Annotated in this window: 55 protein-coding genes and 1 other RNA gene (1 of these 56 running past the window's edge); 27 read left to right on the top strand and 29 right to left on the bottom strand. The window is 50.4% G+C overall.

Going from position 1 to position 57,671, the window contains the following annotated elements; genetic code table 11:
- The 3 genes in view from JK198_RS00280 to ybaK are tightly spaced (at most 49 nt apart) and all read left to right on the top strand, a layout consistent with a single transcriptional unit that may run on beyond the window.
- On the top strand, positions 1–1,192 hold the 3' portion of the coding sequence (locus tag JK198_RS00280; protein ID WP_212709859.1) for a copper-translocating P-type ATPase. Its footprint begins 1,358 nt before the window's first position; 1,192 of the gene's 2,550 nt are visible here — the last part of the coding sequence; its start codon lies off the left edge, out of view; it ends in the stop codon at positions 1,190–1,192.
- A gap of 37 nt (positions 1,193–1,229) precedes the next feature.
- On the top strand, positions 1,230–2,033 hold the full coding sequence (locus tag JK198_RS00275) for a TraB/GumN family protein (protein ID WP_212709925.1): 804 nt from the start codon (positions 1,230–1,232) through the stop codon (positions 2,031–2,033).
- Between the two features lie 49 nt (positions 2,034–2,082).
- Positions 2,083–2,562 carry a Cys-tRNA(Pro)/Cys-tRNA(Cys) deacylase YbaK gene (ybaK, locus tag JK198_RS00270; RefSeq protein WP_212709038.1) on the top strand — a complete coding sequence of 160 codons (480 nt, stop codon included), beginning with the start codon at positions 2,083–2,085 and terminating at the stop codon, positions 2,560–2,562.
- Here ybaK and JK198_RS00265 read toward each other — a convergent pair.
- Positions 2,559–3,425: a LysR family transcriptional regulator gene (locus tag JK198_RS00265; RefSeq protein WP_212709858.1), complete on the bottom strand. Its 867-nt coding sequence runs from the start codon at positions 3,423–3,425 to the stop codon at positions 2,559–2,561. The genes ybaK and JK198_RS00265 overlap by 4 nt on opposite strands.
- Before the next feature lie 94 nt (positions 3,426–3,519).
- Between JK198_RS00265 and JK198_RS00260 the strand changes: the two genes are divergently transcribed.
- Both JK198_RS00260 and ybaL read left to right on the top strand, forming a co-directional pair.
- Positions 3,520–3,948: a PACE efflux transporter gene (locus JK198_RS00260; RefSeq protein WP_212709040.1), complete on the top strand. Its 429-nt coding sequence runs from the start codon at positions 3,520–3,522 to the stop codon at positions 3,946–3,948.
- Between the two features lie 437 nt (positions 3,949–4,385).
- Positions 4,386–6,071: a YbaL family putative K(+) efflux transporter gene (gene ybaL, locus JK198_RS00255; protein ID WP_212709041.1), complete on the top strand. Its 1,686-nt coding sequence runs from the start codon at positions 4,386–4,388 to the stop codon at positions 6,069–6,071.
- A gap of 46 nt (positions 6,072–6,117) precedes the next feature.
- Here ybaL and JK198_RS00250 read toward each other — a convergent pair whose 3' ends face one another.
- The 8 genes from JK198_RS00250 to apt all read right to left on the bottom strand — a co-directional run bounded on the left by JK198_RS00250 (position 6,118) and on the right by apt (position 15,163).
- Positions 6,118–7,419, bottom strand: a complete 1,302-nt coding sequence (locus tag JK198_RS00250) for an inosine/guanosine kinase (RefSeq protein ID WP_212709857.1) — start codon at positions 7,417–7,419, stop codon at positions 6,118–6,120.
- A gap of 65 nt (positions 7,420–7,484) precedes the next feature.
- Positions 7,485–8,444, bottom strand: a complete 960-nt coding sequence (hemH, locus tag JK198_RS00245) for a ferrochelatase (protein WP_212709043.1) — start codon at positions 8,442–8,444, stop codon at positions 7,485–7,487.
- A 121-nt stretch (positions 8,445–8,565) separates the two neighbouring features.
- A complete protein-coding gene (gene adk, locus JK198_RS00240; RefSeq protein WP_212709044.1) occupies positions 8,566–9,210 on the bottom strand; it encodes an adenylate kinase in 645 nt (214 codons plus the stop codon).
- A gap of 292 nt (positions 9,211–9,502) precedes the next feature.
- Entirely contained in the window at positions 9,503–11,377 is a 1,875-nt protein-coding gene (gene htpG, locus JK198_RS00235) for a molecular chaperone HtpG (protein ID WP_249212906.1), read from the bottom strand.
- 98 nt (positions 11,378–11,475) lie between these two features.
- Positions 11,476–12,081 carry a recombination mediator RecR gene (gene recR, locus JK198_RS00230; protein WP_212707968.1) on the bottom strand — a complete coding sequence of 202 codons (606 nt, stop codon included), beginning with the start codon at positions 12,079–12,081 and terminating at the stop codon, positions 11,476–11,478.
- A complete protein-coding gene (locus JK198_RS00225; RefSeq protein ID WP_048911719.1) occupies positions 12,081–12,410 on the bottom strand; it encodes a YbaB/EbfC family nucleoid-associated protein in 330 nt (109 codons plus the stop codon). Before JK198_RS00225 ends, recR begins: the two co-directional genes overlap by 1 nt.
- 54 nt (positions 12,411–12,464) lie before the next feature.
- Positions 12,465–14,426: a DNA polymerase III subunit gamma/tau gene (dnaX, locus tag JK198_RS00220; RefSeq protein ID WP_212707967.1), complete on the bottom strand. Its 1,962-nt coding sequence runs from the start codon at positions 14,424–14,426 to the stop codon at positions 12,465–12,467.
- 185 nt (positions 14,427–14,611) lie between these two features.
- Complete coding sequence (gene apt, locus JK198_RS00215; RefSeq protein WP_212707966.1) at positions 14,612–15,163, bottom strand: adenine phosphoribosyltransferase; 552 nt, start codon at positions 15,161–15,163, stop codon at positions 14,612–14,614.
- 340 nt (positions 15,164–15,503) lie between these two features.
- On the opposite strand from apt, the gene priC reads away from it, so the two are divergent.
- Positions 15,504–16,022 (top strand): primosomal replication protein PriC, encoded by a 519-nt coding sequence (gene priC, locus JK198_RS00210; protein WP_212707965.1) that lies wholly within the window; start codon positions 15,504–15,506, stop codon positions 16,020–16,022.
- A gap of 237 nt (positions 16,023–16,259) precedes the next feature.
- The gene (gene rsmS / locus JK198_RS00205) at positions 16,260–16,430 is read left to right on the top strand and encodes a pleiotropic regulatory protein RsmS (RefSeq protein ID WP_212707964.1); all 171 of its coding nucleotides are present in this window, start codon (positions 16,260–16,262) and stop codon (positions 16,428–16,430) included.
- A gap of 19 nt (positions 16,431–16,449) precedes the next feature.
- On the opposite strand, the gene acrR is transcribed toward rsmS, so the two are convergent.
- Positions 16,450–17,082 (bottom strand): multidrug efflux transporter transcriptional repressor AcrR, encoded by a 633-nt coding sequence (acrR, locus tag JK198_RS00200; protein WP_212707963.1) that lies wholly within the window; start codon positions 17,080–17,082, stop codon positions 16,450–16,452.
- 175 nt (positions 17,083–17,257) lie between these two features.
- On the opposite strand from acrR, the gene JK198_RS00195 reads away from it, so the two are divergent.
- The 4 genes from JK198_RS00195 (at position 17,258) to ykgO (ending at position 22,181) form a co-directional block, all read left to right on the top strand.
- Complete coding sequence (locus tag JK198_RS00195; RefSeq protein ID WP_212707962.1) at positions 17,258–18,427, top strand: efflux RND transporter periplasmic adaptor subunit; 1,170 nt, start codon at positions 17,258–17,260, stop codon at positions 18,425–18,427.
- Positions 18,428–18,467: 40 nt separating this feature from the next.
- On the top strand, positions 18,468–21,602 hold the full coding sequence (locus tag JK198_RS00190) for an efflux RND transporter permease subunit (protein WP_212707961.1): 3,135 nt from the start codon (positions 18,468–18,470) through the stop codon (positions 21,600–21,602).
- A 169-nt stretch (positions 21,603–21,771) separates the two neighbouring features.
- Positions 21,772–22,035, top strand: a complete 264-nt coding sequence (locus JK198_RS00185; RefSeq protein WP_212707960.1) for a type B 50S ribosomal protein L31 — start codon at positions 21,772–21,774, stop codon at positions 22,033–22,035.
- 5 nt (positions 22,036–22,040) lie between these two features.
- Positions 22,041–22,181: a type B 50S ribosomal protein L36 gene (gene ykgO / locus JK198_RS00180; protein ID WP_212707959.1), complete on the top strand. Its 141-nt coding sequence runs from the start codon at positions 22,041–22,043 to the stop codon at positions 22,179–22,181.
- Positions 22,182–22,228: 47 nt separating this feature from the next.
- On the opposite strand, the gene JK198_RS00175 is transcribed toward ykgO, so the two are convergent.
- The 3 genes from JK198_RS00175 to JK198_RS00165 are packed head-to-tail and all read right to left on the bottom strand — an operon-like array spanning position 22,229 to position 24,636.
- A complete protein-coding gene (locus JK198_RS00175; protein WP_212707958.1) occupies positions 22,229–23,107 on the bottom strand; it encodes a zinc ABC transporter substrate-binding protein in 879 nt (292 codons plus the stop codon).
- An 18-nt stretch (positions 23,108–23,125) separates the two neighbouring features.
- Positions 23,126–23,971, bottom strand: coding sequence for a metal ABC transporter permease (locus JK198_RS00170; RefSeq protein WP_212707957.1), 846 nt, complete (start codon positions 23,969–23,971; stop codon positions 23,126–23,128).
- A complete protein-coding gene (locus tag JK198_RS00165) occupies positions 23,962–24,636 on the bottom strand; it encodes an ABC transporter ATP-binding protein (RefSeq protein ID WP_212707972.1) in 675 nt (224 codons plus the stop codon). Before JK198_RS00165 ends, JK198_RS00170 begins: the two co-directional genes overlap by 10 nt.
- A gap of 768 nt (positions 24,637–25,404) precedes the next feature.
- Here JK198_RS00165 and tomB point away from each other — a divergent pair.
- Together tomB and JK198_RS00155 are read left to right on the top strand one after the other, a co-directional pair.
- Positions 25,405–25,785 (top strand): Hha toxicity modulator TomB, encoded by a 381-nt coding sequence (tomB, locus tag JK198_RS00160; RefSeq protein ID WP_212707956.1) that lies wholly within the window; start codon positions 25,405–25,407, stop codon positions 25,783–25,785.
- Positions 25,786–25,802: 17 nt separating this feature from the next.
- Positions 25,803–26,021 carry an HHA domain-containing protein gene (locus JK198_RS00155; RefSeq protein WP_212707955.1) on the top strand — a complete coding sequence of 73 codons (219 nt, stop codon included), beginning with the start codon at positions 25,803–25,805 and terminating at the stop codon, positions 26,019–26,021.
- 370 nt (positions 26,022–26,391) lie between these two features.
- Here the strand turns inward: JK198_RS00155 and ffs are convergent.
- An RNA gene (gene ffs, locus JK198_RS00150) (signal recognition particle sRNA small type) lies at positions 26,392–26,488 on the bottom strand.
- 153 nt (positions 26,489–26,641) lie between these two features.
- Between ffs and JK198_RS00145 the strand changes: the two genes are divergently transcribed.
- On the top strand, positions 26,642–26,956 hold the full coding sequence (locus tag JK198_RS00145) for an MGMT family protein (RefSeq protein WP_212707954.1): 315 nt from the start codon (positions 26,642–26,644) through the stop codon (positions 26,954–26,956).
- Between the two features lie 27 nt (positions 26,957–26,983).
- Here the strand turns inward: JK198_RS00145 and JK198_RS00140 are convergent, their stop codons facing one another.
- The gene (locus tag JK198_RS00140; RefSeq protein ID WP_212707953.1) at positions 26,984–27,466 is read right to left on the bottom strand and encodes a YbaY family lipoprotein; all 483 of its coding nucleotides are present in this window, start codon (positions 27,464–27,466) and stop codon (positions 26,984–26,986) included.
- Between the two features lie 191 nt (positions 27,467–27,657).
- Here JK198_RS00140 and JK198_RS00135 point away from each other — a divergent pair, with 191 nt between their 5' ends.
- Positions 27,658–28,536: an acyl-CoA thioesterase domain-containing protein gene (locus JK198_RS00135; RefSeq protein WP_212707952.1), complete on the top strand. Its 879-nt coding sequence runs from the start codon at positions 27,658–27,660 to the stop codon at positions 28,534–28,536.
- Positions 28,537–28,576: 40 nt separating this feature from the next.
- Here JK198_RS00135 and amtB read toward each other — a convergent pair whose 3' ends face one another.
- The 5 genes from amtB to JK198_RS00110 all read right to left on the bottom strand — a co-directional run bounded on the left by amtB (position 28,577) and on the right by JK198_RS00110 (position 34,514).
- Complete coding sequence (amtB, locus tag JK198_RS00130; RefSeq protein ID WP_212707951.1) at positions 28,577–29,863, bottom strand: ammonium transporter AmtB; 1,287 nt, start codon at positions 29,861–29,863, stop codon at positions 28,577–28,579.
- A 31-nt stretch (positions 29,864–29,894) separates the two neighbouring features.
- Positions 29,895–30,233 carry a P-II family nitrogen regulator gene (gene glnK, locus JK198_RS00125; RefSeq protein WP_038018716.1) on the bottom strand — a complete coding sequence of 113 codons (339 nt, stop codon included), beginning with the start codon at positions 30,231–30,233 and terminating at the stop codon, positions 29,895–29,897.
- Between the two features lie 258 nt (positions 30,234–30,491).
- Positions 30,492–32,240 (bottom strand): SmdB family multidrug efflux ABC transporter permease/ATP-binding protein, encoded by a 1,749-nt coding sequence (locus JK198_RS00120; RefSeq protein ID WP_212707950.1) that lies wholly within the window; start codon positions 32,238–32,240, stop codon positions 30,492–30,494.
- A 21-nt stretch (positions 32,241–32,261) separates the two neighbouring features.
- Positions 32,262–34,031, bottom strand: coding sequence for a SmdA family multidrug ABC transporter permease/ATP-binding protein (locus JK198_RS00115; protein WP_212709856.1), 1,770 nt, complete (start codon positions 34,029–34,031; stop codon positions 32,262–32,264).
- Positions 34,032–34,052: 21 nt separating this feature from the next.
- Entirely contained in the window at positions 34,053–34,514 is a 462-nt protein-coding gene (locus JK198_RS00110; RefSeq protein ID WP_212707948.1) for an Lrp/AsnC family transcriptional regulator, read from the bottom strand.
- Positions 34,515–34,629: 115 nt separating this feature from the next.
- On the opposite strand from JK198_RS00110, the gene JK198_RS00105 reads away from it, so the two are divergent.
- A complete protein-coding gene (locus JK198_RS00105; RefSeq protein ID WP_212707947.1) occupies positions 34,630–35,667 on the top strand; it encodes a PLP-dependent cysteine synthase family protein in 1,038 nt (345 codons plus the stop codon).
- 93 nt (positions 35,668–35,760) lie between these two features.
- A complete protein-coding gene (gene queC, locus JK198_RS00100; RefSeq protein WP_212707946.1) occupies positions 35,761–36,456 on the top strand; it encodes a 7-cyano-7-deazaguanine synthase QueC in 696 nt (231 codons plus the stop codon).
- A 74-nt stretch (positions 36,457–36,530) separates the two neighbouring features.
- On the opposite strand, the gene JK198_RS00095 is transcribed toward queC, so the two are convergent.
- The 8 genes from JK198_RS00095 to bolA all read right to left on the bottom strand — a co-directional run bounded on the left by JK198_RS00095 (position 36,531) and on the right by bolA (position 46,382).
- Positions 36,531–36,857, bottom strand: a complete 327-nt coding sequence (locus tag JK198_RS00095) for a helix-hairpin-helix domain-containing protein (RefSeq protein ID WP_212707945.1) — start codon at positions 36,855–36,857, stop codon at positions 36,531–36,533.
- A gap of 138 nt (positions 36,858–36,995) precedes the next feature.
- A complete protein-coding gene (gene ppiD, locus JK198_RS00090; protein WP_212707944.1) occupies positions 36,996–38,864 on the bottom strand; it encodes a peptidylprolyl isomerase in 1,869 nt (622 codons plus the stop codon).
- A gap of 235 nt (positions 38,865–39,099) precedes the next feature.
- Positions 39,100–39,372 (bottom strand): nucleoid-associated protein HU-beta, encoded by a 273-nt coding sequence (hupB, locus tag JK198_RS00085; protein ID WP_212707943.1) that lies wholly within the window; start codon positions 39,370–39,372, stop codon positions 39,100–39,102.
- 189 nt (positions 39,373–39,561) lie between these two features.
- Positions 39,562–41,916, bottom strand: a complete 2,355-nt coding sequence (gene lon, locus JK198_RS00080) for an endopeptidase La (protein WP_212709855.1) — start codon at positions 41,914–41,916, stop codon at positions 39,562–39,564.
- 194 nt (positions 41,917–42,110) lie between these two features.
- Positions 42,111–43,382, bottom strand: coding sequence for an ATP-dependent protease ATP-binding subunit ClpX (clpX, locus tag JK198_RS00075; protein WP_212707941.1), 1,272 nt, complete (start codon positions 43,380–43,382; stop codon positions 42,111–42,113).
- A 121-nt stretch (positions 43,383–43,503) separates the two neighbouring features.
- Positions 43,504–44,127 (bottom strand): ATP-dependent Clp endopeptidase proteolytic subunit ClpP, encoded by a 624-nt coding sequence (gene clpP, locus JK198_RS00070; protein ID WP_212707940.1) that lies wholly within the window; start codon positions 44,125–44,127, stop codon positions 43,504–43,506.
- Positions 44,128–44,468: 341 nt separating this feature from the next.
- Positions 44,469–45,773, bottom strand: a complete 1,305-nt coding sequence (tig, locus tag JK198_RS00065) for a trigger factor (protein ID WP_212707939.1) — start codon at positions 45,771–45,773, stop codon at positions 44,469–44,471.
- A 294-nt stretch (positions 45,774–46,067) separates the two neighbouring features.
- Positions 46,068–46,382: a transcriptional regulator BolA gene (gene bolA / locus JK198_RS00060; protein WP_212707938.1), complete on the bottom strand. Its 315-nt coding sequence runs from the start codon at positions 46,380–46,382 to the stop codon at positions 46,068–46,070.
- A gap of 271 nt (positions 46,383–46,653) precedes the next feature.
- Between bolA and JK198_RS00055 the strand changes: the two genes are divergently transcribed.
- The 8 genes from JK198_RS00055 to JK198_RS00020 all read left to right on the top strand — a co-directional run bounded on the left by JK198_RS00055 (position 46,654) and on the right by JK198_RS00020 (position 55,410).
- Positions 46,654–47,232: a lipoprotein gene (locus JK198_RS00055; RefSeq protein WP_212707937.1), complete on the top strand. Its 579-nt coding sequence runs from the start codon at positions 46,654–46,656 to the stop codon at positions 47,230–47,232.
- A 45-nt stretch (positions 47,233–47,277) separates the two neighbouring features.
- Positions 47,278–48,747: a muropeptide MFS transporter AmpG gene (ampG, locus tag JK198_RS00050; protein ID WP_212707936.1), complete on the top strand. Its 1,470-nt coding sequence runs from the start codon at positions 47,278–47,280 to the stop codon at positions 48,745–48,747.
- A 388-nt stretch (positions 48,748–49,135) separates the two neighbouring features.
- Positions 49,136–50,062, top strand: coding sequence for a cytochrome o ubiquinol oxidase subunit II (gene cyoA / locus JK198_RS00045; protein WP_212707935.1), 927 nt, complete (start codon positions 49,136–49,138; stop codon positions 50,060–50,062).
- 4 nt (positions 50,063–50,066) lie between these two features.
- Complete coding sequence (gene cyoB / locus JK198_RS00040) at positions 50,067–52,049, top strand: cytochrome o ubiquinol oxidase subunit I (protein ID WP_212707934.1); 1,983 nt, start codon at positions 50,067–50,069, stop codon at positions 52,047–52,049.
- Positions 52,049–52,663, top strand: coding sequence for a cytochrome o ubiquinol oxidase subunit III (locus tag JK198_RS00035; RefSeq protein WP_212707933.1), 615 nt, complete (start codon positions 52,049–52,051; stop codon positions 52,661–52,663). Before cyoB ends, JK198_RS00035 begins: the two co-directional genes overlap by 1 nt.
- Entirely contained in the window at positions 52,663–52,992 is a 330-nt protein-coding gene (locus tag JK198_RS00030) for a cytochrome o ubiquinol oxidase subunit IV (protein WP_212707932.1), read from the top strand. Before JK198_RS00035 ends, JK198_RS00030 begins: the two co-directional genes overlap by 1 nt.
- A gap of 14 nt (positions 52,993–53,006) precedes the next feature.
- On the top strand, positions 53,007–53,897 hold the full coding sequence (cyoE, locus tag JK198_RS00025) for a heme o synthase (RefSeq protein WP_212707931.1): 891 nt from the start codon (positions 53,007–53,009) through the stop codon (positions 53,895–53,897).
- Between the two features lie 136 nt (positions 53,898–54,033).
- Positions 54,034–55,410: an MFS transporter gene (locus JK198_RS00020; protein WP_212707930.1), complete on the top strand. Its 1,377-nt coding sequence runs from the start codon at positions 54,034–54,036 to the stop codon at positions 55,408–55,410.
- A 77-nt stretch (positions 55,411–55,487) separates the two neighbouring features.
- Here JK198_RS00020 and JK198_RS00015 read toward each other — a convergent pair whose 3' ends face one another.
- Entirely contained in the window at positions 55,488–55,979 is a 492-nt protein-coding gene (locus JK198_RS00015) for a YajQ family cyclic di-GMP-binding protein (RefSeq protein ID WP_212709854.1), read from the bottom strand.
- A gap of 130 nt (positions 55,980–56,109) precedes the next feature.
- Between JK198_RS00015 and panE the strand changes: the two genes are divergently transcribed.
- Positions 56,110–57,027 carry a 2-dehydropantoate 2-reductase gene (gene panE, locus JK198_RS00010; protein ID WP_212709853.1) on the top strand — a complete coding sequence of 306 codons (918 nt, stop codon included), beginning with the start codon at positions 56,110–56,112 and terminating at the stop codon, positions 57,025–57,027.
- The gene (gene yajL / locus JK198_RS00005) at positions 56,984–57,589 is read left to right on the top strand and encodes a protein deglycase YajL (protein ID WP_212707927.1); all 606 of its coding nucleotides are present in this window, start codon (positions 56,984–56,986) and stop codon (positions 57,587–57,589) included. The genes panE and yajL overlap by 44 nt, the downstream gene beginning before the upstream one ends.
- The last annotated feature ends 82 nt before the right edge of the window (positions 57,590–57,671 follow it).

The following is a 57,671-nucleotide window of genomic DNA, read 5'->3' as shown; positions in this document are numbered from 1 at the left end:
GTTTAGCGGACTGGTATGGTATCTGGCCGGCCCGGCACCACAATTTGCCTACAGTATGGTGGTCATCACCACGGTGCTGATTATCGCCTGTCCCTGTGCTCTGGGGCTGGCCACCCCGATGTCGATCATTGCCGGAGTCGGCCGGGCCGCAGAGGCAGGGATCCTGGTCAAAGATGCCGATGCCCTGCAACAAGCCAGCAGTGCAGATACGGTGGTATTTGATAAAACAGGTACACTGACCACCGGTCAGCCTGCAGTGACTTTGATCACCACATTTAACGGGTTTTCTGAACAACAGATCCTCGGTTATGCCGCAGGTCTGGAAGAACACTCAGCACATCCGCTGGCGACAGCCATAAAAAACCGGGCAGCCGGCACTGAATTTCAGCCAGTCAGCCAGTTAACCACCCTTGCCGGGAAAGGACTGTCAGCAGCCAGTGGCAGCCACCCGTTGTTGCTGGGTAATCAGCGTCTGCTGACCGAAGCAGCCGTGGATATTACTGCGGCCGAAAACAGCCTGAAGAACGCCGGACAGCAGGGAGAAACGCCGGTATTACTGGCTATAGACGGACAACTGGCGGCGGTGATCGCGGTAAGTGATCCGCTGCGCCCGGAAGCAGCTGGCGTGATCAGTCTGCTGAAAAAACGTGGCTATAAGGTTGTGATGCTGACCGGTGACCGGCAAAAAACCGCACAGGTGATTGCCGATCGGGCGGGCATCAGCGAGGTGATTGCCGAGGTACTGCCGGAAGAAAAAGCATTAGCTATAAAAACCTTACAGCAGGCTGGCCACCGTGTTGCCATGGTCGGTGACGGGATTAATGATGCCCCGGCCCTGGCCTGTGCCGATACCAGTATTGCTATCGGAGGCGGCAGCGACATTGCCATCGAAACAGCGAGCATGGCACTGATGCGTAAGGATTTACAGGCGGTGGCTGACGGGCTGATGATTTCTGTCGCCACCCTGAGAAATATGAAACAGAACCTGGCTGGTGCTTTCGTCTACAACTGCCTGGGGATCCCTGTCGCCGCCGGAGTGCTCTACCCACTGACCGGTACCTTACTGAACCCGGTAATCGCCGGGGCCGCGATGGCATTATCCTCTGTCACTGTGGTGACAAATGCTAACCGCTTGTTACGTTACCGTTTACCTCAGCAGAATAAGCTGTCCCTGAACGGAGGAAATGACTAGCATAGTATTATCGAATGTAATTACAGGATCTCCGGTCATGGTGACACTGTGGAAAGCGCTGCAAAAACTACGGCAGATACTTATGCCGGTCAGTTACTCCTGGCCGGCCACAGATCTGCAGGTCAATCACTGCCGGATCCATCTGGTGGGCAGCATTCATATGGGAACCCGTAATATGTCCCCGCTACCCGCGCCACTGCTAAACCAGTTGCGTACCGCTGATGCGCTGATCGTTGAAGCGGATATACTGTCCGCGCCTTCTCCCCTGAATCCCCCCGGAGAGCGGGCGGGACTCACTGAACGCTTTACTGCTGCACTGACCGCTGAACTGGAGAAACGCTGTGCAGAATATAATATTCCGCGAGCGACTATCGAACATTTACCGGCCTGGCAGATTGCCCTGATCCTGCAAAGTCGTCAGGCTGAACGGCTGGGATTGCGACCAGAATACGGTATTGATTACCAGCTGCTACAGGCGGCTAAGACCATAAATAAACCGGTGATCGAGCTGGAAGGGGCTGAAACCCAGTTAGCCTTGCTGACCCGTTTACCCGATGATGGCCTTGCCTTACTCAGTGATTCATTACAACACTGGCATACCAATGCCCGACTGTTACAGACCATGATCAGCTGGTGGGTCGAAGGGCCGCCCCGCAAAAAAACCGCAGCCACACTGCTGCCTTCCACCTTCAGTAATCCGTTAAATGACACGCTGATCAGGCAACGTAATCTGGCATGGAAACAGCAGCTCAGTCAGCTGGATGCCGGTCGCTATCTGGTGGCGGTAGGTGCTCTGCATCTTTATGGTGATGATAACCTCCCCGCCATGTTGGTACAGTAAGCTCCGCCGGCCCCTGTTTTCGGCTTTACCTGGTAAAAAAGGACTCGTTATGACCCCCGCTATCAATCTGCTGGAAAAGCAGAAGATTAAATTTCTTATCCACCACTATGACCATGACAGTAATGAAACCAGTTTTGGGGATGAAGTGGTGCGTAAACTGCAACTCAATCCTTCGCAGGTCTATAAAACACTGCTGGTGAGCCTGAACGGTGAGAGTAAAAATCTCGCGGTAGCGGTTACTCCGGTGTCGGGACAACTGGATTTGAAAAAAGTCGCCAAAGCTCTGTCAGCAAAAAAAGCGGATATGGCCGATCCACAACTCGCACAGCGGGTAACCGGTTATCTGGTCGGGGGGATCAGCCCGCTGGGTCAGAAAAAACGGCTGCCGACCGTGATTGATCAGAGTGCCTCACAACAGGCGGAAATATATATTTCCGGCGGTAAGCGCGGTCTGGACATTTCACTGGCACCGGCGGATCTGGCCGCGTTACTGACCGCATCCTTTGCAGATATTGCCCGTCACGATTAATCTTTCTGTTGACATAACTGGTCAATCATCCAGTAGCCGGCAGGTCCCGGCGGATGGCGGGTTGACCAGATCACATCCATACGGCTTTCCTGCTGCCAGCCTGCCAGGTGCAGCTCCTGCAATACACCACGTCCGAACTGCCGAACCATCCAGCAGGGCAAAGTACTCCAGCCAAAGCCCTGTTCTGCCATATCCAGTAGTAACAGATAAGAAGATGCAGACCATGACTGCCCCTCCGCTTTATTTTCCGCAGGACGGATCCAGGTATTCAGCCGTAACTGGCGTACCTGTTTCAGCCTCGGGCCGGTTAATGACGTCTCCGCCGCGAGCGGGTGTTGATGGTGTATATAAATGCCCATTTTTACCAGTACCTGCAAGCGTCGTGCCTCCAGTTCCGGGGACAGCGCAGGTTGCTCACGGACAACACCAAGATGCGCACGACCGATCTGTAATAAATCCAGCACATCGTCGTCTTCCGCGACCATACATTCGAACTCAATATCCTGAAAACGGTCCGCAAAACGGTGCAGTAATACCTCATGGTGATCTGCCGGCCAGACATCTGAAATAGCCAGGGTCAGCCGCGGTTCTATACCCCGTGACAGCCGGATAGCCAGGTCATCCAGTCTGCGGCTGGCAGCCAAAATATCTTTTACCCGGGCAAGGGCCCGTAAGCCTTCTTCCGTCAGTACCGGTTGCCGCCCGCTACGCTCGAATAATAAGAACCCCATATCATCTTCCAGCCGGGCCACTGCTGCGCTGATGGTTGACTGGCTTTTTCCTAAGTAGCGGGCCGCCGCAGAGAACGACCCGCTGGATACCGTCTGGACAAAGGCTTCGAGTGACTCCGGTGAATAACGCATATTCTGACCTATCGGTTTTTACGATACTTAGTCATTTTACCCTTTTTGTACATCCTGTGAAAATATGCGTTACATCTTTGCGGAGTGAATAAAAATGCGTACCCGTTCAGCGACTGAGCGTTTATTACATACCATTAATTATGAATTTTTTGCCTTACTGATTACCATCCCCGGCGCAGCATGGATTATGAATAAACCTGTTACCGGGATCGGCATGACGGCTATCGTTTTGTCCCTGTCAGCGATGGTCTGGAACCTGATTTTTAATATCTTTTTTGACCGGTTTTATCCGCCACAGAATCCGCGCAGCCCCGCGGTACGTATAGTACAGGCGGTCGGTTTTGAAGGCGGTTTTGTGGTATTTGCGGTTCCGGTCACCGCAATGATGCTGAGTCTGGACCTGCTGTCTGCGCTGATGCTGGATATTGGCTTTCTGTTGTTCTATCTGCCTTATACTTATCTGTTTAACTGGTGCTGGGATAAACTGATAAACGCAATTCTGGTGCGTCGCAGTAACCGCTGATGCAGAGCGGGCCAGCAATGCCTGCTCCGGGGAAAGCTGATATCAGCTTTCCCCGGAGCAGGAAAAACGGGTAACTTTGCTGCGGGCAACACAGAAAATAGTTTTATGGCCGCCGGTTTTCTGTTTATCAGCTGAATTAATGATTGTATAAATCTGCCGCTTTATTCATAAATCAAAAAAAATATCATCAATCTCTCATCTTTCGCAGGCGCTGTTTGTCCTTACGCCTGATTTTCGTTAGTCTGCTTTCCGCCACGCTATTTGTTATTCATTGTTAATGCTGAAAAATTAACTATTTTGTATAAAGAAGCGTAATTTTCCACCTGATTATGGTTTTTTTTGCTATTTTTGATAAATAACCCTTTTTTATTTTATCGATTGATTTGCCCCATCGTCCGCGGCCGGAGCAGGGATTGCCAGGCCATTAAGGAGAGACAATGCACCATTCCACCCCTTTGATCACCACTATTGTTGGCGCACTGGTGCTGGCTTTTTTGCTCGGCATGCTGGCTAATAAGCTCCGTTTTTCTCCGCTGGTCGGTTATTTACTGGCAGGCGTGCTGGCGGGTCCCTTTACCCCCGGGTTTGTTGCCGACACAAACCTGGCCCCGGAGCTGGCAGAACTGGGCGTCATTTTGCTGATGTTCGGCGTCGGGTTACATTTCTCTCTTAAAGACCTGATGTCGGTAAAGGGTATCGCCATCCCCGGAGCTATTGCGCAGATTATTGTCGCTACTTTACTGGGGATGGGACTATCTTACGCCCTCGGCTGGAGCCTGATGACCGGGCTGGTCTTCGGGCTTTGCTTATCTACGGCCAGTACCGTTGTACTGTTGCGGGCGCTGGAAGAACGTCAGCTGGTTGACAGCCAGCGCGGACGTATTGCCATCGGCTGGCTGATAGTCGAAGACCTGGTGATGGTGTTAACTCTGGTGCTGTTACCGGCTATCGCAGGCATGATGGAACAGGGGAATGCCAGCGTCAGCCTGCTGTTATGGGATCTGATGATCACCATCGGCAAAGTCGTGGCCTTTATGGTGATTATGATCGTCTTTGGCCGCCGCGCAGTCCCGTGGATTCTGGCAAAAAGTGCCGCGACCGGGTCACGGGAACTATTTACCCTCGCGGTACTGGCTCTGGCCCTGGGCATCGCTTTCGGTGCCGTCGAATTTTTTGATGTCTCCTTTGCGCTGGGTGCATTCTTTGCCGGAATGGTCCTTAATGAGTCTGAACTCAGCCACCGGGCGGCCCATGATACGTTGCCGCTGCGGGATGCCTTCGCGGTGCTGTTCTTTGTCTCGGTCGGCATGTTGTTTGACCCGCATATCCTGATAGAAAGGCCGTTGGCGGTACTGGGTGCCCTGGCAATTATTCTGTTCGGGAAATCCGTGGCTGCCTGGCTGCTGGTCACCTGGCTCGGCCATACCCGGCGTACCGCGATGACAATCTCTGTCAGCCTGGCGCAGATTGGTGAGTTTGCATTTATCCTCGCCGGACTGGGGGTATCGCTCGGACTACTGAACGACGATGGGCGTAACCTGGTACTGGCAGCAGCCATCATGTCGATTATGATCAACCCGGTGATGTTCTCGCTGGCCGAACGCTATCTGATGAAAACAGAACAGCAGGTCGATCCGGCCCAGCCGGTCTCTGAAGAAGAAGAGCCTATGGTGCCGCTGGAAATCTGCGACCATGCGGTTATCGTAGGGTACGGACGTGTCGGCAGCCTTCTGTGCCAGAAATTACAGAATCTGCGCATTCCGGTGGTGGTCATAGAAACAACCAGGGCTCGCGTCGAGGTAGTTCGTGAACAGGGAGTTCCCGCAGTCTCGGGGAATGCGGCCCGCAGTGAAATTATGGATGTGGCCCGCCTTGACTGTGCCCGCTGGCTATTGCTGACCATTCCGAATGGTTACGAGTCCGGAGAGATTATTGCGGCAGCACGGGAAAAACGGCCGGATATTGCCATTATTGCCCGTGCCCATTATGACGATGAGGTGACCTACATTCTGGAACACGGCGCAAACCGCGTGATTATGGGCGAGCGGGAAATTGCCAATAGCATGCTGGATATTCTGGAAACGGATATCGAACAGCAACCGTTAAGAGAATGTGCTATCTGATACCCTGCCCGTCAGCCCGCGGTATGGGCTGACGGGCAGATACTGATCAGCGGTCCCAGTAAGCTTCTTCCAGGCTGTCTTCACGTTCCGGTAAACCACGGCTCAGGCGTGGTGAGTGTTGGTTAAGTACCTGATAGCTGACCCGGTTTGCATATTTGCAGACCTGAGCCAGAGAAGAATAGGTCAGATACTGCTGCACATGTTTACTTGAGTTCGGGACTTTCTGACGGTGATAGTTATTTGCCGAAATATCATGTAATACCGCCGCCAGAGCACCATCCCCTGCTCCGTTAGTATTCATTATTTTTTCAGGACCGCCCATATAAGGCGCAATATGTGAATATATCTTTGCCGGCTGCCGGCAGTCCTGACGACGCATCCCACGGCTGAATTCGTACTGGTTAAACTCCGGAATTGCTCCCGGAAGTAATGGCAGATTAGTTTTTCGCCGGGTTTCCTGTTCGGTAAAGCCGGCCATATACAGCCCCGCGGGGCCGGCGGTACAGAGTACCAAATCAACCCATTCCAGTGCTTTATCCGCCGCCAGCAAAGGATCTGATTCTCCGGTCAGTTCACAGGCTTCATCTTCATTCATTGCCACAATCGAAATATGATCACGCAGAAAATCACGCCAGAATTGCGGGTTATCGGCAATCACGTGGCGTGTCCCCAGGGTCAGAACCACCGGCACCTGATGCTTTTTCGCATATTCAATCGCTTTCATGGTGGCCTGAGGCATAGGTTCACCCTCTTTTGCCCGTACCAGGTAGGATGTCAGCACCAGTACTGAGGCATCTGCAATCACCTGTTCAGTGATGCTTTCCGGTTGCAGCTGATTCATATCCCCCGGGCTGATGGCAAAGGTACGCTCGCCATGTTCACCAATCAGGGTGTAGCACCGGCCGATAGAGCCACAGACACCCTGCAGATAGTTTAAATCGACTTTGCTGGAGGTATTACACAGATAACGGTAAGCGTAATCACCGATCCTGATATTGTTACACATCACCCCCAGCAGTACTGAACGATCATCAGACAACACCGAGTAGTTATGCAGTGTATTACCGATAGTACCACCGGCAAACTGATGACTGATCAGCTGTCCGTTAAACAGTTCCTGATAAAGCGCTTCAGCCACATCATTTTCGATCACCAGCGAGTGTCCGCGGCTTAGCCCGTACCGTTCGATAAAGCTGTCATCAACCTTAGCCTCGATATCCACCATAATCTGGTCAATACCTACCACCGGGGATGTGGTTTCTGAATCGGCCGGTGCGGCCTGTAATAACGGGTCTCTGGCACTGACCGGGAAATAATGTTTAGACTTACGCTGACCGGGAAATTTCATGTTTTTCTGTTAATCGCAGGAATAAAGCGCGAATACTAGCATAATCCCGGCGATTAACGGATATTTCATCGGTACTGGCTGACCAGTTGCAACATCATGTCGATATGCAAATCATCATCATTCAGTGCCGGAATATATTCAAATTTCTCGCCGCCGGCATGCAGAAAGAATTCACGGTTCTGTTCATTAATTTCCTCCAGCGTTTCCAGGCAGTCGGCTGAAAATCCGGGGCTCATCACCTGAATATGACGGATCCCTTTACCGGGTAAAGACTTCACCGTTTCATCCGTATAAGGCATCAGCCATGGCTCGCGACCAAAACGCGACTGGTAAGTCATCATCAGTTGCTGTTCTGATAACCCCAGAGCGTCACGCAGCTGACGGGCCGTATCCTCACAGCGTTGCGGATAATCATCGCCCTGGTCCGCAAAGCGCTGCGGTATACCATGGAAGGAAAGCAGCAGTACATCCGGCTGACCGTGCAGAGCAAATGACCGCTCCACCGAGGCTTTCAGGGCCGCGATATAACCGGGGTGGGTCGCATAATCACGGATAAACTGAATATCCGGCATGCTGCGGCGCGGCAGGAAAATCCGGTACAGGGCATCCCAGACCGCTGAAACCGTTGAGGAAGAAAATTGCGGATAGAGCGGCAATACAATCAGCCGTGTCACACCCTGCTCCAGCAACTGTTCTACAGCACTGGTCAGCGAGGGATTACCGTAACTCATGCCGAGGGCAACCGGCATATCGGTTTTTGCTGCCAGAGCATCGCGCTGACGTTTGCTGTATACCATCAGCGGTGAACCTTCCTCCATCCAGACAGAGGCATACAGTTTTGCCACCCTCGGTGAACGTAACGGCAGAATGGCACCATTTAATACAGGCCACCAGATGAGCCGCGGTACATCAACTACCCGCTTATCACTGAGAAATTGCTTCAGGTAACGTTTTACTGCAGATGGCGTTGGTGCATCAGGCGTGCCTAAATTAACCAGCAGTACGCCCGGCTTATCTTGCCTCATAGTAATTCCTTGATAATAGGCTGATACAGTGAAGGGGATATTGTAGCGGATCCTGGCGAAGGGAAAAGCAATTGCTGCTATCGTTAAGATTGCGAACCGGCAGATCCGGCCCGCACAGGGATTACCCGAGGATAGTTGCCAGCTGGTTACTGACTTCAGATACCGGACGGGTACCGTCAATTTTCTGGTAGCGGGTACGACCTTCTGCTGCTTCTTTGCTGTAATAAGCAATCAGCGGCGCGGTCATCTGATGGTATTCCACCAGCCGTTGACGGACAGTTTCTTCCTGATCGTCTTTCCGGGTTGTCAGTGCTTCACCGGTCACGTCATCTATCCCTTCCTGTTTCGGCGGATTGTAGCTGACATGATAAACGCGTCCGGAAGGGGCATGTACGCGGCGACCGATAATACGGTCAACGATGATATCGTCAGGTACCGCAAATTCCAGCACCACATCGACAGCAATACCGGCCTCTTTCATCGCATCTGCCTGCGGGATAGTACGGGGAAAGCCATCCAGCAGAAAACCTGCTTTGCAATCGTCCTGCGCAATACGCTGTTTAACCAGTGCAATCACCAGTTCATCTGTTACCAGCTTGCCAGCATCCATAATGGCTTTGGCCTGTAGCCCCAGCTCCGTGCCCGCTTTGACTGCCGCACGTAACATATCACCGGTAGAAATCTGCGGAATAGCGTATTTCTCCATAATGAACTGAGCCTGAGTTCCTTTACCTGCACCCGGAGCACCGAGCAAAATAATACGCATTGCGTAATACCTCTTGCGAATCGCGTTTAATAAACTTTCAGAAGGGCAAAAACATACCATTATGTCCGGTTCTCCACAAGGACAGGAGCGGCTGTCAGCCTGCTAAACAAGGGGAACTGTACAGAAAGACGGCTTGTTATGCGTAACATCCGACGGGATACAGATCTCCCTCCATCTCTGCGGCTTTATACCTGCTCACCACGAACACAGAAAGACGTCAAAAAAAAGCGCACCCGGTATAAGGGTGCGCTATCTGACTGCCGTTATCTGAATAATGGCCTGAAGAGGCGAATTATCCCAGCAGCAACTGGTTCATACGACGAATAAACTGGTTAGGATCATCCAGTGACCCGCGTTCAGCGAACAGGGCCTGATCCAGCAGTAATTCAGTCCAGTCAGCAAAACGGGCATCATCAGTGGTCTCTGCCGCCTGTTTCACCAGCGGATGGTCCGGATTAATTTCAAAGATATATTTAACTTCCGGTGCATCCTGGCCTGCAGCTGCAAACAGCTTCGCCATCTGGGTACTCATTTCATCGGCATCAGTCACCACAATCGCCGGGGTATCCGTCAGACGGTGGGTCAGGCGCACGTCTTTCACCCGGTCACCGAGCAGCGTTTTCACACGTTCAACAAAAGGTTCCAGTGCTTTTTCACTTTCTTTCTGCTGGTCGGTTTCTTCGTCGGCCAGTTTATCCAGTGAATCATCGGCTTTGCTGACCGACTGGAAAGATTTACCATCAAACTCCGTCAGATAGCTCATCATCCACTCATCGATGCGATCAGACAGCAACAGCACCTCGATGCCTTTTTTGCGGAACAATTCCAGATGCGGACTGTTTTTCGCAGCAGCGTAACTATCAGCAGTGATGTAATAGATTTTCTCCTGACCGTCCGCCATCCGGCTGATGTAGTCTTCCAGAGTCACTGTCTGTTCTGAACTGTCGTTATGGGTCGATGCAAAGCGCAACAGTTTAGCAATTGCCGGCAGATTCGATGAATCTTCGGCCGGACCTTCTTTCAGTGCCAGACCAAACGCTTTCCAGAATTGCAGGTATTTGGCGGCATCATCTTTGGCCAGTTTTTCCAGCATCTGCAGGGTACGTTTGGTCAGAGCACTGCGCAGGCTCTGGGTAACACGGCTGTCTTGCAGAATTTCACGGGATACGTTCAGCGGCAGATCGTTTGAATCTATCAGACCGCGGACAAAACGCAGGTAGTTCGGCATAAACTGTTCTGCATCGTCCATGATAAATACACGCTGAACATACAGTTTCAGTCCGTGTTTATGATCACGGTTCCACATATCCCATGGCGCCTGGGCCGGGATATACAGCAGACTGGTATATTCCTGTTTACCTTCAACGCGGTTATGGCTCCAGATCAGCGGATCGGTGAAGTCATGGGCAATATGTTTATAGAAGTCGTTATACTCTTCGTCAGTAATATCTGACTTATTACGGGTCCACAAAGCCTGAGCTTTATTCACCTTCTCCCAGTGGGTTGTATCGTTCTCTTCATCTTTGGTTTCTATCTCAACCGGTAACGCGATATGGTCAGAATATTTGCTGACAATATTACGCACCCGCCAGCTGTCGAGGAACTCGTCTTCACCTTCACGCAAGTGCAGGGTAATTTCGGTACCACGATCCGCTTTCTCGATATCGGCCAGGGTGTACTCACCTTCACCGGCAGACTCCCAGAACACACCGTCTTCTTTAGGTGCACCTGCCGCCCGGGTACGGACAGTCACTTTATCGGCAACGATAAATGCCGAGTAGAAGCCCACCCCGAACTGACCAATCAGCTGGCTGTCTTTTACCTGATCAGAGCCCATTGACTCAAGGAAAGCACGGGTACCTGATTTAGCAATGGTCCCCAGGTTGTCAATAACTTCCTCACGGCTCATACCGATACCGTTATCACTCAGAGTCAGAGTGCGCTTTTCTTTGTCTGTTGAGATACGGACCCGTAAATCACCGTCCCCCTCATACAGGCCGGCGTCAGACAGGGCACGGAAACGAAGCTTATCTGCCGCATCAGAGGCGTTAGAAATAAGCTCGCGCAAAAAGATCTCTTTGTTTGAGTAGAGCGAATGGATCATCAGCTGCAAAAGTTGTTTTACTTCTGACTGAAAACCACGAGTCTCTTGTCCTTTCATTGTCATTGATACCTCAAAAATCAGGATTAACTAATGTCTGGATGTTAGATGGGGATGATATGCAGAATTTCAAGCTGATGTTCAACAGGAACATCAGCAAGCGATTAATATTTGAACTTTTGCCGTCCGGCAAGAGAATGTGACAGGGTCGTACCGTCAACCATTTCCAGTTCACCGCCGACAGGGACACCGTGAGCAATGCGGCTGGCTTCCACCGAATACTGACGACAAAGTTCGGCAATATAATTGGCGGTAGCTTCACCTTCAATGGTCGGGTTGGTCGCCAGAATCACCTCAGTAATGGCTTCGTTCTGCAACCGTTGTTCCAGCAGATCGAGCCCGATATCACCGGGCCCGATACCGTCTAATGGCGACAAATGCCCCATCAGGACAAAATAGCGTCCGGAAAACTGGCCGGTCTGCTCCACAGCATGGATATCCGCCGGGCTTTCCACCACACAGATGACTCCATTTTGCTGACGCCGTGGATTAGTGCAAATAGTACACATCTCCTGCTCGGTAAATGTCCGGCAGTGAGCACAGTGACCAATTTCCGACATCGCGCGGGTCAGCGCCTGCGCCAGACGCATCCCGCCGCTACGATCTCGCTGTAACAGGTGAAAAGCCATTCTCTGCGCTGACTTAGGCCCGACACCGGGCAGACAACGCAGGGATTCCATCAGGGATTCCAGCAGCGGGCTTGTCTGCATCAGAATGGCATCTTAAAGCCGGGAGGCAGTTGCATACCGGAAGATACCGACGCCATTTTTTCTTTCTGGGTCTCTTCAATCCGGCGCGCTGCATCATTAAATGCCGCAGCAACCAGGTCTTCCAGCATATCTTTGTCATCTTCCAGCAGGCTTGGATCAATTTCTACACGGCGGCAGTTGTGTGCACCATTGATGGTGACTTTTACCAGACCAGCGCCGGACTCTCCGGTCACTTCCAGTGCAGCGATCTCTTCCTGAACCTGAGACATTTTGTCCTGCATTTGCTGGGCTTGCTTCATTAAGTTGCCCAGACCACCTTTACCAAACATAGTTCTCTCTCTCTGCTTAGGCCACAGCCATCCTGATGATGACCTGCAGCATGATTACACGGGCCGGATGCTTTCCTCATCCAGATCCGCATCGAATAACGTCTGCAATGTCCTGATATAAGGATCATTGACCATCGACTGGCGCGCCTGCGTCAGCTTTTCTTCATAAATCGCCTGCCGCCATTCCAGTGGCGTCAGTACTGCCGGATTATCATCGGTCTCGATAGTCAGTTCAACCGTTTCACCTGCCGCGGCAGATAAAACCTCCGCCAGTACCTTACGGGCTGAAGGCGAATTCAGGTGACTTTGGGACGAACGCAGATGAAGAGACACGGCATTACCCTGCTGTTGCTTCCAGGCATTCAGCGCCAGTTGCTGAACCAGTTTCGGCAGTGTCAGGCTGGCAATTTCTGCGGCCCATGCATCACGCTGTTGTGCTTCATCCGCCAGTCTGGCAGCCAGTTCCGGTGTTTTTTCATGTTCCAGTGCGCTGCGTAATGCTTTCGGCGTCGCCACCGGCTGAGTACTCTCTGTCTCCGGTTGCCGGGTCGTCCAGCGGTAACTTTCTTTTTTCTCCGGCTGACTGCCCGCGGAAGTTTTGGCTGACCGGGCCTGGCGTCCCTGCCCGGTCACTGCGGCCAGTCGCTGCAGTGCACTCTGCGCCGGCTGCGCGTCAGGCACCGCCGGCTCAGTCTTTTTTGCGCCGGAGGCCCCCCTGCGCAATAGCTCGGTACGGGCCTGTAATAGCTGGCTGGTGGTATCTGCTTTCGCCGGTGTTTTCTCCGGTGCTTTCTCCGGTTCCGTACTCTGTTGCGGCCGGCTGCCGGTCACAGAGGCCACCGGGGAAGCGGCCGCGGGTGCTGATACGGCGACAGGCGCCGCTGTCTGAGGCCCCCTGAACGGCTCAGCGCTGCGAGGTTCAGTCACCGCCAGCGGATGAAAAGCCAGCGCACGCAGCAGTGTCATTTCCACCCCCATACGACGGTCCGGGGCCAGTGGCAGATCTTTCCTGCCCATCAGCAATGTCTGATAATAAAGCTGTACTTCTTCCGGCGGTAATTTTCTCGCCAGTTCACGCAGTTGCTGTTCACTGGCAACAAACTCTTCATTCAGTGTGCCCGGTAACAGTTGCAGCATTGCGATGCAATGTAACAAACGCAGCATTTCTACCAGCAGCACTTCCCACTCTACACCTCGGCTGGCCGCTTGTTGCAGCTGCTCCATCATCGCCTCAGCCTCGCCGCTGGCCAGAGCTTCAATTAAGGCCAGTGGCTGACTGCTGTCCAGTGCCCCCAGCATCGCAGCAACAGTATCGGTGGTCACAGCACCCTGCCCCATGGCAATCGCCTGATCCGTAAGACTCAGGCCATCACGCAGACTGCCATCAGCTGCACGCGCCAGTAACTGCAATGCCCTGGCCTCTGCGGGGATCTGTTCCTGGCTGAGAATATGGGTCAGCTGCTGACTGATTTGTTCCACATCCAGTGCTTTCAGGTGAAACTGCAGGCAGCGGGAGAGAATGGTCACCGGTAATTTTTGCGGATCAGTGGTGGCTAACAGGAATTTGACATGCTCCGGCGGCTCTTCCAGCGTTTTCAGTAACGCATTAAAGCTATGCCGCGACAGCATATGTACTTCATCGATCAGATAAACTTTGAAACGTCCGCGGGCCGGTGCATATTGCACATTATCCAGCAGATCCCGGGTATCTTCGACTTTAGTCCGGGAAGCCGCATCGATCTCAATCAGATCAACGAACCGCCCCTGTTCAATCTCACGGCAGTTTTCACACTGACCACAGGGTGTGGCAGTAATGCCCTGCTCACAATTCAGCCCTTTGGCCAGCAGCCGGGCAATGGTGGTTTTTCCCACGCCGCGGGTACCGGAAAAAAGATAAGCGTGGTGGAGTCTGCCCAATGACAAACCATTGGCCAGCGCGGTCAAAACATGCTGTTGGCCGACAACATCAGCAAAAACCTGAGGCCGCCACTTTCGCGCAAGAACCTGATAACTCATGGAATTTTAGTCACTGGATAGGGTTAACACATCATGCAGCACCCCAATCTGGCGCCACTGCATCTCGAATCTATAGCGGCGGATAACGGGACATTCCGGCCCCGTTATTGCGCTGCCTAGTGTATCAGCCACCCGGCCCATTGCCTATAAGTTTAGGTCACAGGCAGATACGGGGAACAGGTAACTCAGTGGCCGGGAAAGTTAACCACGCTGAAGCAGTTAATACCCATCGCTTCCAGACGGGACTCCCCTTCGAGGTCAAATAAATTAATCACGAAAGCCGCATCATGTACCTCAGCCCCGGCACGACGGATCAGTTTTACAGTCGCTTCAATGGTACCACCGGTCGCCAGCAAATCATCGACAACCAGTACCACATCGCCTGGTTTCACTGCATCGGTATGCATTTCAAGCACATCCGTACCGTATTCAAGAGTGAATTCTTCACGGTAGGTTTCACGGGGTAATTTGCCGGGTTTACGTACCGGAACAAAACCTACACCCAGCCCTAAAGCCACCGGAGCACCAAACAAAAAACCACGGGCTTCGGTACCCACAACTTTAGTAATACCTTTGCCACGATAACGCTCAACCAGCAGATCAATGGTCGCTGAATAGGCTTTTACATCTTCCAGCAGTCCGGTAACATCACGGAAAAGGATCCCTGGTTTCGGATAGTCGGGAACACTTTTAATGCTGTTTTTAATCGATTCAAGCTGTTGCTCAGTTACGCTCATAATGGTACGCCTGGTGAATTCTCAGTAACGCGCAGACCCGACCGGTCCGCTAAAATAAGCTGGCCGGTAACGTTATATTCGGGGGGACTGCACACGAAAACGGACAAATCTAAGCAAACTGCAAAACAATTGCAACCTCAGACACCCGACTTGTGCTTTTTTATACTGCCTTTCAGCACCCGGGGACGTCTGATTACAATAATCACTCCCTGTCTGATAAGCAATCGCTCTGTGCGGGAAGGCCTCCCGGGAAATAACTGCGACAGTGTCAGTGACCGGCAGTTATCATTGCTGCGCCAGTCATTTTGCTAACAGGTCATCCCGGACATAAATAAAGAACATGAAGAAAGAAAAAGTTATCACCCAGTTTAGGCGCTTATTAGCACAGTTACAGCAGCAGGCGGAGCTGGCAGGTAATCCTGTTTGCCGGGAAAAACGTTTTGACCCCCTGTTATTTGCTGATCGCGGCCACCGATTACTGGACTATATTCAGCAAATTCGCTGCCATCTGCTGGCCCTGCAAGCAATGTCTGATAGTGAGTCGCCCCCTTTTCAATGGTTATCACAACGGATGGTTGATCAGTGCCAGGCCATGCAACGGGAACTCAGTAGTCTGGACAGTCGTCAGCCCGCGCCCGCGACCAGCGCCAGCTATTGGTTTGATAAATATCAGCAACAACGTGGCTATGAAGCACGCCTGTGCGAGATGATAGAACAACAGGAACAGCAACTGAATACCGCCGATACCCTGCAACAACAGCAGCTTATTGCAGAACATATCTCTGTCCTTGAGCAGCGTCTGGCCCGCTGTCGTCACGCTTTACGTGAGAGCCACTGGCAGGCATCCCTGCGTAATTAACTCCTCCCGATATTGAAATGCATCAGCCTGACTGGCTATAGTTGGTCACTGTTCTCAGGGGCTGCCCGCAAGGTGTCTGTGACCCGGTTTCCGGAAAGGCCATGGTTAACCATCAGACACCGCCTTGCCTGTATTTTTCCTTAATTCCGGCAGGGGTAACAATGACCGGCAATATCAATTAACCCCGGTTGATCGCACATACCGGTAAATCACTTTTTTACATAACAGGTTAACTTTATGTCGCTGGAATCTGCACCTGAAGAGGTCAAACTTGCTGTTGATTTAATTATGCTTTTGGAACAAAACCAGGTACCGGCACAGGTGGTGCTAAGTGCCCTGGAAATTGTCAAAAAGGATTATATCGCCAGGCGGGATAATGAAGAACAGAAAGCGACACCAGCGGGATAAAACAACTGGTGTCATCGGCTTATTTCTGTAGCGCCGGACTAAAACGAAGCATATCAATAAAAGCTTCGACCAGCTCTGGCGCATCCTTTTCTAAGTCGAAACTCGCCGGTGTAAATAACCAGTTTTCCATCAGTCCGCTGATATAGCTGCGCATAATAATTGCGGTCTGGCGGGTGTTGAGTTTTTCGGGAAGCTGACCTGCGGATACACATTTACGTAATGAAGCTTCGATCTTTGGGTAACATTCCAATAACACGGTTTGCTGTATTTTTTGGAATGTTTCCATTTCCCCGACAAACTCGCATTTATGGAATATAATTTCCATCAATGCTCTCCGTGAATGATCTTTCACCGTAGATTGTAACAGTGTGACAAGTAAAGCTTTCATCTGTGCAAGAGGATCATCCGGGTACTGTTTCTGATATTCCAGTTCCAGTTCATCCAGATGCTCATCACATTGCAGCCAGATCTCATTAAGGATGTCGATTTTATTTTTGAAGTGCCAGTAAATCGCCCCGCGTGTTACCCCCGCCCGGGTTGCAATATCTGACAGGGAGGTAGAAGACACCCCGTGTGTGGAAAAGCAGTGGAGCGCAGCATCAAGAATTTGATTTCGGGTTTCCAGCGCCTGTTCTTTAGTTTTTCGTGCCATAGAAAGTTTGTCTTTATAGGATCAGGGGTTATATACCCTGCCAGAGGGCAATATAAGGATTTACATACATTCATGTATATATGTACTATAACATGGTTTGTATAATTACACAGCTACAGACCGCTATACTTCAGGGCTGTGGCTCGATCAATTCCGGATACTTAGAGGTTTATTTATGAAAAAGAACAGAGGATTGTCACCTCTGGCGGCCATCCTGATGTTTTCCGGGAGCGTGGCACTCACCGGGTGTGATAACAACACACAACAATCCGGTCAGCAGGCTGCCCCGGAAGTAGGTGTGGTTACGTTACAAACAGCCCCTCTGAACATTACCACTGAATTGCCAGGCCGTACGCTGGCCTACAGGGTCGCGGAAGTTCGTCCGCAGGTTTCCGGTATTATCCTGAAACGTAATTTCATTGAGGGAAGTAATATCAAGGCCGGGGAGTCGTTATATCAGATTGATCCGGCAACCTACCAGGCCGCGTATGACAGTGCCCTCGGTGATTTAGCCAAAGCTCAGGCGAATGCCCGTATCGCTAATCTGACCGTACGCCGCTATCAGCCATTACTTGGCACCAAATATATCAGTCAGCAGGATTATGATACGGCGGTTGCCACCGCGGCACAAAATGCTGCCGCAGTACAATCAGCAAAAGCCACGGTAGAATCGGCCCGTATTAACCTCGCCTATACCAAAGTCAGCTCTCCTATTTCCGGGCGTATCGGTAAATCTTCTGTGACTGAAGGTGCGTTAGTGCAGAATGGTCAGACCACTGCGCTGGCAACCGTTCAGCAACTGGACCCGATGTATGTCGATGTTACCCAGTCGAGTGATGAGTTTATGCGCCTGCGCTCCGAGCTGGCATCCGGCCAGTTACAGCAGGTCAATGGCAAAGCTAAAGTCTCTGTGGTTCTGGATAACGGTTCTGTCTTTAAGCATACCGGGACTCTGGAGTTTTCCGACGTCACTGTTGACCAGACCACCGGTTCCATTACTTTACGGGCAATTGTCCCGAACCCTGACCATACACTGTTACCCGGTATGTTTGTCCGCGCCAGACTGGAAGAAGGGACCAACCCTGATGCCTTGTTAGTACCACAGCAAGCCATAACCCGTACTCCGACCGGACAGGCAACGGCGATGGTGGTTGGCAGTGATAATAAGGTCGAAGTCCGTCAGGTAACGGCAGCCCAGGCCATTGGCGATCAGTGGCTGGTGACTCAGGGACTGAAATCCGGTGACAAAGTCATTACTGTCGGCCTGCAGCGTGCCAGAGCAGGTGCTCAGGTCACACCACAGGAAGTGAAACCAGACGCGACCTCTGACAGTAATGCACAGTAATTCTCTGAAAAATTTTCGTATTAACAGGAGCCACTGATTCATGGCTAAGTTCTTTATCGATCGCCCGATTTTTGCATGGGTCCTCGCCATCATTGTGATGCTGGCGGGCGCGTTGTCGATTCTGAATCTCCCGATTGAGCAATACCCTGCGGTTGCTCCTCCGGCCATTCAGATTCAGGCAACTTACCCGGGTGCTGATGCAAAAACTTTACAGGATTCCGTTACCCAGGTCATAGAACAAAATATGAACGGGATTGATGGTTTACTGTATATGTCTTCCAGCAGTGACTCTTCCGGGACATTGCAGTTAACCCTGACATTCTCTGCCGGAACCGATGCGGATATCGCCCAGGTTCAGGTACAGAACAAACTTCAGCTGGCAACGCCATTACTGCCTCAGGAAGTACAGCAACAAGGGATCAGCGTTGAGAAGTCTTCCAGCAGTTTCCTGATGGTTGCCGGCTTCGTCAACACTGACGGCAGCATGGACCAGAATGATATTGCCGACTATGTGGCATCCAACATTAAGGATCCTATCAGCCGTACTCCCGGGGTAGGTGATACCCAGTTGTTCGGCGCCCAGTATGCGATGCGTATCTGGATGGACCCGGCAAAACTGAATAACTATCAGCTGACTCCGGTTGATGTTATTGCTGCAATTAAAGCCCAGAACGCCCAGGTAGCGGCCGGACAGTTAGGTGGTACTCCTGCCGTGCCTGGTCAGCAGCTTAATGCATCAATCATTGCCCAGACCCGGCTGACCTCTCCTGAAGAATTCAGCAAAATCCTGTTAAAAGTTAACACCGATGGTTCAAGGGTGACGCTGGGAGATGTGGCGAAGGTTGCACTGGGGGGGGAAAACTATGAAGTTATCGCCCGCTATAATGGCAAGCCTGCTGCAGGTTTAGGGATTAAACTGGCTACCGGGGCGAATGCGCTGGACACTGCGGCTGCGGTGAAAGCAGAGCTGACTAAGCTTGAACCTTTCTTTCCCCACGGCCTGAAAGTCGTTTACCCGTATGACACCACGCCATTTGTTAAGATTTCTATCTTTGAAGTGGTAAAAACCCTGTTCGAAGCTATCGTGCTGGTGTTCCTGGTCATGTATCTGTTCCTGCAGAGCTTCCGCGCAACGCTGATCCCGACGATCGCGGTTCCTGTGGTATTACTGGGTACCTTTGCCATCCTGAATGCTTTCGGTTACTCGATAAATACCCTGACGATGTTCGGGCTGATACTCGCCATCGGTTTGCTGGTGGATGATGCCATCGTGGTGGTGGAGAACGTCGAACGTGTGATGGCTGAAGAAGGGCTCCCCCCGAAAGAAGCCACCAAACGATCGATGGAACAGATTCAGGGAGCACTGGTCGGTATCGCACTGGTTCTGTCGGCCGTATTTATCCCGATGGCTTTCTTCGGCGGGTCTACCGGGGTTATTTACCGTCAGTTCTCCATCACTATTGTCTCTGCGATGGTGCTGTCAGTGCTGGTTGCCTTAATTCTGACGCCTGCATTATGTGCAACTATCCTGAAACCGGTGAAACCCGGTGATCATGCCAAAGACAAAGGTTTCTTTGGCTGGTTTAACCGTATTTTTGACAAGAGTACTAACCACTACGTTAACAGTGTCAGCCACATTATTCGCCGTACCGGGCGCTATCTGGTGGTTTACCTGGTCATTGTTGTCGGGATGGTATGGTTATTTGCCAAACTGCCAAGTTCCTTCCTGCCGGATGAGGACCAGGGCCTGCTGCTGGCCCAGGCGCAGTTACCGGCCGGAGCCACCCAGCAACGTACTCAGAAGGTCATGGATCAGATCACCAACTACTTCCTGACCAAAGAGAAAGATAATGTGCAGTCTGTGTTTACGGTTAACGGTTTCGGATTCTCCGGCCGCGGACAAAACACCGGTATTGCCTTTGTCAGCCTGAAACCCTGGGATGAACGCTCCGGCAGTTACAATAAGGTACCGGCGATTGCCGGACGGGCAATGGCCGCTTTAGGTCAGATCAAAGATGCTTTTGTTATTCCGTTTAACCTGCCAGCAATTATCGAACTGGGTAATGCCACCGGGTTTGACTTTGAACTTATCGACCAGGCAAACCTGGGCCATGAAAAACTGACTGAAGCACGTAACCAGTTGTTAGGTATGGCTGCCCAGCATCCGGATGTATTGGTGGGTGTCCGCCCTAACGGGCTGGAAGATACACCGCAGTACAAACTGATGATTGATCAGGAAAAAGCTAACGCACTTGGCGTATCTATTTCTGATATCAATACCACACTGGGCTCTGCCTGGGGCGGTAGTTACGTCAACGACTTTATTGACCGCGGTCGCGTGAAAAAAGTCTATGTGATGTCACAGGCCAGCGATCGTATGCTGCCGGACGATATCAATAAATGGTACGTGCGTAACTCCGGCGGACAGATGGTACCCTTCTCTGCCTTCTCTTCGGCGAAATGGCAATACGGTTCGCCACGCCTGGAGCGCTATAACGGTTTACCATCAATGGAAATCCTCGGACAGCCGGCACCGGGCAAAAGCTCTGGTGAAGCCATGGCGCTGATGGAGCAAATGGCGTCGAAACTGCCTGCCGGTATCGGTTACCAGTGGACCGGTATGTCTTATCAGGAACGGATGTCAGGTAACCAGGCGCCGGCGTTATATGCTATCTCGCTGATTGTCGTGTTCCTGTGCCTGGCAGCACTGTACGAGAGCTGGTCTATCCCGTTCTCTGTCATGCTGGTGGTTCCGCTGGGTATTATTGGTGCCTTGCTGTTCACCACTCTCAGGGGATTAAGTAATGACGTGTACTTCGTGGTCGGACTACTGACTACCGTCGGGTTGTCAGCGAAAAACGCCATACTGATCGTTGAGTTTGCTAAAGACCTGATGGATAAAGACGGTAAAGGACTGATTGAGTCGACCCTGGAAGCCGTACGTATGCGTCTGCGCCCAATTCTGATGACCTCACTGGCCTTTATCCTTGGGGTACTGCCACTGGCCATCAGTACCGGTGCAGGTTCCGGCTCCCAGAATGCAGTAGGTACCGGGGTTATCGGTGGTATGGTTACCGCAACCTGCCTGGCTATCTTCCTGGTTCCGGTGTTCTTTGTTGTGGTTCGCCGCCGTTTTGGCAACAGTAAAACCACGGAACAACACACAGAGAAATAACCGTTTCCGGTAAAACACACTCAGGAGGCTGCAGATGCAGCCTCTTTTTTTTCCTTTAATTCAGTCACTCCCCCCTGATGCTGTAAAACAATCGTTTTTAGCACTTGCCTTCATCCGTGGTCATCGCCATAATGCAGTTATGTTATAACATAACAATTAAGAGGCAGTAATGAAACCAGATATCCATCCTTACTACCGCCCGGTAGTGTTTCACGATACATCAGCGAATGAATATTTTAAGGTCGGTTCAACCATCAAAACCGAACGGACCATTGAATACCAGGGGGAAACTTTCCCATATGTCACCTTAGACGTCTCTTCAGCGTCTCACAGCTTTTATACGGGCAAACAGAAAACTATTTCTCAGGACAGCAGCGCCGCCAAATTCCAGCAGCGTTACGGCCGTTTCCTGGGAAGTAAAACCGCGGAGTAACAGATATGCAGGTACTCAGTTCCCTGAAGTCTGCAAAACAGCGACACCCTGACTGTAAACTGGTCCGTCGCCATGGCCGGGTATTTGTGATCTGTAAATCAAACCCGCGCTTTAACGCTGTCCAGGGCAGAAAAAAGAAACGCTGAACACGATATAAAGCGGCCTGCTAAAGGCCGCTTTTTTACAGGCGCAGTTACTGCATACTTTTCAGCAGTTGATCGACATTCAGACGGAAAGCCTGCTGATAAGTCGCTGCCGGTCCTCGCTCGTCAGATAACGCTTCAGGGTACAGTTCTCCGCCGGGAGTAGCATCGGCTGCGGCGGCAATTTGCTGAACCAGCCGTGGATCGGTCTGATTTTCTATAAAGTAGCGATGAATGCCGGTACTTTTTAGCTGATTAATCAGGGCCGCCACACCGGATGCGCTGGCTTCTTCATCAGTATTAAAGCCAATCGGCGAGACGAATTTTACCCCGTAACGGTCGCCGAAATAGCCAAAGGCGTCATGACTGGTTAATACCAGCCGTTTACTGGCCGGAATAGCGGCAAATTTACTCTGTGCCCAATGATCCAGACTTTCCAGTTGCCGGATATAGGCATCCCCCTGTCGCCGGATCTCAGCAGCATCCTGCGGGTCTGCCTGTTGCAGACTCTGACTGATATTACGCGCATAAATCACCCCGTTAGCCATACTATTCCAGGCATGGGGATCCGTCACCTTATTGCCGTTTTCTGTCATGGTCAGCGGAGTAATCCCCTGAGAAGCAACAATCACTTTCCCCTGATAACCGGATGCCCGGATCAGACGTTCCATCCAGCCTTCAAGACCTAATCCGCTGATTACCACCACATCGGCCTTAGCCAGAGCAACACTGTCCTGTGGTGCCGGTTCAAAGGTATGAGGGTCGCCGTCCGGCCCGACCAGGCTTTTAACCTCAACATACTGCCCGCCAATTTGCCTGACCATATCTGCCAGTACTGTAAAGCTGGCGACGACGTGGACGGTACCGGCCATTGCTGCCGGAGTAAAAACAGCGCAACAAGCCAGTAAGGCCGGAATCAATTTTTTCATCAGATGTTCCTGTAATTATCAGCCCGCGGTACGCCGGAAGATCCCGCCACAGGGACCAATAGATACCGAAATAAAGAAAAACCCTGTGGCACATAAAATAACGGCAGGGCCTGCAGGTAAAGACAGATACCATGATGCAGATAAACCTAACCACGCAGAGAGAATGGCAATAAAAATACCGGTCAGCAGTATTTTTTCCAGCCGCTGACTCCAGAATCTGGCACTTGCTGCCGGCAGCATCATTAACCCGACAGACATTAACGTCCCGAGGATCTGAAATCCGGCCACCAGATTCATCACGACCAGAATAAGAAAAATACCGTGCACCAGCGGAGCATGCCACCTGCCCTGCATCTGCAGGAAATGCGGATCAAATGCATCAATCACCAGCGGACGGTAAATCACCGCCAGGACCAGCAGACTGACCGCAGAAATAGCAGCCACCATAATCAGTGCCTGACTATTAACTGCCAGCAGAGAACCGAAAAGCACATTTAATAAATCAACCCCTGAGCGGCGCAATGAAATCAGAGTCACGCCCAGTGCCAGTGCACCCAGATAAAATCCGGAAAAGCTGGCATCTTCTTTTAACGGAGTAAAACGGCTGACGACCCCGGATAACAGGGCAACAGATAGCCCGGCGATCAATCCGCCAATACCCATGGCGACCAGTGACAGTCCGGAAATCAGATATCCCAACGCGGCGCCGGGTAATACAGCATGAGAAAGGGCATCGCCCACCAGGCTCATCCGCCGCAGAGAGAGAAATACCCCCAGCGGGGTGGCACTGATCGCAATAGCAGCACAGGCAACCAGTGCTTTGCGCATAAAAGCAAATTCGATAAAAGGCTGAACTAACAACATAAACGCAATGTCCCTTGCTGCTCACTTTCAGAGCTATACCAGCAGGCATTCTCTCCTTCCAGCGATAATACCTGACGAAAATTCTGCTCAACCAGTCGCTGGTCATGCAATACCACCACAATGGTGGTTCCTGAGCGCTGCTGCTGATGAATTAATGTCATCAGTGAAATGATAGTTTGCTGGTCAATACCACTGAAAGGTTCGTCCAGCAGCCATAATTCACTCTGTTGCATCAGTAAACGGGAAAATAAAACCCGCTGCAGTTGCCCGCCGGATAACATCGCCGGTCTTGCATCTGCAAAATTTTCCATACCTGTTGCCGCCAGAGCCTGCATAATCTGGTGGCGTAACTGACGGTTGATGCCACGAAACCACCCGGTTGCCGGCCAGCACCCCATAGCCACCAGTTCGAAAACGGTTAACGGAAACTGCCGTTCTAATTCGCTACGCTGCGGAAGCCAGCCAATTTTTTTCCGCGCCAGTGATACCCTGCATTCACCGGAAACCGCCGGTAATAATCCGGCCACTGTTTTTAACAGGGTAGATTTTCCACAGCCATTCACACCGACCAATGCCGTCAGCGTTCCGGGGAGGATTTCCCCGTCGACCACCGGTGTCACCACCTGCTTCCCGTAGCCTGCCTGGCAGGCATTAAACCTGATCATCCGTTCACACCCCAGCTTACGGCGATAATCAAAACACAGATCACCCCGCTGGCCATCAATAAACGCAGTAATGCGGAACAGAGTAATGGACTGCTTATCATAGAACACCATGGCATGACAAAATAACGTTATAACATTACATATTAAGCATTGAGAGCGGTGAAATAAAGAAAATAAGTGTATCTAAATATCATAGTCTTCCGCTGGCAGCAGATGTCGGGTAAACTGCCGAAGTCACGGCACAGCCCGGTGTTTAGCTTGTAACTGTGAAATATAAACAACCACAACCAGATCTGTATTGTGTAATTTTAATTGCAGCGTGTAAGGCCGTTTAACTTCGTTGTATTTTAAGAAAAGTCTTTATTGATAGATTCAGGCTGCAGGTGGTAGCTTTAGTTTAAAATGACGGTTTTGGGCAGTCAGTCTGGCGCTCTGCTTAAACAGGGTACATACTATAAGCTATCAGCCTTTATCATCCGGATAAACACTGACTAAGGTTTGTCTCCGTTGTAATGTCAGTTTTTAATAAAATAAAAACCAGTTGCTGTATCCGTAATAAAAATTCAGCAGACAGTTAAACTTATTTTTTTATCCGCGGTCAGAATTACATGCCCGCTGTTCACAGTGATATGGTTTGTGTTATTTACACAATAACCCTGTATTGGTCATGTCAGTTTCAGATTAACGCGTATCAGTCATTGAGAATCTTCCGTAGCTTTCTATTTTAGCTGAAATTGTCTTCAGCCAGATTCGTAAGAGGTGGAAAAGATGGATGAATACTCACCTAAAAGGTATGATGTGGCGCAGTTGAAGTTCCTGTGTGAAAACTTATTTGATGAAAGTATTGCAACTCTCAACCTGCAACAAGCCTGCTGGATTAACGATCCCGCGTCGGCAGAAAGTCTGCAACTGCATGATCTGATTGAACACATTGCAGCATTCAGTATTCTCTATAAATTAAAACATAGTGAAGATGAGTTACTGATTCAACAGGTTGATAAATATCTTGACGATACTTTTACATTATTTAGCGGCTACACAGTAAATAAACAGGATTTTAATTTCTGGAAAACTTCATCAAACCAGTTGTTTAGATTATTTTTTGACACCCGTCTCAGCGAAAAAAACGGGCATAGTGTCATACATTAGCCAGGAGCAGTTTTATTATGAGCAACACTACTTTAACCAAAACAGATTATCTGATGCGTCTGAGACGCTGTCGTTCAATTGATACTCTGGAAAGAGTTATCGAAAAAAATAAATACGAATTATCAGATGAAGATCTGGTGGTTTTTTATTCAGCCGCAGACCACCGTCTGGCGGAACTGACGATGAATAAATTGTACGATAAAGTGCCAGCAACTGTATGGAAGTATGTACGATAACGGATCTTAACTCTCCCGTCATGCTGTACAAAGTACCTGCCTGAAGTGAAAAACTGCTTTCCCGGCCACTATTACGATTAAATGAAAAAACCTGCGGGGGTTAATTATTTCTCGCGGGGAATTCAGATAACAAAACAGCGGGTCGTCAGGCGGACACACCGGTTGACTTTCCGGTATACGGTGCCCTTACCAGCAAAGCACGCATTTCTTTATGCTGTCTGTCGAGTGCCCGCAAACAATAAAAAGCACATCACGGTAATAACGATAATTGTTAATAAATACTGATGAATAATTTTCTGAGACAGAAACTGTCTGGTAAGTAAGGGATAAACTGGCAGGGAGTATTGAAACTGAATCTTTTGGGTGGGGCCTCTGCCAGCGACATCCCGGCACATGCGTCACCTGCTGCGGCTGCTTCCTTCCGGATCTGACCGGGTTCACAAGTTAGCATTGCGGGAGAACCAGCAGAGTCCCCATTGAAAAGCCCTGATCTCTCAAAGCGCAGGCATTATCAGTGATGGAGAGGCTAATTGCAAGCCTGCGACAGCCAACCGTTGTTTTCTTGAACACCTGACCGGGTTATTGTCTGTATTACTCTGATCCACTCTTCAGGATAAACAATGACAGACGAACCAGCATTTCGCGAACGGGTCTGGTTAATCGTGGCCGCCATCCCTTACGGCCAGGTATCGACCTACGGAGACATTGCCAGGCTGGCAGGAAATTCCAGAGCCGCCAGACAAGTGGGGGCGGTCTTAAAAAGATTACCTGAAGGTTCTGAGCTGCCCTGGCATCGTGTAGTAAACCGGCAGGGAGGAATTTCTTTGCAGGGTACAGACCTGCTGCGACAACGTGAGGCATTACTGGCCGAAGGAATTGATGTCAGCCAGCAACAGATCATTTGCCTGCAAAAATATCGCTGGTCAGGGCAATAACACCCGCTGACCAGCCATCAGGTATCATCAGCCGGCAGCAGAGGCCGCAACCGGAACAGCAACCTGAGGTACAGCTTCCAGCATCAGGTCTTTACGTTGTGTCACTCCCGAGGTTACTGGTTGCAGGGACTCGGAAGAGAAAATCACCCGGCCATTCAGAGTAATGGCTGCGCTGAGTAATACCTGTCCCTGAGGGCTGACCTCTCTGCCATTAAACGGCAGTGTGTAGTGGAGAGGTGCCTGTTGTCCGGCAAGGCGTTCTGTTTTCTGTGCAATCACCCGCGTTGGTCCGGTTCCCCCGGAAGCATCAGCTAAGGTCACCGTCAGTACGGCATCTTCCGGCAGAGCAATACGCTGGCGGATAAATACAGCCCCGGAAATAACCGGTTGTGCGGCCGCAGTACTGATGCCCGGTGCCGGAGGCGATCCTGCAGGCACACCGGTGTTATCGGCACATGCCGTCACAGACAGGGCTATGACTAATCCACTAATAATATGCATAGATTTCATTGATGTCGTCTCCTTATGAACAGAATGAACCACGGTGCTCTGCTATTACCCAAGAGTACATTCTTGCCACCGTGCTCTGATAATTCTGGCAGAATATCGGGTTTATTCCTGTTTATTTATGCCAAAACCATTATGCGGGCAAATTATAAGAAAATTCCTGGTAAATCCCCGCGCCATATACTGAGGTCTCTATGGCTAATCCATTAGAAAATTTACTAACCTTGCTACAGCCTGTAAAACAGGAGGGTCTGCGGTTCTGCGCTGAGTGTGAAGATTTGGGGTTACCTCAGGTTTTTGGCGGACAACTGGTGGCTCAGGCACTCAGTGCGGCACAACAAACCACCGACAGCCGAAGGTATGCACACTCATTTCACAGCTATTTTCTGCGGCCAGCGTCCAGTGAACTGCCGGTGATTTACGATGTGGAAATTCTGCGTGACGGCCAGAACCTGAGTGCACGGCGGATAACGGCACAACAAAATGATGTGGTAATTTTCTCCATGACAGCCTCATTCCAGGCGGACGCTGAAGGTTTCGAACACCAGAGCCCGATGCCGGACATCAATGGTCCGGAAAATCTGCCCGGCGAACAACAACTGGCCCGAAAACCGGGTTCCTGCGTACCCGCGGCGTTAAAATCCCTGATAAGCGCCGACCGCCCGCTGGAAATCCGTCCGGTTCAGCAACATCACCCGTTACAAGGGCAGATCAGTGAGCCTGTCCGCCAGGTATGGATCAGAGCTAACGGCAGGTTGCCAGATGATCAGCCCCTGCAGCAATCGCTGCTCAGTTATGCCTCTGACTTTAATTTCTTACCGGTCGCATTACAGCCCCATGGCAAAGGTTTTCTGGAACCGGATATACAGGTTGCCACCATTGACCATTCTGTGTGGTTCCACCGCCCGGTGAACCTCAGCCAGTGGTTGTTATACAGCGTGAGCAGCCCTTCGGCTTCCGGTGGCAGGGGGTTTGTACGCGGAGAATTCTACAGTCAGGACGGTCAGCTGGTGGCATCTGCAGTACAGGAAGGGATAATACGTCAGAAAAAACACAGTAAAAAAGGGCGGTAACCGCCCTTTTTCTACCGTTAATTACAGCCCTGAGTTCGCATTACTGATTGTAAGCATTCTCACCGTGGCTGTTAACATCCAGACCTTCACGCTCCTGGTCTTCCGGAACACGCAGCCCGACCGCCATATCCGCCACTTTAAAGCTGATAAACGCAGCAACGCCAGACCAGACCAGCGTCAGCAGACAACTGAGGATCTGAACCCAGACCTGATGGCCCATAGTGACTCCGGCACTGTAACCCACCCCACCCAGTGAAGAAGAGGCAAACACCCCTGTCAGGATACAACCGATGATACCGCAGACACCATGAACACCGAACACATCACAAGGATCGTCGACACGCAGGAAACGTTTGAGTGATGTCACACCCCAGATACCTGCCAGTCCGCCAACCAGACCAATGATCAGTGCACCGCCTACGCCGACATAACCACAAGCAGGGGTAATGGCAACCAGGCCGGCAATAAACCCGGAACAGGCACCCAGTAATGAAGGCTTGCCACGCACCAGCCACTCACCAAACGTCCAGGACAATACTGCACCCGCGGTAGCAACAACCGTATTCAGAAACGCCAGCGCAGCGATTTCGTTAGCTGAAGCAGCAGAACCGGCATTAAAGCCAAACCAGCCGATGTAGAGGATCGCCGTACCAATGAAAACCATCGGCAGATTATGTGGTTTAAATGCTTCTTTGCCAAAACCAGCGCGTTTACCCAGCATATAAGCACCGACCAGCGCAGCAATCGCAGCATTAATATGCACCACTGTCCCCCCGGCAAAATCCAGAGCTCCGTCCTGAGCCAGTAAGCCGTTGCCCCACACCATATGCGCGATAGGGAAATAAGACAGAGTGACCCAGATAACCGTAAAAATCAGTACTGCAGAGAAACGCACACGCTCAGCCAATCCGCCCAGCACCAGGCCTACGGTAATACAGGCAAAAGATGCCTGAAATGCTACATGGATATACTGATAAATGGTGCCCATCAGCGCTTTCAGTTCAATCCCTTTCAGCATCACCCACTGGAAGCCACCAACGTAGTTATTGCCATCGCCGAAGGTCAGTGAGTAGCCATAAATTACCCAGATAACAGCAACCAGAGAGAAAGTCACCGAAACCTGTGTCAGCATGGATAATACGTTCTTACCGCGGATCAGTCCGCCATAAAACAGAGCGATGCCCGGTACTGACATAAACAGCACCAGAGCAGTACAAATCATCATAAATCCGTTATCCGCCTGATCGGCAACGGCAGGTGCGGCAAAGGCAAACGATGGCGCGAGCGCTGCCCCCGCCAGAGCCAGTTTAGTCAGAAATTTATTCATTTTTCCCTTCCCTCAGTAATCCAAGGCTAAATTAAAGCGCAGCTTCGTCTGTTTCACCGGTACGGATACGAATGACACGTTGCAATTCAGAAACGAAAATCTTTCCGTCACCAATTTTTCCGGTATAGGCTGCTTTACTAATAATATCAACGACTTCATCTAGCTGATCATCGGCAATAGCAATATCAATTTTAACTTTAGGTAAAAAGTTCACACTGTATTCAGCACCACGATACAGTTCAGCGTGCCCTTTCTGGCGACCAAACCCTTTTACTTCGGTCACAGTCAGTCCCTGGATACCCACGGAAGATAATGCTTCACGTACGTCTTCTAATTTAAATGGCTTTATGACCACGGTCACCAGCTTCATATTACTCCCTCCGGGTATTGAAATTATAAGTTGCACTGAACCTTCTCTAGCATAAGCAAACAACATGCCATTTATTCAGTGATGGCTATTTTCGGAAAATGCAGCAAATCAGCGGCCGGGCGGAGGTTGTTACCGGAGGAATTAACGCGGGAGAAAAATGGCGGGCAGCGACTGCACCATTAAGGTGCAGTCAGTGTTGTCGTGGTGCAGCAGCCAGGGTTCTCTGATTAAATTGTACTAACAGAGTGCACTGAGAGATTATCCTGCCGCAAGGTTGCTGTCTGATAGTTCATGACCCGCACGCTGTAACTGGTACATTTGCTGATAACGGCCACCCTGCTCAAGTAATTGCTGATGAGTGCCCCTTTCAGTGACCTCTCCACGCTCTAACACCAAAATAGTATCTGCCGTCGTTATCGTCGACAGCCGGTGTGCAATAACAACCAGGGTAGTCGTTTTTCGCACTTCAGAGAGTACCTGCTGAATAGCCCGTTCGGTACCGGAATCGATACTGGCCGTCGCTTCATCGAGGATCAGTAATGCAGGTACATCCACCAGAATACGTGCCAGCGCCAGTAACTGTTTTTGCCCGGCCGATAAGCTATTACCCTGCTCCCCCATCGGGGTATAAATCCCCTGCGGCAGACTGTGTAGCCAGTCAGTTAACCGGACCCTGGCCAGGGCATCTGTTATCTGATCTTCGGAGATCTCCCGGCCCAGCCGGATATTTTCCAGCAATGTATCCGCCAGAACCACCGGGTCCTGTTGCACCATACCGATCCCTTTACGCAATACCCGGTGGCTGAGATCGCTGATCGGCCGCCCGTCGAGGATAATCTCTCCGCGCGTGATTGGGTAATACCCCATCAGCAGATTAGCCAGAGTACTTTTACCGCTGCCCGTATGCCCGACCAGTGCCAGAAAACCGCCCTCTTTTAACTGACAGTTAATGTTTTTCAAGACATCACGTTCCGGCTGATACGCAAAATACAACTGCCTGATCGTCAGTTGTCCGGAGGCCAGCGGCCGGTTATCAGTACCGTATTGCTGTGCCGGCGCATCCATCAGTTCAAAAATACGTTCAGCGGAGACAACTGCCTGCTGTAATAACGACTGGCGGGTCGTCAGTTCAATTAACGGCTCTTCAATCCGGCCCAGATAAGCAATAAATGCATACAATACCCCGACTTCGAAGTGACCGGGGCTCGCCAGGCTAAACACCAGTACCAGCATAGCCAGAATCACAGCACTGAACAGATTGAGTAATGGCCGTAACAGAAAGGCGTCCAGACGCAATATTTTCATTCTTGAGCGGTAATGATTTTCGCTGTGCCGTTTCAGCAGCTGAGCAAAATGTTGCTGACGGCGAAACTGCCGGATCACCGTCATACCGCTAATCACTTCATTAAGACCGTTATTAATATCTGCCAGCCGGGTTCTCACCTGGCGGGCAATCCCTGTACTGTGTTTCTGATAAATAATCATCACACCCAGCACCATCGGGAAAATGCATAACGCAATCAATGCCATTTCCACGTTCAGGGCAAACATGGCGACCAGCATTGCAATAATCAGGGTCGTACTGCGTAACACGCTGGCGACCACAGTGATATACAGATCGCGTACCACCTCACTGTCGTTGGTGACTCTGGAAACCAGCTGTCCGACCGGCTGGGTATCAAATGCTTTCAGTGGCTGGCGCAATGCCGCGTCCATCACCTCACAACGGAGTTTGCGCACCACACCAATCGCCGCATGGTTAAATAACAGAGACTGGCGGTAATTAAATATCGCGGCCAGTAGCTGCAAAAGCAAAAATCCTGCCCCCGTCAGCAATACTGCCCGCCACTGCCATTGCTCAGCACTGATAAAATGGTCGATAAAATAGCTGATCAGCATCGGCCCTGCGACCTGTGCTGCCGCCGCCAGAACCAGCAATACCACCGCTGAAATTAACTGTTTTTTCCACGGCAGACCATACGCCAGTAACCGTGTTAAGGTTTTCATAAATGATACCGGCTGAGACACTCAAACCTCCTGTGGTGGCTGACGGCCTGAATTGCCGGAGAGTGATGCTGCTATTTTCTGATACTGATACATATCCTGATACCAGCCGGCGGCATTTTCCAGTTGCTGCGGAGTCCCGCGCTGGGTTATTTCCCCCTGTTGCAGCACAATAATCTCATCAGCCATCGCCAGCGCAGATAAACGATGCGCAGTCATAATCACGGTTTTATTCCCCCGCCATTGTCGCAGGTTTGTCAGTATCCGGTGCTCAGTACCGCCATCGACGGCTGATAAAGCATCATCAAGGATCAGAATTTCCGCATTCATCAGCAGGGCACGGGCCAGAGAAATGCGTTGTTTCTGTCCGCCGGATAGCATAACGCCGCGCTCGCCGACATCCGTATCATAACCCTGTGGCAGGCGTAAAATGTCCTGTTCGACACAGGCCAGCTTAGCCGCCTGAGCAATCTGTTCACGGCTGGCCTGCGGATTACCCAGAGAAATATTGCCGGCAACCGTGTCTGAAAACAGAAACGGCGACTGGTTTACCACCGCCAGACGCTGCCGCCAGTCATCCTGTAACCAGTATGACAGAGGCTGTCCGTGATAAGTCACCTGTCCTGCTGTGAGTTCGACATGCCGCTGGATAAGGGTCAGCAGAGTCGACTTTCCGCTACCTGTCGGACCACAGATCCCCAGCATACTGCCGGGCGGTACGGTTATTTCCATGTTGTGTAACACATCATTATCACTTTGCGGATAGCGGAAATGTGCAATATTCAGCCGTAAATCACTGCGTCCTGCCGGCAGCCGGTGCAGGCCGTCAGCAATTTCCGGGGACTGTGATAGCAGAGCCTCAATCCTCACCCATGCCGCACTGCCTCGCTCGACAATGTTAAACATCCAGGCCAGTGCCAGCATTGGCCAAATCATTAACCCGAGATACATAACAAAACTGGTTAACTGGCCGAGGGATAACTGCTGATGCCAGACCATCCAGCCTCCGCCGGCAATCGCAAGAAAGTTAGAACAGGCAACCGCCAGATAAATTACCGGCTCAAATAAGGCATCCACCCTCGCGACACGGAAGTTATCGGTGCTGGTTTGCTGTGACGTTTTCAGAAACTGAGCGGAACGGTATTGCTCAAGGCCAAAGGCTTTAATCATCCGGATACTGGTCAGGCTCTCCTGGGCCTGATCATTCAGAGAAGAAAAAGCCGCCTGTGCCGAGCGGAAGCGACGGTGAAGTTTTTTCCCGCAACGATTAATAATCAATGCCATTACCGGCATCGGGACTAAAGCTATCAGTGTCAGTTGCCAGCTGATCTGAGTACTCATCACCACCAGCACCGCCAGCCCCATCACCAGCGAGTCAATCAGCGTCAGTACCCCTTCTCCGGCGGCAAATACCACCCGGTCGACATCATTGGTTGCTCTGGCCAGCAGGTCACCGGTCCGGTAACGGGCATAAAACTGCGGACTCTGCCGACTGAGCTGATGATAATATTTTTCCCGCAATACCACTGCCAGCTGATAAGACGCGCCAAACAGCAACACCCGCCAGACATAGCGTAAAAAATAAGTGACCACCGCAATCGCCAGAATAACGCCAATCCATAGGGTCAGCTGACGATGTGACAAGGTATGATGTGTGACACCATCAACGATAATCCCCACCAGCCGCGGCGGCAGTAATTGTAATAGCGCAACCAGCACCAGCAGGCTGACCGCACCGGTGTACCGCCGCCATTCTGACGCGAAATATTCACGTAATTGACTAAATAAAAGCACTCAGGATCTCACTATCAGTGACTACAGATTGAGCGGTATAGCAGTGGTATATTTAATTTCTTCCATTGCAAAGCTGGACGTCACTTCTGTCAGTCCGGAAATACCTTCCACCAGCTTTTTATACAGCGCATCATAACTTTTCATATCCGCAATCTGAATACGCAGCAAATAATCATACTGTCCCGACATTCGGTAGCAGCCCATCACTTCCGGTAACTCATGGATCAGTGACACAAAATCCTGATACCACTGTTTATTATGTTGCTGGGTCTTGATAAACATAAATGCTATCAGGCCTGACCCGAGCTTATCCCCGTCCAGTAATGTCACCCGGCCGCGAATAATGCCATTATCTTCGAGCTTTTTCAGCCGTTTCCAGCAAGGGGTTGATGTCAGGTTTACCGCATCGGCTAATGACTGCAAAGATAATGTACTGTCTTCCTGCAACAAAGACAGCAATTTACGATCTATTTTATCTACCATATAACTAACTCCGGAGAATATTTTTCTCTTACAGGGGCATATTAACCGCTATTTAATCACGTTATTTTCCGCCGGGTGCTTTATGCTGCCTTTTTAAATTTACAGGGTACATATCATGGCAGACCCATGGGTCAGAGAAGCAATCAACGAGATAAATGCAGACTTCCGGCGTTCGGCAGATACCCATTTAATCCGTTTTACCCTGAAGGAATTTCCGGGGATTTACTTTTATCTGAAGGATGAAAGCACCCACCCGAGTGGCAGTCTGAAACACCGGCTGGCGCGGTCTCTGTTTCTTTACGGGCTGAGTAATGGCTGGATAAAACGCGATACTCCGGTAATTGAATCCTCGTCTGGCAGCACCGCCGTTTCCGAAGCCTATTTTGCCAGGCTGCTTGGGCTGCCATTTATTGCTGTTATGCCGTCCGCCACTGCCAGAAGGAAAACGGAACAGATCCGTTTTTACGGCGGCGAATGCCATTTTACCGACTCATCGGCTCAGATATATGCCCGCTCGGCACAACTGGCAGAAACGATGAACGGCCATTATATGGATCAGTTTACCTATGCAGAAAGAGCAACCGACTGGCGGGGTAATAATAATATTGCCGAAAGCATCTTCCGTCAGTTACAGGATGAGCCTTTTCCGATACCCCATACGCTGATTATGAGCGCCGGTACCGGCGGGACAACAGCCACCCTGGGTCGTTATATTCACTACCGCGGCTTTGAAACACAGTTACTGGCTGTCGACCCGGAGAACTCGGTGTTTTATGACTACTGGCAACAGGGTGACAAAACCCTCACCTGCCAGACCGGCAGCCGGATTGAAGGCATAGGACGGCCCCGTGTCGAACCCTCATTTCTGCCCGGCGTGATAGATAATATGCTTAAAGTACCGGATGCAGCCTCTGTAGCCGCTATCTATGCACTGGAAAAAATCCTTGGTCGCCGCGTGGGGGCGTCTACCGGCACTAACTTTTACGGTATGATCCATGTCGCCCGGCAAATGAAAGCCCGGGGTCAGCAGGGCGCACTGGTATCGTTAATCTGTGACAGCGGAGAACGTTATCCGGATACTTACTATAATCCCCACTGGGTCGGCCAGAATATCGGTGATATCAGCCACTGGCAATCTGAACTGAATTGCTGACCATCTTCTCCGGTTTACCTTGCGTGCCGCGGGCTTTGTCCTTTTGCCCGCCAGAGGTTAACATACCGGCGTAATCTGAGCGGAATAACGATAATGAAAAGAGCAGTAGTTGTTTTTAGTGGCGGACAGGATTCGACCACCTGCCTGATCCAGGCACTTAACCAGTATGATGAAGTCCATTGTGTCACCTTCGACTATGGCCAGCGCCATCACCAGGAAATAGAGGTCGCACGTCAGCTCAGCCAGCAACTGGGGGCCAGAGCACATAAAGTCCTGGATGTGACACTACTCAACGAGCTGGCAATCAGCAGCCTGACACGGGATAACATCCCGGTACCGGCCTACGATGCCGCAGCGGACGGTCTGCCCAGTACTTTTGTTCCGGGCCGGAATATTCTGTTTCTGACACTGGCTGCTATCTATGCTTACCAGGTAAACGCCGAAGCAGTGATCACCGGGGTCTGTGAAACGGACTTTTCCGGTTATCCCGACTGCAGGGATGATTTTGTCAAAGCACTGAATAATGCTGTTCAGCTGGGAATGGCAAGAGATGTTCGCTTTGAAACGCCGCTGATGTGGCTGAATAAAGCCGAGACCTGGGCACTGGCAGACTACTGGCAGCAACTGCCACTGATCCGTCACTCCACCCTGACCTGCTACAACGGGATAACCGGTGACGGCTGCGGTGAATGTGCGGCCTGCCATCTGCGTGCCCGCGGACTGGAAGAATACCAGCAACAACCGCAACCGGTGATGACGGCCATGAAGCAAAAAACCGGCCTGGTGTAACATCACGGGCAACAGAAGGTATCTGTTGCCCGGCGTTATTCCCCTCCGCATGCTCCCTGATAAGTCCCGCAGGGTTACAGTGTTAAACGCGACATATTTCTTTCTACAAGAGCCGCACCAATCCCCGGGACTTCCTCCAGCTGTTCAACAGAACTGAAAGGGCCGTACTGCTCCCGGTACTCAACGATTGCGCGGGCTTTTTTCAGACCCACCCCGTTCATAGCCTCTGCCAGCATTTCTGCGGTTGCCTGATTCACACTGACCTTCGTCGTCACAGTCTCAGCAGTATTGATCTTACCCGTAAGGCGCGGAACTGCATCACTGGCCCCTGCCGGCAACACACTGACAGCAGACAGTAAAAACAGTGAAGTACACAGCATGCGTATAAGTCCTGATTGCATATTAATTCTCCCTGGATAACATTCAGCGGCAGCATGTCAGAAAAATGAGGCGGTGCGCAGAGGACGTCGCACAGAAAACAGAAAGGCTGCACAAGGCAGCCTTTGTTATTACAACATCACAACACGGGTTGCGGACGGTTACTGCATTTGAGCAGCCGCACCGTATTTGATTTTCGCATTATGACGCAGATTCTGCAGTAGTGCGGCAAATACCAGTTGCGCATTGTTTTGTGTCACACCAGCGACCATCTGTTTTACCTGAGCTTCCGGTAATGTGCCTTCACTGATTTTATCCAGCGCTAAAATCACGACATTACCCTGCATATCTTCCCCGATACCGTAAGAAGGTTTGTCTGCCTGTGGCTGTGGTAAGGCGAAGACAGTAGATGTCACAGCATTCGGGTTATTACGCTCAAGCGTTTCTGAGGCCGCAAATTTCAGACCGGCAGCATCAAAGCTTGTGGTTTTCCCCTGTTTCAGCTGGTCAACAATCGCCGTTGCCTGAGTACGTGCCTGTTGCAGTGCTTTATCATGTTTAATCGCATCAACAATCTGCTGTTTTACCTGAACCAGCGGTTGTACTGCTTCAGGTTTATGATCACTGATACGAACCACAAAGGCTCTGTCACCCTCTACGGTAATAATATCCGAGTTATTACCGGCAGCACCGTTACTTCCCAGCAGCGTTCCGCCGAAGATAACCTGTTTTACCTGATCAAAATTCAGGTCCGCAGGCAGCGTGTCACGGGTAAACCAGCCGGTTTCGACCACATTAACCCCGGAAACACTGGCTGCACCGGAAAGGGATGCATTATTATTGCTGGCGGCATCGCTGACTTTTTGCTGCAGCTGATAGAACTCGCTGACGGCACTATCCTGCTCTGCGCTTTGAGCAACAGTGGTATAAACAGCCGATAGTGGCTGGATCTGTTCCGGCTGAATATCATCCACCCGCGCAATCAGATAGCCGACCGAACTTTTAATCGCACCAGAAATCTGACCTTTGGTTGTCAGACCGGCATTTTTCAGTTCATCTGGCAGAGTATCCGGCTCCAGCCAGCCCATGTCACCGCCTTTACGGGCAGAAATCGGGTCAATAGATTTCTCTTTAGCCAAAGCCGCGAAATCGGCTCCCTGTTTAAGTTGTGCCAGCACAGCATCGGCATCAGCCTGTGTTTTTACCTGAATCACACTAAACCGGGTACGCTGCGGCGTGGTGTAGTCACTTTTGTGACTGTCATACCAGGCTTGTACCTGTTGCGGGGAAGGTGTTTTTTGCAGGCTGGCCGCGTCCAGTTTGATATAGCTGACACGGAACTGTTCAGGCGCGAGGAAGCTGTCTTTATGTTGCTGATAATAACTGTTCACTTCGTCATCTGAAACAGTCTGCTTCGCCGCCAGCGCATCAGTGCTAATGACCGCTTCACGGACATTACGTTGCTGTGCCACCAGGCTCACCAGCTGGCTGATTTCATTCTTCAGCATAAAATCAGTATCCGTGATCCCGTTAATCAGCTGACCAGTACTCAGGCTCTTACGTAATGCCACTGCATACTGGTCAGGGGTATATCCCATACTGTTAATCAGGCCGGTAAAACGGGCATTATCAAAATGGCCGTCGGTCTGGAAAGCCTTCTGGGCAAAGATAGCCTGTTTAATCTGATCGTTACTGACATCCAGTCCCAGTGACTTAACATACTGCTGTAGCAGTGTCTGGTCGACCAAATCCGACATCGCCTGCTGGCGCATTTGCTGTACAAATTGTTCATTGCCTGCCAGTTGAGCAAACTGTGCGCCCAGTTGCTGTTGCTGACGATTACGCTCATTATTGAACGCATTCTCCAGCTGAGGACCACTGATAGTGATACCGTTAACCTTGGCGGCATAATCACTATTACCACCAATCAAATAGTTACCCACGCCGGTCAGCACGAATGAAACAATGATCAATCCCAGTATAATCTTCAATACGATGTGGCTAGAGGCCGTGCGTAAATTGTCCATCATGGTATGGCAACACTCCGCTGTAGTGTAAATATGACGCTTTACCGTCGCCGTTCAACTCAAAAATCAGCAATAAACAGGTACTGATTTTCGAACCTGTCTGGTGATGTCACCGTCTTATGCAGCCGCTAACCGGCATAAAAAAGGCACATCACCATGATGTGCCAGTATGTTACATGAGAACGGCAGTACAGTCCTCAATCCATGAAAGAAAATCCTTTCACAGAGTTAAATACGATTAATTAACAGAATCTTTCAGTGCTTTGCCGGCACGGAAGCCAGGAACTTTACCTGCCGGGATAGTGATTTCCTTTCCGGTCTGTGGGTTACGGCCGGTACGCTCTGCTCTCTCACGCACGGAGAAAGTACCAAAGCCGACTAAAGCCACTTCATCACCTTCTTTCAGTGACTCTGTTACTGCACTCATAAATGCATCTAAAACACGTCCGGCTGCTGCTTTGGAGATATCCGCATTAGCAGCAATCTGGTCAATCAACTGTGATTTATTCACTCTATCATCCCCTTTTATTTTTTTACCTTACCGGCAGAATAACTGCCGATAAAGAACAGCCCGTTATAACAAGCATCGCAGCCATACACAACGGTATTACTCTGAATTTATGCCGCCGTGATAACAATGCCGGCATCCGGGTTATTACCGCCGCTATTTGACGGTAATAACCGCGCTGACGCAACGAGATTATTTCGCTGTTTCAACCTCAAATCCTTCCGGTGCACGTTCCAGTGCCAGTTTAAGCACTTCTTCGATACATTTAACCGGATGGATTTTCAGATCCGCTATCACATTATCAGGGATCTCTTCCAGATCACGTTTGTTTTCATCGGGGATCAGTACGGTTTTAATACCACCACGATGAGCAGCCAGTAGCTTTTCTTTTAATCCGCCAATCGGCAGTACCTGACCACGCAACGTAATCTCACCGGTCATCGCGACATCAGCCCGCACAGGATTGCCGGTCAGCGCGGACACCAGCGCAGTACACATAGCAATACCGGCACTCGGACCATCCTTTGGTGTGGCGCCTTCCGGGACGTGCACGTGGATATCACGCTTTTCGTAGAAATCACTGTTAATCCCCAGCGTCTCTGCCCTGGCACGGACCACCGTCATTGCTGCCTGGATAGACTCCTGCATCACCTCACCCAGAGAACCGGTATAGGTCAGTTTACCTTTACCCGGGACACTGGCAGTTTCAATGGTCAGTAAATCACCACCGACTTCGGTCCATGCCAGACCGGTCACTTCGCCAATCCGGTTTTGCTCATCAGCACGGCCGTAATCAAAGCGCTGCACCCCGAGATAATCCTTCAGGTTGTCGCCATTAATCGCAATGTGTTTCTGCTGCTTATCCAGCAACAGGGCTTTCACTGCTTTACGGCACAGCTTTGACAGTTCACGTTCCAGGCTACGTACCCCGGCTTCACGGGTGTAGTAACGAATAATGCCCATCAGTGCACTGTCTTCAACCGTAATTTCTTTCGGTTTTAACGCATTACGTTCAATTTGCTTCGGCAGTAAATGACGACGGGCAATATTCAGCTTTTCATCTTCCGTATAACCGGAAAGACGGATCACTTCCATACGATCCAGTAACGGAGCCGGAATATTCATCGAGTTCGAGGTCGCCACGAACATAACGTCGGACAGGTCGTAATCGACTTCCAGGTAATGATCGTTAAATGCGATATTCTGCTCCGGGTCCAGCACTTCCAGTAGTGCAGAAGCCGGATCGCCGCGCATATCAGACGACATTTTGTCAATTTCATCCAGCAGGAACAGTGGGTTTTTCACCCCGACTTTGGCCATTTTCTGGATAAGTTTGCCCGGCATTGAACCGATATAGGTGCGACGATGTCCGCGGATTTCCGCTTCATCACGCACCCCGCCTAACGCCATACGTACGTATTTACGGCCGGTTGCTTTAGCAATTGACTGTCCAAGAGAGGTTTTACCGACCCCTGGTGGTCCGACCAGACACAGAATAGGACCTTTAATTTTATTGACCCGGCTCTGAACGGCTAAGTACTCAAGAATACGGTCTTTTACCCGGTCCAGACCATAATGGTCCGTATCCAGGGTTTCTTTGGCGCGGGTAAGATCTTTTTTAACCTTACTGCGACCGTTCCACGGCACCTGAACCATCCAGTCGATATAGCCACGGACGACTGTCGCTTCCGCCGACATAGGGGACATCATTTTCAGCTTCTGCAGCTCGGCTTCAGTTTTTTCCTTCGCCTCTTTCGGCATTTTCGCCGCTTCAATCTTCTGCTTCAGCGCTTCAAATTCGTCAGGTGCATCATCCATTTCGCCGAGTTCTTTCTGAATGGCTTTCATTTGCTCATTCAGATAGTACTCACGCTGGCTTTTTTCCATCTGTTTTTTGACACGGTTACGGATACGCTTTTCGACCTGTAACAGATCGATTTCCGATTCCATCATCGCCATCAAATATTCAAGACGTTCATTAATATCTGTCATTTCCAGAACTGACTGTTTATCAGCCAGTTTCAGGGGCATATGAGCAGCAATGGTATCAGCCAGACGGGCCGCATCATCAATATTGTTCAGCGACGTCAGGACTTCCGGCGGAATTTTTTTATTCAGTTTGATGTAACCTTCAAACTGATTCACCGCCGTGCGTACCAGCACTTCCTGCTCACGCTCTTCAATTTCTGCAGATTCCAGATAATCTGCACGGGCTGCAAAATGGTCACCGTTATCGGACAGGGTATCGATACGCGCACGCTGCAGGCCTTCCACCAGCACTTTGACGGTGCCATCGGGAAGTTTCAGCATCTGCAACACAGAGGCAACTGTACCGACGGAAAAAAGATCATTAACGCCGGGTTCATCGGTGGAAGCTTCTTTTTGTGCCACCAACAGGATCTTTTTATCGTTGTCCATTGCCGCTTCCAGACAGCGAATCGACTTTTCACGTCCGACAAACAACGGAATAACCATGTGCGGATAAACCACCACATCGCGTAACGGCAATACGGGGATTTCAATGCGTTCGGAACGCTCAGAATTCATAGAGCTCTCTCTTAGTTTAATTTCCGCCAGGTGATGGGCTCAGCTACCCTTTTACAGCGTCAGGGTGCTTCAGGCCCAAAGGTTATTGAGTATATGGGGATGATGACAAGACATTCAATGTCATAAATGCGAGAAAAAATAAAAGGGGAAAAGATTTTCCCCTTTATTAACTAACAGATGGCTATTTTGCTGATTTATTCGCCAGACGCCTGAGCTTCCTGCTTACCGTAAATCAGCATAGGTTCTGACTGCCCTTCGATAACACTGTCATCAATCACCACTTTTTCCACGCCTTCCATCGAAGGCAGGTCATACATGGTATCCAGCAGTGCGGCTTCAACAATTGAACGTAAGCCACGGGCACCGGTTTTACGGGCCATCGCTTTTTTGGCAATTGCGGTTAACGCCTCATCACGGAACTCAAGTTCAGCGCCTTCCAGGCTGAATAATGCCTGGTACTGCTTGGTCAAAGCATTTTTCGGCTCACGCAGAATCTGAATTAATGCCTCTTCACTTAATTCGTTCAGCGTCGCCACTACCGGCAGACGGCCAATAAATTCAGGGATTAAACCGAATTTAATCAGATCTTCCGGCTCTGCCTGAGACAGTAACTGACCTTCAGTCGCTTTCTGTGACTTGTCTTTTACCGTTGCACCAAAACCGATACCTGAGCCGGTTTCAACACGCTGAGCAATCACTTTGTCCAGTCCGGCAAAAGCACCACCACAGATAAACAGGATTTTAGAGGTATCTACCTGTAAAAACTCCTGCTGCGGATGCTTACGTCCGCCCTGCGGCGGAACAGCGGCCACAGTACCTTCAATCAGTTTCAGTAATGCCTGCTGAACCCCTTCACCGGACACATCACGGGTTATTGACGGGTTATCAGACTTACGCGAGATTTTGTCGATTTCATCAATATAGACGATACCGCGCTGGGCTTTTTCCACATCATAGTCGCATTTCTGCAACAATTTCTGGATGATGTTTTCCACATCCTCCCCCACATAACCCGCTTCGGTCAGGGTGGTGGCATCAGCCATAGTGAAAGGCACATCCAGTAACCGCGCCAGGGTTTCCGCCAGTAAGGTTTTACCGCTACCGGTCGGACCAATCAGCAGAATGTTACTTTTGCCCAGTTCAACACCGTTGCTGGTATCACCATTACGCAGGCGTTTGTAGTGGTTATACACCGCTACTGACAGCACTTTTTTGGCTTTTTCCTGGCCAATCACGTAATCGTCGAGATGAACGCGGATTTCACGTGGTGTAGGCAGTGCGCTACGTTCACGATGAGGCGCGACGTCTTTAATCTCTTCACGGATGATGTCATTGCATAAATCAACGCATTCATCACAGATATACACTGACGGTCCGGCAATCAGTTTACGCACTTCATGCTGGCTCTTGCCGCAAAAAGAGCAGTACAGCAACTTACCTGAACCGTCTTTGCGCTTTTCTGTCATCAGTTACCTCTTTAATTGTTTCGATAATCTGCAACACGACTTAACGTGCAGCAGACTGGCATCGTCAATACACTATTTACCCGGGTTTCAGCCTGCGGTTTAAGCAGTGTAGCAAACAGCCTTATTTACGCTGCGTCAGAATAGAATCGACCAGACCATACTCTACCGCTTCTGCTGCTGAGAGGAAACGGTCACGTTCAGTATCGCTTTCAATCTGTGCCAGCGACTGGCCTGTATGCTTCGCCATTAACTCATTCATCCGCTGTTTCACTTTCAGGATTTCGCGGGCATGAATTTCAATATCTGTTGCCTGGCCCTGGAAACCGCCCAGTGGCTGATGGATCATAACCCGTGAATTTGGCAGGCAGAAACGTTTACCTTCTGCCCCGGCCGTCAACAGGAATGACCCCATCGAACATGCCTGGCCCATACAAATGGTGCTGACATCAGGTTTGATAAACTGCATGGTGTCATAAATCGACATTCCGGCAGTGATCACGCCACCCGGCGAGTTAATATACAGATAAATATCTTTCTCAGGATTTTCGGCTTCTAAAAACAGCATCTGAGCGACAATCAGGTTGGCCATCTGGTCTTCAACCTGCCCTGTCAAAAAGATCACACGCTCTTTAAGTAAGCGGGAAAAAATGTCGTAAGAACGCTCTCCGCGTGAAGTCTGTTCAACCACCATTGGCACCAGCGCCATTTGTGATGCCATCATTTCACGTTCGCCACTGTATGACATAACCGTCTCCTGAATAAATTACATTGGTAATACTCTGTACCGATTTTACGTTAGGAAAGCTACGAATCCCCGAAGCCTGCCTCCTTCCGACAACGTCAGGACGGTTAATCAGTCAGTCTCATCTTACACTCCCCTGTATATGGGGGTAACTACCGATATTTCAAGCATAACAATCTTTTGATAATTCGCGAATATTACACCAGAGATTACCCGATAATCTGCCGGTTAATCTCTGAAATACCGACAAAAAGCACTGCGGGTTACGGAGTTTTAGCTATAAAAGTAAAAAAGCCCGTGACCAATCTGATCACGGGCTTCACCTGAGAACCGTTAAGTCAGACTTATGCAGTCTGGCCCTGGTTCATCAGGTCGTGGAAGTTAGCCGCTTTTTCGGTAACTTTTGCTTTTTCAAGCAATACGTCAACCGCCTGCTCTTCCAGTGCAACATTGCGCATGTTATTCATCAGCTCATTGTTTTTGCTGTAGAATTCGATCACTTCCTGAGGATCTTCATAAGCAGATGCCATTTCTTCGATCAGGCCTTTAACGCGGTCTTCGTCAGCTTTTAATTCACTGGTACGGATAACTTCACCCAGCAGTAAACCAACAACAACACGGCGTTTCGCTTGTTCTTCAAACAGTTCACGAGGTAATTCCAGTGCCTGTTTTTCATCACCGCCAAAACGCTGGGCTGCCTGACGACGCAGAACATCAATCTCGCTGTCGATCAGTGCCGCAGGCACCTCGATATCGTTAGCATTCACCAGACCATCAATCGCCTGAGTTTTGATGTTATTACGCACTGCGCCTTTCAGTTCGCGTTCCATGTTCTTACGAACTTCGGTACGCAGACCGGCAACAGAGCCATCAGCAACGCCAAAACGCTTGACGAACTCTTCGGTAAATTCAGGCAGTTCACGCTGTTCTACTTTTTTCAGAACAATCGCAAATTTAGCCTCTTTACCTTTCAGAGTTTCAGCGTGATATTCTTCAGGGAATTTCACGTCGATGGTGAATTCTTCACCGGCTTTATGACCAACCAGACCTTCTTCGAAGCCCGGGATCATACGGCCCTGGCCCATTGCCAGAACGAAGTCAGACGATTTACCGCCTTCAAACTCTTCCCCGTCAACTGAACCAGAGAAATCGATAGTGACGCGATCTTCAGCAGTCGCGGCAGCATCCGTTTCTTTCCAGTCAGCCTGCTGCTTGCGCAGGGTATCCAGCATGGTATCAACGTCTTCGTCTTTCACTTCTACCAGTGGTTTCTCAACCTCGATAGTGTCCAGACCTTTCAGTTCAACTTCCGGATACACTTCAAACTCTACAGAGTAAGTGAAGTCTTCACCCGGCTTGTATTCACCCGGTACATATTTAGGTGCGCCCGCCGGATTGATTTTTTCTTTGATGATCGCATCAACAAAGTTGCGTGACATCAGCTCGCCCAGTACATCCTGACGCACGGATGCACCGTAACGCTGTTCAATGATGTTCTTAGGCACTTTGCCTTTACGGAAACCATCGATACGGACTTTCTTAGATACTTCTACCAGTTCTTTCTTTACCGCAGTCTCAATGCTGTCAGCAGCGACTGTGATGGTAATGCGACGGCCAAGGCCCTGTGTGGTTTCAACTGAAACTTGCATCTTGTTACCTCAAAAAATCACGTGCTCGGTCAACTTCAGACATCACGCATTATAAAATACGCACTATCTAACAACCGGGACGGCTTCCGTGAAGAAAACTCCGATCCCTGTTACCAGAAGCGTCCCGAAGACATTCCGGAAAAATAGACGCAGCATTATAGCGACATCGGTTGAATGAGTCGAGAAGCCACACGCAGACGACACCTGTGATATTGCGGGTTTTTGCCTGTCAGTGGCTTTTTTTTCAAAAAAACGGCCTTTCGGCCGTATAAATACCTGCCGGATAGCCCGCCGTCAGGCCTGTAATCCGGCCCCGCGACAATCAGGGGAGGCCGGTACAGTATCCTGTAGCCCCTGCCATTCACTGGCAGTATAAGTATGTAATGCCAGTGCATGTACCGGACCGGCAAGTTCGTCAGCCAGAATCCCGTAGATAGCACGATGGCGGGCCAGAAAACGCAACCCTTCAAAGCGGTCGGACACTATCACGACTTTAAAGTGACTTTCGGCACCGGCCGGTACATTATGACGATAGCTTTCATCCTGCACTTCGAGATGCAGAGGCTGAAATTCATTACGTAACTTGTCTTCAATCTGTTCACGGATCATTTCTGACACTCCTGGCTGGCAAGCGCACTGCCCTTATGATCAATAGTAGTGTGTTTTCATTATCACTGCGCCAGAGCGCAAAAAAAACGTGCTATTTTATAACCAATTGCGCATGATAGCTTCGCGCGATCAGCGGACTATGGATGAGTCAGCAGCTGAAATCCAGAGACTTTTATAAGTCAGCCAGCGAATACCTGCTGGTGTCGCCAAAAAATTCCCTGACAGCAGCCCCTCCGGCTGACTGTTGTTATCATGTGATGAGAAAATTTGTATGTTAAGAAGAGCAGTCTTTCCTTTACTGGCGGTATTGGCCCTTGCCGGATGTGCCACCAGCAGCAACACCCTGGATGTTACCCCGACAATGACTCTGCCGCAGCAGGATCCGGCCCTGATGGGTGTGACTATCAGTATTAATGGTGCCGATCAACGTACCAGCCAGGCACTGGCTCAGGTGACCCGCGATAACCAGCTGGTCACCCTGACACCGTCACGTGATCTGCGCTTCCTGTTACAGGAAGTGCTTGAAAAGCAGATGACTGCCCGCGGTTATATGATCGGCCCTGACGGTGCTGTTGACTTGCAGATCGTGGTTAACAAACTGTACGCTAACGTCTCTCAGGGGAATCTGCGTTACAGTATTACCACCAGTGCGGACATTTCTATTACCGCCACCGCGAAAAATGGCAATAAACAGATAAAAACCTACCGCCAGACCTACAGTATTGAAGGTCCGTTCAGCGCAACTAACGACAAAATTACTCAGGCGGTTAACCAGACCCTGAGTGATGTGATTACTGATATGTCCCGCGACACCAGCATTAACCAGTTCATTAAACAAAACTCGCACTGAATGTTATGATGGCTGCATGAATTTTCTTCGTGCAGCCAGGATGCCATGCGTTCAGACTATTTAAAAATCTTCACTCAGCGCAACTTTGCCGTTCTGCTGTTACTCGGGTTTTCATCGGGCCTGCCTCTGGCCCTGACATCGGGTACACTTCAGGCCTGGATGACGGTTGAAAATATCGATTTAAAAACCATCGGTATTTTCTCTCTGGTTGGCCAGGCCTATGTATTTAAATTCCTCTGGTCCCCCTTTATGGATCGCTACTCCCCGCCGCTGCTCGGACGCCGCAGGGGATGGCTGTTACTTACCCAGTGTGCCCTGATTGTGGCTATCGCCTGCCTTGGCTTTCTTCAGCCGTCAGGACACCTGACGCTGCTGGCATTACTGGCAGTGATCGTCGCCTTTTGTTCGGCCTCGCAGGATATTGTGTTCGATGCCTGGAAAACCGATGTCCTGCCGGCCGAACAGCGCGGCAGCGGTGCAGCCATCACCGTGCTGGGTTACCGGCTGGCGATGCTGGTTTCCGGCGGGCTGGCTCTCTGGCTGGCAGATCGTTATCTGGGCTGGCATGCCACTTACTGGCTGATGGCTGCACTTATGCTGCCCGGCATTGCAGGCACATTACTTGCCAGGGAACCGGCCGGCCCGGCTGTCAGGCCACTGACCCTGCGCCAGGCCGTAGTCGCGCCGTTGCTGGATTTCTTTAGCCGTAATAATGCCTGGCTGATGATTACACTGATTATCCTGTATAAACTGGGTGATGCCTTTGCCGGAGCCCTGACCACCACCTTTCTGATCCGCGGTCTGGGATTTAATGCCGGCGACGTCGGGCTGGTGAATAAGACTCTCGGCTTACTGGCTACCATTGTCGGTGCCCTGTATGGCGGAGTGGTGATGCAAAAACTCAGCCTGTTTCGCGCACTAATGTGGTTCGGTATATTACAGACCCTGTCAAACCTGGCTTACTGGTTACTGACAATCACTGATGTGCATTTATGGAGTATGGCCAGCGCAGTATTTATCGAGAACCTGTGTGGTGGTATGGGGACGGCTGCTTTTGTGGCCCTGTTAATGGCCTTATGCAATAGCTCTTTTTCTGCCACCCAGTTTGCGCTGCTGTCTGCCCTGTCTGCTGTCGGCCGCGTTTATGTCGGCCCTGCTGCCGGCTGGCTGGTCGAACTCTGGGGCTGGCCCGGATTCTATGCCTTTACTGTCGCCGCAGGACTGCCGGGGTTACTGCTGCTACTGATAAGTCGCAATAATCTGATGCCGACAGTCGCCGGGCAGTTCGCCCCGCGACGCTGTTTTCCTCTCGCCTATCGCTGGGCATTCCGCCTCTTTGTTTCCGGTTGCCTGGTACTTTTGGTCTGGTTGTCTACACTTATATCTGGTGCTTCAGGCTGGCTTCCGGGTAACGTCCGCGATGTTCCCTTGTTTGAAGCTGGCATGGTGGTGATTAGCCTGGCAGTCATTCTCGGAGTCGTACTGGACTGCCTGAGTCTGAAAAAAGACATTTAATGATCAGCGATAATTAACGGTTTAGTTTTTTCTTTGTTCACACAAAACAGGATTGCTTATTAATTGTACATACCGGTGCTTTTATACGGTGCGATAAAAGCACCTATTGTTAAAATAAATAGGTAAAGTGTTAAATAATTGATAATTAATATCGATACTTATAGCAATAAAGAACATTAACTACGGGGTTATTGTCGTCTGGTTATATTAAGCCAATCCTTTGATGTCCTTGATCATTTCAATGCCCCCACCACACTTGTTAAATTCCTTGCAATATGTAGCCACAACTTACTGACATAAATTCAATATGGTTTACAGTTTATAAACCTTGCCGTAAAATGCCGCCACACTTAAACGACAATAAGCCCTTTGTCATTGAGGTCGTTAAATGAGACTCAGGAAATACAATAAAAGTTTGGGGATTTTGTCACTTATCACCGGTGCTATTTTGCTTAGTGGCTGTGATAGTGCATTGTTAAATCCTAAAGGTCAGATTGCACTGGAGCAACGCTCACTGATTTTGACAGCCTTTGGCTTAATGTTAGTGGTCGTCATCCCGGCAGTCTTAATGGCTATCGTATTTGCCTGGAAGTATCGGGCATCCAATACGAATGCTAAATATTCACCTAACTGGTCGCACTCTAATAAGATTGAAGCTGTCGTTTGGACAATTCCAATCCTCATCATCATCTTCCTTGGTGTGTTGACATGGAAATCAACCCACGCTCTCGAGCCAAGTAAACCCATTGCTTCCGATGTAAAACCTGTTGAAATTGACGTTATTGCCCTCGACTGGAAATGGTTGTTTATCTACCCTGAGCAAGGAATTGCAACGGTTAACCAGATTGCCTTCCCGGCAAATACACCGGTCAGTTTCAAAATCACCTCAAACTCGGTCATGAACTCCTTCTTTATTCCTACCCTTGGCAGCCAGATCTACGCTATGGCAGGTATGCAGACCCGACTGCACCTGATTGCGAATGAACCAGGTATTTTTGACGGTATTTCTTCTAACTTCAGTGGTCGCGGTTTCTCTGGCATGAAATTTAAAGCCATTGCGACCAAAGACGATGCGGAATTCCGGCAGTGGGTCGACAAAGTGAAAGCAGCACCTGCCACTCTGACCACTATGGATGACTTCAATAAACTGGCTGCACCAAGTGAAAACAACCCGGTGGAGTACTTCTCAACAGCTAATCCTGATCTGTTCAGGCAGGTCGTTGATAAGTTTATGACACATGACGGGAAAATGGACATGTCCTCCCATCAGGGCATGAACATGGATCACGCAGCTTCCGCCGGAGCAGGGGAATAACAGCATGTTAGGAAAATTAAGCTTAGCAGCGATACCACTGGACGTACCTATCGTCATGGTCACCTGCGCTGCGATTATCATTGGCGGTGTTGCTCTTCTGGCCGCCATCACTTACTTCGGTAAGTGGAAGTATCTGTGGTCTGAGTGGATTACCTCTGTGGACCATAAGAAACTCGGTATCATGTATATCATTCTGGCTTTCGTCATGCTGTTGCGTGGTTTTGCCGATGCTATCATGATGCGTAGCCAGCAGGTGCTGGCCTCTGCCGGGGAAGCAGGCTTTCTGCCGCCTCATCACTACGACCAAATCTTTACCGCCCACGGCGTGATTATGATTTTCTTCGTCGCGATGCCGTTCGTGGTCGGTCTGATGAACATCGCCGTTCCGTTACAGATTGGTGCACGTGACGTTGCCTTCCCGTTCCTCAATAACCTCAGCTTCTGGTTTACCGCTATCGGTGTGGTGCTGGTTAACCTGTCACTGGGTGTGGGTGAATTTGCTCAGACCGGCTGGCTGGCTTATCCGCCATTGTCAGGTGCAGAGTACAGTCCGGGGGTCGGGGTTGATTACTGGATATGGAGCCTGCAGCTGTCAGGGATTGGTACTACCCTGACCGGGATTAACTTCTTCGTCACTATTCTGAAGATGCGTGCCCCGGGTATGACAATGTTCAAAATGCCTATTTTCACCTGGGCTTCGTTATGTACTAACGTACTGATCATTGCAGCGTTCCCGGTATTAACCGTCACTCTGGCACTGCTGACCCTTGACCGCTATCTGGGCTTCCATTTCTTTACCAACGAAATGGGTGGCAACATGATGATGTACGTCAACCTGATCTGGGTCTGGGGCCATCCGGAAGTGTATATTCTGGTGCTGCCGGTGTTTGGTGTGTTCTCGGAAGTTACTGCGACCTTCGCCAAAAAACGCATGTTTGGTTACACCTCTATGGTGTGGGCAACCGTTGCGATTACCGTTCTGTCGTTTATCGTCTGGCTGCACCACTTCTTTACAATGGGTGCCGGGGCCAACGTTAACGCCTTCTTCGGTATTATGACGATGATTATCGCCATTCCTACCGGGGTTAAAATCTTTAACTGGTTGTTCACTATGTATCAGGGCCGCATTCAGATGACGGCACCGATGCTGTGGACCGTTGGCTTTATCGTCACCTTCTCGGTCGGTGGTATGACCGGGGTACTGTTAGCAGTTCCCGGTGCCGACTTCGTCCTGCATAACAGCCTGTTCCTGATTGCGCACTTCCATAACGTTATTATCGGTGGTGTGGTCTTCGGTTGTATGGCAGGTGTCAGTTACTGGTTCCCGAAAGCCTTTGGCTTCACTCTGAATGAAACCTGGGGTAAACGTGCCTTCTGGTTCTGGATTATCGGTTTCTTCGTTGCCTTTATGCCGCTGTATGCTCTGGGCTTTATGGGGATGACCCGCCGTCTGAGCCAGAATATTGATCCTCAGTTCCACCCGCTGCTGGTTGTTGCGGCCTGTGGTGCCGGTCTGATTGCTATCGGGATCCTTTGTCAGGTCATTATGTTCTGGGTATCGGTCCGTGACCGTGAACAAAACCGGGATCTGACCGGTGATGTATGGGGTGGCCGTACCCTGGACTGGGCATGCTCTTCTCCTCCGCCATTCTATAACTTTGCCGTGATTCCGGAGGTGCATGAACGTGATGCTTTCTGGGAAATGAAAGAACGCGGTGAAGCTTATAAAAAACCGGCCCATTATGAAGAAATTCATATGCCGAAAAACAGTGGTATTCCGGTCGTGATCGCCCTGTTTGCAACCATCTTCGGTTTTGCAATGATCTGGTGGATCTGGTGGCTGGCTGGCCTGTCTTTCCTGGCGATGATTGCATTGTGGATCGGCAAAAGTTTCGACGAAGACGTGGATTACTATGTCTCTGTTGAAGAAATTGAGCGGATCGAAAACCGGCACTTTGAAGAACTTAGCAAAGCGGGTGTGAAATAATGTCTTCTGAAACTCTCACTAAACACCACGACGCCCATGGGGACCATGGGCATCACGATGCAGGAGCCAATAAAGTTTTTGGTTTCTGGATCTACCTGATGAGTGACTGCATTATCTTTGCAACCTTGTTTGCGACGTATGCGGTCATGGTCCACAGCACGGCTGGCGGCCCTTCAGGTAAAGACTTTTTTGAACTGCCTTATGTACTGGGTGAAACAGCCTTACTGCTGTTGAGCTCTATTACTTATGGTTTTTCCGTGATTGGCATGAACCGCAACAGTAAAGGCGCCGTACTGGGCTGGCTGTTGCTGACGTTCCTGTTTGGTCTCGGATTTATCGGTATGGAAATTAACGAGTTCCATAACCTGATTGCAGAAGGCTGGGGCCCGCAGCGCAGTGGCTTCCTGTCAGCATTCTTTACCTTAGTCGGTACTCATGGTCTGCACGTGACCTGTGGTCTGATTTGGATGCTGGTCCTGATGTTCCAGGTAGGAACCCGTGGTCTGACGGCGACAAACCGTACCCGTATCATGTGCCTGAGCCTGTTCTGGCACTTCCTGGATGTGGTATGGATTTGTGTATTTACCATTGTCTATCTGATGGGGGCCATGTAATGAACCATTCAGTAACCGAACATGGCGCATCTCACGGGAGTGTGAAGTCATATGTTATCGGCTTCATTCTTTCTGTCATCCTGACGGCTATCCCCTTCTGGATGGTGATGGATGGCGGTGCTGCGAAGAACACTATTCTGGCAGTGGTCGTTATCTGTGCCGTGGTACAGATAGTGGTTCACCTGGTGTACTTCCTGCATCTGGACCGTAAGTCAGAAGGCGGATGGAACCTGGTAGCACTGGTCTTCTCAGCAGTCATCATTTTGATTGTTGTTGTTGGCTCACTGTGGATCATGTGGAACCTTAACTACAACATGATGCCCCACTAACAGAGTTAACCGTAATGATTAAGCAATACCTGCAAGTTACAAAACCAGGAATTATTTTCGGAAATTTAATTTCTGTGATAGGGGGTTTTCTGCTGGCCTCGAAAGGCAGCATTAATTACACCCTGTTTCTCATATCACTGGCCGGTGTATCACTGGTGGTTGCATCAGGTTGCGTGTTTAACAACGTGATTGACCGCGACATAGACCGAAAAATGGAGAGAACCAGGAACCGGGTGCTGGTAAAAGGGCTCATTTCCGCGAAAACCAGTCTGGTTTATGCAACCTTATTAGGTATTGCTGGCTTTGCGTTGCTGTACTTTGGCGCCAACCCACTGGCTATGTGGTTGTCAGTGGCTGGTTTCATTGTATACGTCGGCATCTACAGCCTGTATATGAAGCGTCACTCGGTGTACGGTACATTAATCGGCAGCCTGTCGGGGGCTGCGCCTCCGGTGATCGGTTATTGTGCCGTAAGTAATGAGTTTGATGCCGGTGCCCTTATTTTGCTCGCTATCTTTAGTTTATGGCAGATGCCCCACTCCTATGCGATTGCCATCTACCGTTTTAAAGATTATCAGGCGGCAAATATTCCGGTACTGCCGGTCGTGAAAGGTATCTCGGTGGCGAAAAATCATATCACCTTATATATTCTGGCGTTTATGATTGCGACCCTGATGCTGTCTCTCGGGGGGTATGCAGGCTATAAATATCTGGTAGTTGCCGCAGCAGTCAGCGTCTGGTGGCTGGGAATGGCCCTGACCGGCTATAAAAGCAGTAATGACGATCGTGTCTGGGCACGTAAGCTGTTTGTATTTTCGATTGTCGCTATCACAGCCCTTAGCGTTATGATGTCTGTCGATTTTATGACCCCGGCATCGAAAGATTTACTGACTTACGTGTGGTAACCCCCCTCGGACCCGAGGCAAAAAAGGCGCGAATCTCGCGCCTTTTTTCTTTTTTGTTACCTCTGGTTAAGAACTATTATTTTACCCGTCAGGCTTCGCCCCTTACTATAGCGTCAGGAAATGAAAAGAGGTTTTAATGAACGATAATAAAATGACGCCCCTCGAATTAAGAGCGACATGGGGCCTTGGCACGGTGTTTTCCCTTAGAATGCTTGGAATGTTTATGGTTCTGCCAGTGCTGACCACTTACGGGATGGCCCTGCAGGGAGCATCAGAAACACTTATAGGTCTGGCGATTGGTATCTATGGCTTAGCTCAGGCAGTCTTCCAGATCCCTTTCGGTTTGCTGTCAGACCGTATTGGCCGTAAGCCATTAATTGTCGGTGGTTTATTATTGTTTGTCCTCGGCAGTATAATTGCGGCCCTCAGCAGTTCAATCTGGGGCATCATCCTCGGCCGTGCCTTACAAGGTTCCGGAGCAATCGCCGCCGCGGTTATGGCCCTGTTATCAGATTTAACCCGCGAACAAAATCGTACCAAAGCGATGGCTTTTATCGGTATCAGCTTCGGCATCACCTTTGCTATTGCGATGGTCGTCGGCCCGGTAGTCACCCATTTACTGGGATTACATGCGCTGTTCTGGATGATAGCTATCCTTGCGGCAGCGGGTATCGTTATTACTTTACTGATAGTCCCTTCTGCCACCGGCCATATGCTTAACCGCGAGTCGGGGATGGTTAAAGGCAGTTTCAGAAAAGTCCTTGGCAGTTCGCGCCTGCTGAAACTGAACTTCGGTATCCTGTGCCTGCATATTCTGCTGATGTCGAGTTTTGTAGCACTGCCGGGACAATTCGAAAATGCCGGTCTGCCTCCGTCAGAGCACTGGAAAGTCTACCTGGCCACCATGCTGATTTCCTTTGTCGCCGTATTGCCTTTTATTATCATTGCCGAAGCAAAACGTAAGATGAAGGCGGTCTTTGTCAGCTGTGTTGCGCTACTGGTGATCGCCGAAATTATTCTGTGGGGCGCAGGCACCCACTTCTGGACCCTGGTTGTCGGAGTACAGGTATTTTTCTTTGCCTTTAACCTGATGGAAGCCATTCTCCCCTCATTGATCAGTAAGGAATCACCGGCCGGCTATAAAGGCACGGCAATGGGCGTCTACTCCACCAGCCAGTTTATCGGGGTTGCGATTGGCGGTAGCCTCGGTGGCTGGATTTTTGGCCATATTGATGCTCAAACCGTATTCCTGGCAGGCACGTTGCTGGCCGTTGTCTGGCTGCTGGTCAGCCTGACCATGCAAGAGCCCCCCTACGTCAGTAGCCTGCGTCTGGTGTCCGGTAATTTACAACATGCCGCAGGACTGGAAAAAAAACTGGCGGCGGTGCCGGGAGTCTCTTCGGTGATGATGGTACCGGCAGAAAACAGCATTTATGTGAAAATTGACAGCAAAGTAACCAGCCGCGAGGCGCTGGAAACCCTGGTTGCAGACTATCAGCCGCAGCCCGCTTAATGCCCTGCCCTGTCAGCCGACAGGCAAAAAAAAGCGCGACGCCGGAAGGGTCGCGCTTTTTTTATGACTGCTATCGATTAATCGCGAAAGTTTTTAAACTGAAACGGCTGCCCCAGATTGCCGTTACGTACCAGATTCATTGCCCCTTGCAGATCATCACGTGATTTTCCCGTCACGCGCAGTGATTCGCCCTGGATCTGGGTCTGAACTTTCAGTTTACTGTCTTTGATCAGCTTGACGATTTTTTTCGCCACATCCGACTCAATACCTTTTTTCAGTTTGGCCTCTGTTGTCCAGCTTTTTCCGCTATGTTCTATCTCGTCCAGTACTTCCAGTGCAGCGCCTTCAATGCCGCGCTTCAGCAGTTTTTCACGCAGAATATCGACCAGCTGTTTTACCTGGAAATCAGACTCAGAACTGACCTTAATGGTTTCGTTCTTTTCATTTAATTCAATGCTGGCAATAACGTTACGAAAATCAAAACGGGTGGATAGTTCACGGCTGGCGTTTTCCACCGCATTACGCACTTCCTGAAGTTCTACTTCAGAAACAATATCGAAAGATGGCATCTTTACTTCTCCTGACTCTGGTTTGCCATGCATAATACGCAGATTGACGCGGTAAAAAAATGCCCCGCTTCAGAAAAGGGCATTCGCTGGCTAAAAAACGGTTTACCGCTGCTGACACCCTGGAGTAACCATGAATATAACCGTACTGGGCTGCGGTGCCTTAGGACAAATCTGGCTTTCCGCCCTGAGCCGTCAGGGGCATCAGGTACAAGGCTGGTTACGTGTGGCCCATCCCCATACCACCGTCCATATCACCAGCCCTGAAGGTGAAGTATACCGCCATATTTTTCCGGCCAATAACCCGGCCTTGTTAGCCGAAACAGAACTGCTGCTGGTCACCCTGAAAGCCGCACAGATTTCAAATGCGATTCAGCAGCTGCTGCCGCGGCTGCCGGCCCAGTGCACTATCGTGCTGATGCATAATGGTATGGGGGTTATTGACGAATTACCGGCACTCAGTCAGCCCGTATTACGGGCTATCACCACTCACTCGTCGTACCGGAGCCGCGGACAGGTTATTCATGTCTCCCACGGTATTACCCATATCGGCCCCGTGGCACGTAATGAAAGCCAGCTCAGCCCGTTAGCTGACCTGATGCATACTGCATTACCGGATGTCGCCTGGCACAATGATATTCTGCCTGCATGCTGGCAGAAACTGGCGATAAATTGCGTTATTAACCCGCTAACCATTAAATATAATTGCAGGAACGGCGGGCTGTTACAGCATCAGGACGAGATCCGCCAGCTCTGTGAAGAACTGGCGGCAGTGATGGCCAGAGCAAATCTGCACGCCGATGCACAGCAATTACAAAGTAACGTGATTCATGTAGCAGAACACAGCGCCGGAAATTACTCGTCGATGCTGCAGGATATCCAGGCAGGCCGCAGCACCGAAATTAACTATATCACCGGTTATCTGTTGCGTAAGGCCACGGAATTCGGCATTGCTCTCCCGGCGCACCGGACCTTATATCAACTTGTAAAATCTAAGGAGTCTGCCCATGGGCACACCCAAATCAGTGCTGGTATGCCTGGCACATGGTAGTGAAGAAACAGAAGCCGTAACGGTTATCGATCTGCTGGTCAGGGCCGGGATTCAGGTCACCACAGCCAGTGTGGAAAGTGACGGCGAAACACTGATGATCTGTTCGCGGGGAGTCCGTCTGCAATGCGATACCACACTGGTGTCGGTCGCAGACCAGCCTTTCGACGCACTGGTTCTGCCGGGCGGCGATCGGGGTGCTGAAACTTTCAGTGACAGCCTGCTATTAATTGAAACCGTACGTCAGTTTCATGTGACCGGCAGAATCGTTGCCGCCATCTGTGCCGCCCCGGGCAAAGTGCTGGCAGCCCACAACCTTTTCCCCGTCGGAAACATGACCGGTTTCCCCGGACTACAGTCATTAATCCCTTCGCAACAATGGATGGAGCGCCGGGTTGTCTGGGATCCACGGGTTAACCTGCTGACCAGCCAGGGGCCGGGCACCTCGATAGATTTTGCGCTGAAATTAATTGATTTGCTGGCGGGACATGACACCGCCAGGGCAGTTGCTGAGCCACTGGTATTGGCCCCCGGTATCTATAATTATCAGGAAACCGGCAGCTAATAAAAAGGTTCATCGCACCTTAGCGTGAATTAATAGAAAACGGCGGTAAAAGTGGTTAGTTTTGTATTCGCCAAAACACTAA

The organism is Tatumella sp. JGM91 (genome assembly GCF_018257575.1).
In the GTDB taxonomy this organism is placed as follows: Bacteria; Pseudomonadota; Gammaproteobacteria; order Enterobacterales; family Enterobacteriaceae; genus Tatumella; species Tatumella punctata.
The sequence above is the reverse complement of the archived record's forward strand: the minus strand, read 5'-3'. Positions and strand labels throughout refer to the sequence as shown.

Excerpts from the sequence above, each read along its gene's own strand:
- JK198_RS00170 (WP_212707957.1), bottom strand. The coding sequence starts at position 23,971 with ATGTTGTTAGTTCAGCCTTTTATCGAATTTGCTTTTATGCGCAAAGCA.
- ybaK (WP_212709038.1), top strand. The coding sequence starts at position 2,083 with ATGACCCCCGCTATCAATCTGCTGGAAAAGCAGAAGATTAAATTTCTT.
- JK198_RS00055 (WP_212707937.1), top strand. The coding sequence starts at position 46,654 with ATGTTAAGAAGAGCAGTCTTTCCTTTACTGGCGGTATTGGCCCTTGCC.
- lon (WP_212709855.1), bottom strand. The coding sequence starts at position 41,916 with ATGAATTCTGAGCGTTCCGAACGCATTGAAATCCCCGTATTGCCGTTA.
- recR (WP_212707968.1), bottom strand. The coding sequence starts at position 12,081 with ATGCAGACAAGCCCGCTGCTGGAATCCCTGATGGAATCCCTGCGTTGT.
- JK198_RS00195 (WP_212707962.1), top strand. The coding sequence starts at position 17,258 with ATGAAAAAGAACAGAGGATTGTCACCTCTGGCGGCCATCCTGATGTTT.
- JK198_RS00135 (WP_212707952.1), top strand. The coding sequence starts at position 27,658 with ATGGCTAATCCATTAGAAAATTTACTAACCTTGCTACAGCCTGTAAAA.
- JK198_RS00140 (WP_212707953.1), bottom strand. The coding sequence starts at position 27,466 with ATGAAATCTATGCATATTATTAGTGGATTAGTCATAGCCCTGTCTGTG.
- JK198_RS00155 (WP_212707955.1), top strand. The coding sequence starts at position 25,803 with ATGAGCAACACTACTTTAACCAAAACAGATTATCTGATGCGTCTGAGA.
- ppiD (WP_212707944.1), bottom strand. The coding sequence starts at position 38,864 with ATGATGGACAATTTACGCACGGCCTCTAGCCACATCGTATTGAAGATT.
- ampG (WP_212707936.1), top strand. The coding sequence starts at position 47,278 with ATGCGTTCAGACTATTTAAAAATCTTCACTCAGCGCAACTTTGCCGTT.
- amtB (WP_212707951.1), bottom strand. The coding sequence starts at position 29,863 with ATGAATAAATTTCTGACTAAACTGGCTCTGGCGGGGGCAGCGCTCGCG.
- clpP (WP_212707940.1), bottom strand. The coding sequence starts at position 44,127 with ATGTCATACAGTGGCGAACGTGAAATGATGGCATCACAAATGGCGCTG.
- tig (WP_212707939.1), bottom strand. The coding sequence starts at position 45,773 with ATGCAAGTTTCAGTTGAAACCACACAGGGCCTTGGCCGTCGCATTACC.
- panE (WP_212709853.1), top strand. The coding sequence starts at position 56,110 with ATGAATATAACCGTACTGGGCTGCGGTGCCTTAGGACAAATCTGGCTT.
- apt (WP_212707966.1), bottom strand. The coding sequence starts at position 15,163 with ATGAGCGTAACTGAGCAACAGCTTGAATCGATTAAAAACAGCATTAAA.
- JK198_RS00120 (WP_212707950.1), bottom strand. The coding sequence starts at position 32,240 with ATGAAAACCTTAACACGGTTACTGGCGTATGGTCTGCCGTGGAAAAAA.
- hemH (WP_212709043.1), bottom strand. The coding sequence starts at position 8,444 with ATGAGGCAAGATAAGCCGGGCGTACTGCTGGTTAATTTAGGCACGCCT.
- dnaX (WP_212707967.1), bottom strand. The coding sequence starts at position 14,426 with ATGAGTTATCAGGTTCTTGCGCGAAAGTGGCGGCCTCAGGTTTTTGCT.
- yajL (WP_212707927.1), top strand. The coding sequence starts at position 56,984 with ATGGGCACACCCAAATCAGTGCTGGTATGCCTGGCACATGGTAGTGAA.
- JK198_RS00030 (WP_212707932.1), top strand. The coding sequence starts at position 52,663 with ATGAACCATTCAGTAACCGAACATGGCGCATCTCACGGGAGTGTGAAG.
- ykgO (WP_212707959.1), top strand. The coding sequence starts at position 22,041 with ATGCAGGTACTCAGTTCCCTGAAGTCTGCAAAACAGCGACACCCTGAC.
- JK198_RS00260 (WP_212709040.1), top strand. The coding sequence starts at position 3,520 with ATGCGTACCCGTTCAGCGACTGAGCGTTTATTACATACCATTAATTAT.
- adk (WP_212709044.1), bottom strand. The coding sequence starts at position 9,210 with ATGCGTATTATTTTGCTCGGTGCTCCGGGTGCAGGTAAAGGAACTCAG.
- acrR (WP_212707963.1), bottom strand. The coding sequence starts at position 17,082 with ATGGCACGAAAAACTAAAGAACAGGCGCTGGAAACCCGAAATCAAATT.
- priC (WP_212707965.1), top strand. The coding sequence starts at position 15,504 with ATGAAGAAAGAAAAAGTTATCACCCAGTTTAGGCGCTTATTAGCACAG.
- JK198_RS00225 (WP_048911719.1), bottom strand. The coding sequence starts at position 12,410 with ATGTTTGGTAAAGGTGGTCTGGGCAACTTAATGAAGCAAGCCCAGCAA.
- JK198_RS00275 (WP_212709925.1), top strand. The coding sequence starts at position 1,230 with ATGGTGACACTGTGGAAAGCGCTGCAAAAACTACGGCAGATACTTATG.
- JK198_RS00015 (WP_212709854.1), bottom strand. The coding sequence starts at position 55,979 with ATGCCATCTTTCGATATTGTTTCTGAAGTAGAACTTCAGGAAGTGCGT.
- JK198_RS00035 (WP_212707933.1), top strand. The coding sequence starts at position 52,049 with ATGTCTTCTGAAACTCTCACTAAACACCACGACGCCCATGGGGACCAT.
- htpG (WP_249212906.1), bottom strand. The coding sequence starts at position 11,377 with ATGACAATGAAAGGACAAGAGACTCGTGGTTTTCAGTCAGAAGTAAAA.
- JK198_RS00165 (WP_212707972.1), bottom strand. The coding sequence starts at position 24,636 with ATGATCAGGTTTAATGCCTGCCAGGCAGGCTACGGGAAGCAGGTGGTG.
- JK198_RS00110 (WP_212707948.1), bottom strand. The coding sequence starts at position 34,514 with ATGGTAGATAAAATAGATCGTAAATTGCTGTCTTTGTTGCAGGAAGAC.
- glnK (WP_038018716.1), bottom strand. The coding sequence starts at position 30,233 with ATGAAGCTGGTGACCGTGGTCATAAAGCCATTTAAATTAGAAGACGTA.
- JK198_RS00190 (WP_212707961.1), top strand. The coding sequence starts at position 18,468 with ATGGCTAAGTTCTTTATCGATCGCCCGATTTTTGCATGGGTCCTCGCC.
- JK198_RS00175 (WP_212707958.1), bottom strand. The coding sequence starts at position 23,107 with ATGAAAAAATTGATTCCGGCCTTACTGGCTTGTTGCGCTGTTTTTACT.
- JK198_RS00020 (WP_212707930.1), top strand. The coding sequence starts at position 54,034 with ATGAACGATAATAAAATGACGCCCCTCGAATTAAGAGCGACATGGGGC.
- cyoA (WP_212707935.1), top strand. The coding sequence starts at position 49,136 with ATGAGACTCAGGAAATACAATAAAAGTTTGGGGATTTTGTCACTTATC.
- bolA (WP_212707938.1), bottom strand. The coding sequence starts at position 46,382 with ATGATCCGTGAACAGATTGAAGACAAGTTACGTAATGAATTTCAGCCT.
- clpX (WP_212707941.1), bottom strand. The coding sequence starts at position 43,382 with ATGACAGAAAAGCGCAAAGACGGTTCAGGTAAGTTGCTGTACTGCTCT.
- JK198_RS00185 (WP_212707960.1), top strand. The coding sequence starts at position 21,772 with ATGAAACCAGATATCCATCCTTACTACCGCCCGGTAGTGTTTCACGAT.
- JK198_RS00265 (WP_212709858.1), bottom strand. The coding sequence starts at position 3,425 with ATGCGTTATTCACCGGAGTCACTCGAAGCCTTTGTCCAGACGGTATCC.
- JK198_RS00105 (WP_212707947.1), top strand. The coding sequence starts at position 34,630 with ATGGCAGACCCATGGGTCAGAGAAGCAATCAACGAGATAAATGCAGAC.
- ybaL (WP_212709041.1), top strand. The coding sequence starts at position 4,386 with ATGCACCATTCCACCCCTTTGATCACCACTATTGTTGGCGCACTGGTG.
- JK198_RS00095 (WP_212707945.1), bottom strand. The coding sequence starts at position 36,857 with ATGCAATCAGGACTTATACGCATGCTGTGTACTTCACTGTTTTTACTG.
- JK198_RS00145 (WP_212707954.1), top strand. The coding sequence starts at position 26,642 with ATGACAGACGAACCAGCATTTCGCGAACGGGTCTGGTTAATCGTGGCC.
- JK198_RS00250 (WP_212709857.1), bottom strand. The coding sequence starts at position 7,419 with ATGAAATTTCCCGGTCAGCGTAAGTCTAAACATTATTTCCCGGTCAGT.
- queC (WP_212707946.1), top strand. The coding sequence starts at position 35,761 with ATGAAAAGAGCAGTAGTTGTTTTTAGTGGCGGACAGGATTCGACCACC.
- cyoB (WP_212707934.1), top strand. The coding sequence starts at position 50,067 with ATGTTAGGAAAATTAAGCTTAGCAGCGATACCACTGGACGTACCTATC.
- tomB (WP_212707956.1), top strand. The coding sequence starts at position 25,405 with ATGGATGAATACTCACCTAAAAGGTATGATGTGGCGCAGTTGAAGTTC.
- cyoE (WP_212707931.1), top strand. The coding sequence starts at position 53,007 with ATGATTAAGCAATACCTGCAAGTTACAAAACCAGGAATTATTTTCGGA.
- rsmS (WP_212707964.1), top strand. The coding sequence starts at position 16,260 with ATGTCGCTGGAATCTGCACCTGAAGAGGTCAAACTTGCTGTTGATTTA.